General features: G+C 72.0%; 44 protein-coding genes and 1 riboswitch. Of the genes, 20 read left to right on the plus strand and 24 right to left on the minus strand.

Annotated features, from left to right (window positions below; all coding sequences use genetic code 11):
• Positions 1-107: 107 nt before the first annotated feature.
• Positions 108-1,208: a pyridoxal-phosphate-dependent aminotransferase family protein gene (locus tag STSP_RS16595; RefSeq protein WP_067278285.1), complete on the minus strand. Its 1,101-nt coding sequence runs from the start codon at positions 1,206-1,208 to the stop codon at positions 108-110.
• A 317-nt stretch (positions 1,209-1,525) separates the two neighbouring features.
• Between STSP_RS16595 and STSP_RS16600 the strand changes: the two genes are divergently transcribed.
• The 5 genes from STSP_RS16600 to STSP_RS16620 all read left to right on the plus strand — a co-directional run bounded on the left by STSP_RS16600 (position 1,526) and on the right by STSP_RS16620 (position 6,660).
• Positions 1,526-2,383: a basic amino acid ABC transporter substrate-binding protein gene (locus STSP_RS16600; RefSeq protein ID WP_067278197.1), complete on the plus strand. Its 858-nt coding sequence runs from the start codon at positions 1,526-1,528 to the stop codon at positions 2,381-2,383.
• Positions 2,380-3,231 carry an amino acid ABC transporter permease gene (locus STSP_RS16605; RefSeq protein ID WP_067278288.1) on the plus strand — a complete coding sequence of 284 codons (852 nt, stop codon included), beginning with the start codon at positions 2,380-2,382 and terminating at the stop codon, positions 3,229-3,231. Before STSP_RS16600 ends, STSP_RS16605 begins: the two co-directional genes overlap by 4 nt.
• Before the next feature lie 44 nt (positions 3,232-3,275).
• Entirely contained in the window at positions 3,276-4,067 is a 792-nt protein-coding gene (locus STSP_RS16610; protein WP_067278290.1) for an amino acid ABC transporter ATP-binding protein, read from the plus strand.
• Between the two features lie 205 nt (positions 4,068-4,272).
• A complete protein-coding gene (locus tag STSP_RS16615) occupies positions 4,273-5,364 on the plus strand; it encodes an amidohydrolase family protein (RefSeq protein WP_067278200.1) in 1,092 nt (363 codons plus the stop codon).
• 330 nt (positions 5,365-5,694) lie between these two features.
• A complete protein-coding gene (locus tag STSP_RS16620; protein ID WP_067278202.1) occupies positions 5,695-6,660 on the plus strand; it encodes an SCO1860 family LAETG-anchored protein in 966 nt (321 codons plus the stop codon).
• A gap of 438 nt (positions 6,661-7,098) precedes the next feature.
• On the opposite strand, the gene cobC is transcribed toward STSP_RS16620, so the two are convergent.
• The 16 genes from cobC to STSP_RS16700 form a co-directional block, all read right to left on the minus strand.
• Positions 7,099-8,154 carry an Rv2231c family pyridoxal phosphate-dependent protein CobC gene (gene cobC, locus STSP_RS16625; RefSeq protein ID WP_067278293.1) on the minus strand — a complete coding sequence of 352 codons (1,056 nt, stop codon included), beginning with the start codon at positions 8,152-8,154 and terminating at the stop codon, positions 7,099-7,101.
• The gene (locus STSP_RS16630; RefSeq protein ID WP_067278204.1) at positions 8,138-9,064 is read right to left on the minus strand and encodes a sirohydrochlorin chelatase; all 927 of its coding nucleotides are present in this window, start codon (positions 9,062-9,064) and stop codon (positions 8,138-8,140) included. Before STSP_RS16630 ends, cobC begins: the two co-directional genes overlap by 17 nt.
• Entirely contained in the window at positions 9,061-9,663 is a 603-nt protein-coding gene (locus STSP_RS16635; RefSeq protein WP_067278207.1) for a precorrin-8X methylmutase, read from the minus strand. The genes STSP_RS16630 and STSP_RS16635 overlap by 4 nt, the downstream gene beginning before the upstream one ends.
• Positions 9,660-11,450, minus strand: a complete 1,791-nt coding sequence (cobJ, locus tag STSP_RS16640) for a precorrin-3B C(17)-methyltransferase (RefSeq protein WP_067278209.1) — start codon at positions 11,448-11,450, stop codon at positions 9,660-9,662. Before cobJ ends, STSP_RS16635 begins: the two co-directional genes overlap by 4 nt.
• Positions 11,447-12,724 (minus strand): bifunctional cobalt-precorrin-7 (C(5))-methyltransferase/cobalt-precorrin-6B (C(15))-methyltransferase, encoded by a 1,278-nt coding sequence (locus tag STSP_RS16645; RefSeq protein WP_067278211.1) that lies wholly within the window; start codon positions 12,722-12,724, stop codon positions 11,447-11,449. Before STSP_RS16645 ends, cobJ begins: the two co-directional genes overlap by 4 nt.
• Positions 12,725-12,726: 2 nt before the next feature.
• Positions 12,727-13,569 carry a precorrin-4 C(11)-methyltransferase gene (gene cobM, locus STSP_RS16650; RefSeq protein ID WP_067278213.1) on the minus strand — a complete coding sequence of 281 codons (843 nt, stop codon included), beginning with the start codon at positions 13,567-13,569 and terminating at the stop codon, positions 12,727-12,729.
• An 85-nt stretch (positions 13,570-13,654) separates the two neighbouring features.
• Positions 13,655-14,407 (minus strand): precorrin-2 C(20)-methyltransferase, encoded by a 753-nt coding sequence (cobI, locus tag STSP_RS16655; RefSeq protein ID WP_067278215.1) that lies wholly within the window; start codon positions 14,405-14,407, stop codon positions 13,655-13,657.
• Positions 14,404-15,924 carry a cobyrinate a,c-diamide synthase gene (locus STSP_RS16660; RefSeq protein WP_067278294.1) on the minus strand — a complete coding sequence of 507 codons (1,521 nt, stop codon included), beginning with the start codon at positions 15,922-15,924 and terminating at the stop codon, positions 14,404-14,406. The genes cobI and STSP_RS16660 overlap by 4 nt, the downstream gene beginning before the upstream one ends.
• A 5-nt stretch (positions 15,925-15,929) precedes the next feature.
• Positions 15,930-16,538, minus strand: a complete 609-nt coding sequence (gene cobO, locus STSP_RS16665; RefSeq protein ID WP_067278217.1) for a cob(I)yrinic acid a,c-diamide adenosyltransferase — start codon at positions 16,536-16,538, stop codon at positions 15,930-15,932.
• Positions 16,538-18,616, minus strand: coding sequence for a putative cobaltochelatase (locus STSP_RS16670; protein WP_067278220.1), 2,079 nt, complete (start codon positions 18,614-18,616; stop codon positions 16,538-16,540). The genes cobO and STSP_RS16670 overlap by 1 nt, the downstream gene beginning before the upstream one ends.
• On the minus strand, positions 18,613-22,305 hold the full coding sequence (gene cobN, locus STSP_RS16675; protein WP_067278221.1) for a cobaltochelatase subunit CobN: 3,693 nt from the start codon (positions 22,303-22,305) through the stop codon (positions 18,613-18,615). The genes STSP_RS16670 and cobN overlap by 4 nt, the downstream gene beginning before the upstream one ends.
• On the minus strand, positions 22,302-23,810 hold the full coding sequence (locus STSP_RS16680) for a cobyric acid synthase (protein WP_067278224.1): 1,509 nt from the start codon (positions 23,808-23,810) through the stop codon (positions 22,302-22,304). The genes cobN and STSP_RS16680 overlap by 4 nt, the downstream gene beginning before the upstream one ends.
• Positions 23,807-24,883 (minus strand): cobalamin biosynthesis protein, encoded by a 1,077-nt coding sequence (locus STSP_RS16685; protein ID WP_232789671.1) that lies wholly within the window; start codon positions 24,881-24,883, stop codon positions 23,807-23,809. Before STSP_RS16685 ends, STSP_RS16680 begins: the two co-directional genes overlap by 4 nt.
• 127 nt (positions 24,884-25,010) lie before the next feature.
• A riboswitch (cobalamin riboswitch) is annotated at positions 25,011-25,140 on the minus strand.
• A 171-nt stretch (positions 25,141-25,311) separates the two neighbouring features.
• Positions 25,312-25,533 (minus strand): hypothetical protein, encoded by a 222-nt coding sequence (locus STSP_RS16690; RefSeq protein WP_067278225.1) that lies wholly within the window; start codon positions 25,531-25,533, stop codon positions 25,312-25,314.
• Between the two features lie 12 nt (positions 25,534-25,545).
• The gene (locus tag STSP_RS16695; RefSeq protein WP_067278228.1) at positions 25,546-26,790 is read right to left on the minus strand and encodes an inorganic phosphate transporter; all 1,245 of its coding nucleotides are present in this window, start codon (positions 26,788-26,790) and stop codon (positions 25,546-25,548) included.
• Between the two features lie 213 nt (positions 26,791-27,003).
• Positions 27,004-27,744, minus strand: a complete 741-nt coding sequence (locus STSP_RS16700; RefSeq protein ID WP_067278233.1) for a lysozyme — start codon at positions 27,742-27,744, stop codon at positions 27,004-27,006.
• Positions 27,745-28,118: 374 nt separating this feature from the next.
• Here STSP_RS16700 and STSP_RS16705 point away from each other — a divergent pair, with 374 nt between their 5' ends.
• From STSP_RS16705 to STSP_RS16715, 3 genes are all read left to right on the plus strand, one after another.
• A complete protein-coding gene (locus STSP_RS16705; RefSeq protein WP_107441316.1) occupies positions 28,119-28,874 on the plus strand; it encodes a class II aldolase/adducin family protein in 756 nt (251 codons plus the stop codon).
• A gap of 120 nt (positions 28,875-28,994) precedes the next feature.
• Positions 28,995-30,122: an alpha/beta hydrolase gene (locus tag STSP_RS16710; RefSeq protein ID WP_067278234.1), complete on the plus strand. Its 1,128-nt coding sequence runs from the start codon at positions 28,995-28,997 to the stop codon at positions 30,120-30,122.
• Positions 30,123-30,428: 306 nt separating this feature from the next.
• A complete protein-coding gene (locus STSP_RS16715) occupies positions 30,429-31,832 on the plus strand; it encodes a hypothetical protein (protein ID WP_078067243.1) in 1,404 nt (467 codons plus the stop codon).
• Positions 31,833-31,858: 26 nt separating this feature from the next.
• Here STSP_RS16715 and STSP_RS16720 read toward each other — a convergent pair whose 3' ends face one another.
• Positions 31,859-32,278: a VOC family protein gene (locus STSP_RS16720; protein WP_067278238.1), complete on the minus strand. Its 420-nt coding sequence runs from the start codon at positions 32,276-32,278 to the stop codon at positions 31,859-31,861.
• A 249-nt stretch (positions 32,279-32,527) separates the two neighbouring features.
• On the opposite strand from STSP_RS16720, the gene STSP_RS16725 reads away from it, so the two are divergent.
• From STSP_RS16725 to STSP_RS16740, 4 genes are all read left to right on the plus strand, one after another.
• Complete coding sequence (locus tag STSP_RS16725) at positions 32,528-33,481, plus strand: PQQ-binding-like beta-propeller repeat protein (RefSeq protein WP_198547363.1); 954 nt, start codon at positions 32,528-32,530, stop codon at positions 33,479-33,481.
• A gap of 130 nt (positions 33,482-33,611) precedes the next feature.
• Positions 33,612-35,210 (plus strand): ABC-F family ATP-binding cassette domain-containing protein, encoded by a 1,599-nt coding sequence (locus tag STSP_RS16730; protein ID WP_067278241.1) that lies wholly within the window; start codon positions 33,612-33,614, stop codon positions 35,208-35,210.
• Between the two features lie 414 nt (positions 35,211-35,624).
• Complete coding sequence (locus tag STSP_RS16735) at positions 35,625-35,846, plus strand: helix-turn-helix domain-containing protein (RefSeq protein ID WP_018533414.1); 222 nt, start codon at positions 35,625-35,627, stop codon at positions 35,844-35,846.
• 129 nt (positions 35,847-35,975) lie between these two features.
• A complete protein-coding gene (locus STSP_RS16740) occupies positions 35,976-36,767 on the plus strand; it encodes an enoyl-CoA hydratase/isomerase family protein (RefSeq protein WP_067278244.1) in 792 nt (263 codons plus the stop codon).
• A gap of 621 nt (positions 36,768-37,388) precedes the next feature.
• On the opposite strand, the gene STSP_RS16745 is transcribed toward STSP_RS16740, so the two are convergent.
• On the minus strand, positions 37,389-38,300 hold the full coding sequence (locus STSP_RS16745; RefSeq protein WP_067278255.1) for a hypothetical protein: 912 nt from the start codon (positions 38,298-38,300) through the stop codon (positions 37,389-37,391).
• A 103-nt stretch (positions 38,301-38,403) separates the two neighbouring features.
• On the opposite strand from STSP_RS16745, the gene STSP_RS16750 reads away from it, so the two are divergent.
• The 5 genes from STSP_RS16750 to amaP all read left to right on the plus strand — a co-directional run bounded on the left by STSP_RS16750 (position 38,404) and on the right by amaP (position 40,800).
• A complete protein-coding gene (locus STSP_RS16750) occupies positions 38,404-38,898 on the plus strand; it encodes an Asp23/Gls24 family envelope stress response protein (protein WP_067278257.1) in 495 nt (164 codons plus the stop codon).
• 87 nt (positions 38,899-38,985) lie between these two features.
• The gene (locus STSP_RS16755; protein ID WP_067278259.1) at positions 38,986-39,171 is read left to right on the plus strand and encodes a hypothetical protein; all 186 of its coding nucleotides are present in this window, start codon (positions 38,986-38,988) and stop codon (positions 39,169-39,171) included.
• Complete coding sequence (locus STSP_RS16760) at positions 39,168-39,524, plus strand: Asp23/Gls24 family envelope stress response protein (RefSeq protein ID WP_067278262.1); 357 nt, start codon at positions 39,168-39,170, stop codon at positions 39,522-39,524. Before STSP_RS16755 ends, STSP_RS16760 begins: the two co-directional genes overlap by 4 nt.
• Positions 39,521-40,216, plus strand: coding sequence for a DUF6286 domain-containing protein (locus STSP_RS16765; RefSeq protein ID WP_067278264.1), 696 nt, complete (start codon positions 39,521-39,523; stop codon positions 40,214-40,216). Before STSP_RS16760 ends, STSP_RS16765 begins: the two co-directional genes overlap by 4 nt.
• Positions 40,213-40,800 (plus strand): alkaline shock response membrane anchor protein AmaP, encoded by a 588-nt coding sequence (gene amaP, locus STSP_RS16770; protein WP_067278267.1) that lies wholly within the window; start codon positions 40,213-40,215, stop codon positions 40,798-40,800. Before STSP_RS16765 ends, amaP begins: the two co-directional genes overlap by 4 nt.
• A gap of 113 nt (positions 40,801-40,913) precedes the next feature.
• Here amaP and STSP_RS16775 read toward each other — a convergent pair whose 3' ends face one another.
• The 5 genes from STSP_RS16775 to STSP_RS16795 all read right to left on the minus strand — a co-directional run bounded on the left by STSP_RS16775 (position 40,914) and on the right by STSP_RS16795 (position 46,259).
• Positions 40,914-41,669 (minus strand): SDR family oxidoreductase, encoded by a 756-nt coding sequence (locus STSP_RS16775; RefSeq protein ID WP_067278269.1) that lies wholly within the window; start codon positions 41,667-41,669, stop codon positions 40,914-40,916.
• A gap of 4 nt (positions 41,670-41,673) precedes the next feature.
• Positions 41,674-43,464, minus strand: a complete 1,791-nt coding sequence (locus tag STSP_RS16780; protein ID WP_067278272.1) for a glycoside hydrolase family 15 protein — start codon at positions 43,462-43,464, stop codon at positions 41,674-41,676.
• A 160-nt stretch (positions 43,465-43,624) separates the two neighbouring features.
• Positions 43,625-43,936, minus strand: a complete 312-nt coding sequence (locus STSP_RS16785; protein ID WP_067278302.1) for a hypothetical protein — start codon at positions 43,934-43,936, stop codon at positions 43,625-43,627.
• A 131-nt stretch (positions 43,937-44,067) separates the two neighbouring features.
• Positions 44,068-44,700, minus strand: coding sequence for a sigma-70 family RNA polymerase sigma factor (locus STSP_RS16790; protein ID WP_067278274.1), 633 nt, complete (start codon positions 44,698-44,700; stop codon positions 44,068-44,070).
• On the minus strand, positions 44,697-46,259 hold the full coding sequence (locus STSP_RS16795; protein WP_067278276.1) for a sodium:solute symporter family protein: 1,563 nt from the start codon (positions 46,257-46,259) through the stop codon (positions 44,697-44,699). The genes STSP_RS16790 and STSP_RS16795 overlap by 4 nt, the downstream gene beginning before the upstream one ends.
• Positions 46,260-46,427: 168 nt before the next feature.
• Here STSP_RS16795 and STSP_RS16800 point away from each other — a divergent pair, with 168 nt between their 5' ends.
• The 3 genes from STSP_RS16800 (at position 46,428) to STSP_RS16810 (ending at position 49,151) form a co-directional block, all read left to right on the plus strand.
• Positions 46,428-46,676, plus strand: coding sequence for a DUF3311 domain-containing protein (locus tag STSP_RS16800; protein WP_067278279.1), 249 nt, complete (start codon positions 46,428-46,430; stop codon positions 46,674-46,676).
• A gap of 109 nt (positions 46,677-46,785) precedes the next feature.
• Positions 46,786-48,963 (plus strand): carbon starvation CstA family protein, encoded by a 2,178-nt coding sequence (locus tag STSP_RS16805; protein WP_067278280.1) that lies wholly within the window; start codon positions 46,786-46,788, stop codon positions 48,961-48,963.
• Positions 48,960-49,151: a YbdD/YjiX family protein gene (locus STSP_RS16810; protein WP_067278283.1), complete on the plus strand. Its 192-nt coding sequence runs from the start codon at positions 48,960-48,962 to the stop codon at positions 49,149-49,151. Before STSP_RS16805 ends, STSP_RS16810 begins: the two co-directional genes overlap by 4 nt.
• Positions 49,152-49,349 lie beyond the last annotated feature (198 nt).

The following is a 49,349-nucleotide window of genomic DNA, read 5'->3' on the forward strand; positions in this document are numbered from 1 at the left end:
AAGGGGCGCGGGGCTGTATCGATATGCGGCTCCGCCGCGTGGGCGCGACCAGCCACGACGGTGCCGCAGCGAACCGACGGCACATCGCGGCACGTCCAGCGGAGCGCCTAGCTCCAGGCGTCCGTCACGGCCCGCCGCGCCGCCTCCAGGTTCACCGTCAGGCCGGACTCGGCCAGTGCCCCGCCCAGGGCGGCCAGCGCCGAGTGGACCACGCCGCGCGTCGCGTCCGCGCCGTAGTGGTTGACGCGGATCATCTCCTTGGACAGCGCGCCACCGCCCGCGACCAGCGGCAGCACCGGGTCCGCGGCCAGGGCGCGCGCCACCACCTCCGAGGCGTCGACGCCGGGCGGCGTACGCAGCGTCGTCGCCACCGGGGCCGCGTCCCGCGCCTCGTACACGTACGGCTCCAGGCCCCCGCCGAGCGCCAGCGCGCCCGCACGCGTGGCCGCCGCGGCCGTCGCATGGCGGGTCATCAGCGCGCCCAGGCCCTCCGCCTCGATGCGCTCCAGGCACGCCTCGAGCGCCAGCATCTCCAGCTGCGCCGGGGCGTGCAGCAGCGCCTTGCGGCCGCCGTCGATCCACCGCTCCTTCCAGTCGAGGAGCGACAGGTACGAGCGGCGAGGCGCCTGCGGGTTGGCGGCCATGCGCTGCCAGGCCCGCTCGCTCACCGACACCGCCGACACACCCGCGGGACCGCCCATCGCCTTCTGCGCGCCGATCACGCACAGATCCACGCCCCACGCGTCCGGCAGCAGCGGCTCGGCGCCCACCGAGGCGACCGCGTCCAGCATGAACAGCGCGCCGTGCGCCCGTACGACCTCGCCGATCTCCGCGACCGGATTGGTGTTGCCGGTGGCCGCCTCCGCGTGCACCAGCGAGACGAAGTCGATCTCGGGGTGCTCGGTCAGTGCCTCGTCGATCTGGGCCGCCGTCACCGCCGTGTGGAAGGGCACCGCGAGATCGATCACGGTGGCGCCGCAGTCCCGCAGCCAGTTTCCGAAGGTCTGCCCGTACGGACCGGTGATCACATTGAGCGCCGTGGTGCCGGGCCGCGCGGCGCCGCGGATGCAGCCCTCCAGCGGCAGCAGCGCCTCGCCCTGCGTGATCACCACGTCCTGCTCGGTGGACAGCAGCCGCGCCACGCGCTGCTCGATCGCGGCGAAGTGCGCGGCGGTCAGCGGGGCCAGGTCGAGGAAGGGGTGGGTCACGGCGGTGCTCTCTTCCGGGTCTCTTCCGATGCGGGCGAACGGGGTGCTCTGCGACGTTCGTACGGGCACGTCTCGTTCGTACGGGCCTGTCTCCGGGCGATCGCGCGGGCTGTCCGAGCGTAACCGGCCGTCCTTAAGGGGCCCGTCAGCCGGTGGATCACAGGCGACAGGACCGCTCGACCATGGCATTGATTTGAGCACCCCAAACGTTTCCTTATAATCGGAAGCGCGCGCTCCGTGCTGCCCGCCACCCGAGGGCTCGGGACTCTGCCCCACGTGCGGATTCGCATCACCCGACATCCCTCAGGAGGTTTCCCGTGAACACGGTCTTCGGCCGCCGGACCCGAACCCTGGCCGCCGCCGCGGCGGCCGCCGGACTGCTGCTGGCAGCCGGCTGCGCATCGAACGACGACGGTGGCGAGAAGACCACCGCGGGCGGCGTCGAGCTCGTCCAGGCCGGCAAGCTCACCACCTGCACCCATCTGCCGTACCCGCCGTTCCAGTCCGAGATCGACGGCAAGGTGCAGGGCTTCGACGTCTCCCTGATCGACCTGGTCGCCAAGGACCTCGGCGTCGAGCAGGACATCGTCGACACGCCCTTCGAGAACTTCAAGACCGGCGCGTTCCTCAACTCCGGTCAGTGCGACCTCGCCGCGGCCGGCATGACCATCACCGAGGAGCGCAAGAAGAACGTCGACTTCTCCGACCCCTACTTCAACGCGACCCAGGCCGTCCTGGTCGACAAGAAGAGCGGCATCACCTCGCTGGACGACGTGAAGTCCAAGGGCAAGAAGCTCGGCTCCCAGGCCCAGACCACCGGCGAGGAGTACGCGCAGAGCAAGGGCTTCGACTCCGTCTCCTTCGAGAGCTCGGACGCCGTGCTCAACGGCCTGCGCACCGGCCAGGTCGACGCCGTCATCATCGACTACCCGGTCGTCCAGGGCTGGCTGAAGGACAAGGCCAACGCCGACGCCTTCGAGGTCGTGGACAACCTCGACACCGGCGAGCAGTACGGCTTCACGGTGAAGAAGGGCAACACCGAGCTTCGCGAGGCGATCAACAAGGCTCTGAAGGAAGCCAAGGCCGACGGCACGTACAAGAAGCTCTACGAGCAGTGGATCGGGCCGTACGACGAGGCCGCCGCATCCCCGGCCGCTTCCGCCTCCGCCTCATGAGCGGTGCCGGCAGCTCCACCCGGGACCAGGCCCCCGACGGGACGCCGACCAAGTCCGGCCTGACCAGGCGGCAGCGGCAAACACTCTCGCGCGGCGCCCAGTACGCCATCTTCGTGGCCGCGATCGTCGCCATCGGCGTCACCGCCGACTGGGACCGCCTGGCGAACCAGTTCGCCCAGGCCGACCTCGCGAAGCAGCTGTTCCCGGACATCATCACCATCGCGCTGCGCAACACCGTGGTGTACACGCTGTCCGGGTTCGTGTTCGGCCTGGTCCTGGGCATGATCATCGCCCTGATGCGGCTGTCGTCGGTGGGCCCCTACCGGTGGGTCGCCGGCGTCTACATCGAGATCTTCCGCGGCCTGCCGGCTCTGCTGATCTTCATCTTCGTCGGCGTCGCCGTGCCGCTCGCCTTCCCCGGCACGGAGATCCCCGGCGGGACGTACGGCAAGGTCGCGCTGGCCCTCGGCCTGGTCTCCGCCGCGTACATGGCCGAGACCATCCGGGCCGGCATCCAGGCCGTGCCCAAGGGACAGATGGAGGCGGCACGCTCGCTGGGCTTCTCGCACGCCCGGGCCATGGTCTCGATCATCATCCCGCAGGCCATCAGGATCGTGATCCCGCCGCTCACCAACGAGCTCGTGCTGCTCTTCAAGGACTCCTCGCTGGTGCTGTTCCTCGGCGTCACCCTGGAGGAGCGCGAACTCGCCAAGTTCGGGCGGGACCTGGCCAGCCAGACCGCCAACTCCACACCGATCCTGGTCGCCGGCCTGTGCTACCTCCTCGTCACGGTGCCGCTCAGCTTCGTCGTACGCCGTCTCGAGGGCAGGGCGGGGGAGACCCGATGAGCAGCACGGTCCCCGGGAGCCCCGTGAACCCCTCGAAGGGAAACATGAAGAAGACGGACGGCACCGCCCGCCCCGAGATCGAGGTCCGCGGCCTGCACAAGTCGTTCGGCGACAACCAGGTGCTGCGCGGCATCGACCTGGAGATCGCCCCCGGCGAGGTCGTCTGCGTCATCGGCCCCTCCGGCTCCGGCAAGTCCACACTGCTGCGCTGCGTCAACCTGCTGGAGACCCCGACCGCGGGCCAGGTCTTCGTGGGCGGCAGCGAGGTGACGCACCCGGACGTCGACATCGACGCGGTGCGCCGCCGCATCGGCATGGTCTTCCAGCAGTTCAACCTCTTCCCGCACCTGTCCGTGACCGAGAACCTCACGCTGCCGCAGCGCCGCGTGCTCGGCCGCGACAAGGCGCAGGCGGCACAGATCGCCGCGGAGAACCTTCAGCGGGTCGGCCTGTCCGACAAGGCCGGCGCCTACCCCTCGTCGCTCTCCGGCGGCCAGCAGCAGCGCGTCGCCATCGCCCGCGCCCTGGCGATGGGCCCCGAGGTGATGCTCTTCGACGAGCCGACCTCGGCGCTCGACCCGGAACTCGTCGGCGACGTCCTCGCCGTGATGCGGATGCTCGCCGACGACGGCATGACGATGATGGTCGTCACGCACGAGATGACCTTCGCGCGCGAGGTCGCCGACCGCGTCGTCTTCATGGACGGCGGCGTGATCGTCGAACAGGGCACCCCCGACCAGGTCATCGGGAACCCCCAGCACGACCGAACCCGCCACTTCCTGTCGAGAGTCCTGGACCCTGCGGCAGCGGACGTGGAGGAGGGCAAGCAGGGCTGATTGCTGCTGTGGGCAGCCGCCTGAACCGCTGTGGGCCGCTGGCCCATAGTGCTGTGGGCAATCGTCCCGCAGGGCGATGGGGGTACCTCCCATGCCCTTAAGGCAATGGGGGAGGGTGGGCACAGCCCCACGACGGCGGTCACCGCAAACCCTTAGGGCAACCACGCCTACGGCCCAGGCACAGCGCAGCGTTAAGGTGCGAGTCATGAGCGACCACGCGGTGCTGCACATAAAAGGACGCGTCCTCGTCGGCCCCGACGACGTCCGCGACGACCTCTGGGTCGTCGGCGGACGGATCACGTACGACCGCCCCACCGCCGCCCGCGACGTCCGCACGGTGGAGGGCTGGGCCCTCCCCGGCCTCGTCGACGCCCACTGCCACGTCGGCCTCGACACCCACGGCCCCGTACCCGAGGACGTCTCCGAGAAGCAGGCACTCACCGACCGCGACGCCGGCACCCTGCTGATCCGCGACGCAGGATCGCCCTCCGACACCCGCTGGATCGACGACCGCGACGACCTCCCGAAGATCATCCGCGCCGGGCGGCACATCGCCCGTACCCGCCGCTACATCCGCAACTACGCGCACGAGGTCGAGCCCGACCAGCTCGTCGCCTACGTCGCCCGGGAGGCCCGGCGCGGCGACGGCTGGGTCAAACTCGTCGGCGACTGGATCGACCGCGACGCCGGCGACCTGACCGCCTGCTGGCCGCGCGAGGCCGTCGAACCGGCCATCGCCGAGGCCCACCGGCTCGGCGCCCGCGTGACCGCGCACTGCTTCGCCGCCGCGTCCCTCCGCGACCTCGTCGAGTCCGGCATCGACTGCATCGAGCACGCGACGGGCCTGACCGAGGACCTGATCCCCCTCTTCGTCGAGCGAGGCGTCGCCATCGTCCCGACCCTCGTCAACATCGCCACGTTCCCGCGCCTCGCGGACGGCGGCGAGTCGAAGTTCCCGCGCTGGTCCGCCCATATGCGCCGACTCCACGAGCGCCGCTACGACACCGTCCGGGCCGCCTACGACGCCGGGGTCCCCGTCTACGTCGGCACCGACGCGGGCGGCTCACTGGCCCACGGCCTGGTCGCCGCCGAGGTCGCCGAGCTCGTCACCGCGGGCATCCCGCCCGTCGAGGCCCTCTCCGCCACGGCGTGGGGCGCCCGCGCGTGGCTGGGGCGCCCGGGCCTCACGGAGGGCGCACCGGCGGACCTCGTCGTGTACGACGGGGATCCGCGGGCCGACGTACGGATGCTGGCGGCGCCGCGGCGGGTGGTGCTGAACGGGCGCGTGGTGGGGTAGCCCGCGAAGCCCGCGAATACTTTGTGGGCGCTTTCTGGCGTGCTGTCCGTTACGTGGTGTGGGTGACGCAGCAGTACGTACGTGCCTCGGGAATCGAAGAGACGTGCGGAAAACTCACTTTGGAGTGAACTGACTCCAGGTAGCTGACCATGAACCTTCGGTGGGCGAGGATTCCGGCATCGGCGTCGTCGGTACGCATGGCCGAGTCCCCATGGCGGGCGGCCGACGGCGCCGTATGACTCCGTGTCATCTCCGGTCATCTGTGGTCATCTCCACGATGGCCGTCGTCTCTTGGCGTTTTCCTGTCTCTCTTGTAGGGGTCCCACCACCTTGAACAGCTATTCATTCCGCATTCCCGCACGCCGTCTCACCGCCGCCGCTGCCGCCGGCGCACTCGCCGCGGGCCCCGCCGTCCTCGCATCGGCGGTGCCTGCCCACGCGACCGGGAGTCACGGAGGCAAGTCGAGTGCCGTCGTGCTCCGCACCGGCCTCGACGTCTCCCTGCTCGACAAGTCCGTGAACGTGCCGCTCGCGGTCTCGCTCAACGAGGTGCAGGCCCCGCAGAGCGCCGAGAAGACCGCGCTCACCGCGCAGTTGGACGGCGTCGACGGCGGCAAGCCGTTCAGCGTGCTCCGGGCGGACGTGGCCACCGCGAAGGCCACGGTCGACGAGCACAAGGCCGAGGGGTACACCAACCTCGCCCACGCCAAGGTGCATGTGCCCGGGCTGCCCCTGCTGTCGCTCATCGAGGTCGAGAAGGTCACCTCGAAGGCGGTCTGCGAAGCCGGGAAGCAGCCGGTCGCCGAGTCCAACGTGCTGGGCGCGGTCACGGTGTTCGGCAAGAAGGTGACGCTGACCGCGGGCGGCACGTCCGAGGTGAAGGTGCCGGGCGTCGGCGAGGTGCGGCTCGACCTGTCGAAGACGCACACCACGACGCGTACGGCCGCCGCGACCGCGCTCGAACTCAAGGTGTCCGTCAATCCGTTGAAGCTCAACGTCGCGGAGGTGGAGGGCACGGTGACGCTGGCCGACGCCATGTGTGAGGCGCCGAAGGCGTCTTCGGGGCAGGGGTCCGGCTCCGGCTCCGGGGATGACGCGTCGGGCACGTCCGGGACCTCCGGAGCCGAGAAGGACGTACAGGCGCAGGGGGCTGCTGGGGAATCCCTCGAGGGGAATCAGGATCTCGCAGAGACCGGTGGCAGCTCCGCCACGCCGTACATCGCGGGCGTCGCTGCCGTGTTGGTGGCTGCGGGAGGCGGCGCGCTCGTGCTGACGCGTCGGCGTCGGCGGGGCTGAGTCGTCGGTCGCGCGGGTCGGCGCCGGTGATCGGGCGGGCGGCGGGCTGGAGGGGGGTCCGCCGCCGAGCCGCCGAGGTCCGGCTGGTGCGCCACCTGCCGGTGGCTGGGTCGGGGCCGCGCCGGGATGTACGTCCTCGGTCTGGCGCCTAGCCGTACGTCATAGGGCGACCCATACGTCGCGCCAGCCGCTGCGGGCGCACATCCCGCCACGTCCCCTTCGGCGCGCGGGCGACGATCGGCCGGTGGCCGGTACCACCTGTGCAGCTGGGGCGGGGTGGGCAGCCGCGCCGCTACCGTTGTGGGCAATCGTTCCGCTGGGGGTGCCCCAGGCCCTTAAGGCTCTGGGGGAGGAACGGGTGGGCACAACCCACGACGGCGGGTGCCCCTCAGCACGGCGGTCACACCCCCGTCCCGCAGGGCTGAGCAGCCATGCCGCTCAGCCCTGAAGCGCCTCGCCCAGGGCAAGAAGGAACGCGTCCGTCGTGGCCCGGTCCCGGACCGCCAGGCGGAGCCAGTCCGGGCCCAGGCCCGGGAAGGTATCGCCTCGGCGGGCCGCGAAGCCGAGCTCGCGCAGGCGCTCCCTGACCCGGTCGGCGTCGGGGATGCGGACGAGTACGAAGGGGCCTTCCGCGGGGCCCACCACGTGCCGTACCTCGTCGAACGCGGTGAGCCCGGCGACCAGGTGGGCCCGGTCCGCGGCGATGCGCTGCGCCGCTTGCTCGGCCTCGGCCAGAGCGGTCGGCTCACAGCACGCCTCGGCCGCGGCGAGGGCGGGCGACGAGACCGGCCAGAGCGGCTGGGCCCGCTCCAGCGTGCCGATCGTCTCCGGGTCCGCGAGGACGTAGCCGACGCGCAGACCCGCGAGTCCCCACGTCTTCGTGAGGCTGCGCAGCACGACCAGGCCCGGCACGTCCGTGCGCCCCGCCAGTGCCTCGCGTTCACCTGGCACCGCGTCCATGAACGCCTCGTCGACCACCAATGCCCGCCCAGGGCGGGCGAGTTGGGTGATGACCGTGGTCGGGTGCAGCACGGATGTCGGGTTCGTCGGGTTGCCGATCACGACCAGGTCGGCGTCCTCGGGGATAGCCGCCGGGTCCAGGCGGAAGCCGTCCTCCTCGCGCAGCAGCACCCGTCCGACGCGGTGCCCGGCATCGCGCAGGGCCGCCTCCGGCTCGGTGAACTGCGGGTGCACGACGACGGCGTTACGGGGCTTCAGCGCACGGGCGAGCAGTACGAAGGCCTCCGCGGCGCCTGCCGTCAGCAGTACCCGCTCCGGAGGCAAACCGTGTCGCTTCGCCACCGCCGCCCGTGCGGTCCGGCCGTCCGGGTAGGCGGCCAGTGAGTCGAGGGATGCCGCGATGCGCGCCTTGAGCCAGTCCGGCGGGGTGCCCGCGCGTACGTTCACCGCGAGGTCCGTCAGGCCCGAACCCCGTACCTCGGCGTCGCCGTGATGGCGCAGATCCGGCCCGTCGGCGTCAGTGGGCGTGTGCATGGCCGCCATGGTGGTGGTGTCCGTGTCCGTGGTGGTGGCCGTCGTCGTCCGGGTGGAAGTGCGGCTGCTGGGGCAGGCCCACCTTGTCCTCGAAGCCCGGAAGCGCGATGCGGTACACACACGAGTCGCAGTTCATCCGCAGATCGCCCTTGAGCGCCTCCTCGTACCGCTCCATCACGAGGTCGAGCAGCTCCTCCTCCGGGCCTATGACGTCGGCCGAGCGCACCTCGATCTCCGGGTGCGCCGCCGCCCAGCCCTCCGTCTGCAGCCGCACCCGGTCGGGGAGGATGCCGGTGAAGAGGAAGTAGGGGAGGACGACGATGCGGCGCGCGCCCAGCTTCGCGCACCGGTCCAGGCCCGAGGGCACATCCGGCGCCGCGAGGGACACGAATGCGGTCTCCACGCCCGCGTACCCGCGGCCCTCCCACAGCAGTCGCGCCGCCTTGTGCACCTCGGCGTTGGCGTCCGGGTCGGTCGAGCCCCGGCCGACCAGCAGCACGGTCACGTCGGCGCGGTCCGCGGGCGTGCGGGCCGTGCCCCCCAGCGCCTCGTCGAGCCGCCGCTCGAGAACGGCGAGCAGGGACGGATGCGGGCCCAGCGGACGCCCGTAGGTGTACGAGATTCCCGGGTACCGCTCCTTCTCGCGGGCCAGGGCCGCCGGGATGTCGCCCTTGGCGTGCCCGGCGGACACCAGCATCAGCGGCACGGCGGCGAAACGGCGTACCCCCTGCGCCACGAGCTCGCCCACCGCCTCGGTGAGCGGGGGCGGCGACAGCTCGATGAACCCGCCCGCGACGGGCAGTTCGGGGTGGCGGCGGCCCAGCTCCCGTACGAAGTCGCGGAAGGCTTCGGCGCCTGCCTCGTCCCGGGTGCCGTGGCCGGCGATGAGCAGAGCGGGCGGGGTGGTCACGAATTCTCCTTCGGAGCCTTTTGAGCGTGTGAAACAGGGTGGTACAGGAGGGCGTTGAGCGCGGCCGCTGCGACCGCCGAACCGCCCTTCTCTGAGATGTTGCTGACGGCGGGCAGGCCGCTCTCGCGCAGTGCTGCCTTGGACTCGGCCGCGCCGACGAACCCGACCGGCAGGCCGATGACCAGCGCGGGCGCGGCGTCGAGGGTGAGCAGCTCCTCCAGGGCGGTCGGCGCGCAGCCGATCACCCACAGCGCACCCGGCCCGACCTGCTCGTACGCGAGCCGGACCGCATGCGCCGAACGCGTCAGCGACGGTGTGGCTCTGGCGTCCTTCAGCCGGCACACCGTCTCGCGGCGCGTGATGCCCGCGGCGACCATCTCCACGTCCACGACGACCGGTGCCCCGGCGTGCAGCGCGGCGTGTGCCTTCTCCAGCGCGCCCTCGTCGGTGACGAGGTCGGTCGCGTAGTCGAGGTCGGCGGCGGAGTGGATGACCCGCTCAACGACCGCCCGCGTCAGCGGCGGGAAGTGCGAGGTGTCGAGGCGGGCGCGCAGCCGCCGGAACGACTCCTGTTCGATGGGATGGACGACGCGGTTCATTCGGTCCCCTCCTGCCAGCGGTAGCCGCGCGGCGTGACCATGCGGCCCGCGATCTCACGGGTCGCCGTGTTGCCGACGGTCACCACGGTCATCATGTCGACCGTCGCCGGGTCGAGTTCGGCCAGGGTGGTCAGCCGGCTCGACTCGTCGGCGCGCGAGGCGTTGCGTACGACACCGACGGGCGTCGTCGGCTCCCGGTGCTCAGCGAGGATCGCGAGCGCCTTCGGCAGCTGCCAGTCGCGGCCGCGGCTGCGCGGGTTGTAGAAGGTGACGACGATGTCCGCCTCGGCCGCGGCCCGTACCCGCCGCTCGATGACCTCCCAGGGAGTGTGCAGGTCGGAGAGGCTGATGGAGGCGTGGTCGTGTCCGAGCGGTGCGCCGAGGATCGCCGCGGCGGCCAGCGCGGCCGTCACGCCCGGCACGCCGACCACGTCGATGTCGTCGGACGCCTCGGCGAGCGCGGGCGACGCCATCGCGTACACGCCCGCGTCACCGCTGCCGATCAGCGCCACGGCCTGCCCGCGCCGCGCCTCGGCCACGGCGGTACGCGCCCGCTCCTCCTCCGCGCCGAGACCCGACTCCAGGATCCGGGTGCCGGGCCGCAGCAGATCGCGGATCTGGTCCACGTACTGGTCGAGCCCCACGAGCACGGACGCCCTGCGCAGCTCGTCCTTGGCGCGGGGCGTGAGGAGGTCCCGCGCGCCGGGCCCCAGTCCGACGACCGCGAGCCGCCCCCGCGCGGGCCTGCGCACGACCGCACAGGTGGCCATGGCGGGCCGACCGTCGGACCGCGAGGACTTCCGCTTGGGCACGAGGAGTTCACCACCGCGTACGAGGGCGGCGGCCTCCGCGACCGAGGGAGTCCCGACCGCGGCGAGCGGGGCCCCGGACGGGTTGGGCACGTCGACGGCCGCCAACTCCTCGGCGCCGTATGTCACGACGGGCACCCCGAGCCGCCGGGCCGCCTCGACGATCCCGGGCTCGCCTGCCTTAGCGTCGACGGTGGCCAACTCGGCGATGGAGAGGGAGGAGAGCCCGGCGTCGCGGAGGGCGGTGTGGATCAGGTCGAGGACCTCGTCGGCGGGGGCGCCTTTGGACGCGCCGATGCCTATGACGAGGGAGGGCGGCCGCAGGATGACCTGCCCGTCGGCGGGCTCGATTAGCCGATCGGTGACGCACAACCGTTGTGGGCAGGCGTTCCGCAGGGCGATGGGGGTCCCCCCTGCTCGAGCGGATCCGAGAGCTTGGGGGAGGGTGGGCACAACCCACGACGGCGGGTACTCCTCGTCGTAGGTCACGTTGGACGGCAGAGCAGGCAGCGGCCAAGCCACCTCCGCCTGAAGGGCAACGGCCTCCCCGTCCAACAGGGCCCGGGTGACCCCGGCAACGTCCCCCTCGAAGGGGAACCCCAACGTATCGAGCCCAGGCACCCCGACGGAGTCCGTCGCGGTGGTCACGACCGGCTCGGCGCCCAGGACCTCGCCCACCTCCCGGGCGAGTTCATTGGCACCCCCGCCGTGCCCCCCGAGAAGGGACACGGCGAACCTCCCGGCCTCGTCGACACACACGACCCCGGGGTCGGACGCCTTGTCGCCCAACAGCGGGGCGACAAGCCGAACAACGGCCCCCGTGGCCAGAAAACACACCAGCTGCTCACACTCGCCGAAGGCCCGCCGCACGGCGTCCCCCACGGCCCCGTCGTACACCCGGGTCCGCCCGGGCCAGGCGGCCGCCAGCCGCTCACAGCCCGCGGCACCCGCCGCGGTCGCGGAGATCAGGCCGATCACTGGGACACTCCTTCAGCGCGCGCCGCGGGACGCGCGCCCCACAGCAGAAAAACAGGATTGGTCGCCGCGAGCCGGGTCACGTCCCCCGGCAGCGGCACAAGCCGGGACGACGACAGCAGCACCCCGTCGCAGACGAACCCGGCCCCGGCCAGGGCGGCCCGTGCCGCGGGCACGCGGTCCAGCGCGGCCATCGCCACGACCACCGCCCGCCGTGCCCGCCGCGCGCACGCGGTGACGATCGCGGGCAGCTCGCGCCCGCCGCCGCCGACGAACACGGTGTCCGGGTCCGGGAGATCGGACAGTACGGTGGGCGCGGCGCCGTGCACGGCCTGCACATCGACGCCGTGCGCCGCGGCGTTGGCCTCGATCCGCGCGATGCCGTCGGCCGTCTTCTCCACGGCGATGACGGCCGCGCCGAACCGCGCGCACTCCACGGCGACCGAGCCCGAGCCCGCCCCCACGTCCCACACCAGGTCGCCGACGCGCGGCCCCAGCCTGGCCAGGGCCAGCGCCCGTACCTCGAACTTGCTGATCATCGAGTCGCGGTGTTCGAACTCGGTCTCGTCCAGGGCCCATCGGGCGGGCCCGGGCCAGGGCCCGGCGACGCTGCGCATGGGCGCGAGGGCACGGGACTCGTCCAGGCACAGGACGACGTTCACCGCCGGACCCCAGTCGCGCGCGGCGGCCTCGGCGGGCCTGACCCGCTCGATGCGTTCGTGCGCCGGGTCGCCGAGCGCACTCGCGACGACGAGGGTCCGCCCCCGCGAGCAGCGGGCGAGCGCGCCGCCCAGTTCGGCAGGTCCCGCGCCCGGACCGGTCAGTACCGCCACCTTCGGATGCGCCCGGCAGACGTTCACCGCCGTACGCAGGTCACGGCCGTGCGCGCTCACGACCACCGCGTCGTCCCACGGCAGCCCGTACCGCGCGAACGCGGCCGCGACCGACGAAACGCCCGGCCGCACGTCGAGCGCCGCGGGCCCGAACCGCTCCGCCAGCGCCCGCACGATCCCGAAGAACCCCGGATCGCCCGAGGCCAGCACGACGACGCGGCCCGTGGCTCCCGGCGCATCGTGGAACTCCTTCACGTACTGTTCGATCGCCTCCAGGGCAGGCGCCAGCGGGCCAAGCACGATGCGCTGCGCCTGGTCCGGCAGCGAGTCCGCGGCCGCGTCGAGATGACGTCGCGCGCCGGCCACCAGACCGGCGTCGGCGAGTGCGGCCCCGGCGTCCGGCGGCAGGGGCGCCCCCGTGCCCGTACCGAAGACCGTGATCACACTCATGGCTTCGCGCCCTGCGTACGAAGGCCTTCGGCCCGAAGAGCCCTGCGGGCCTCGGGGTCGGCCTTGCGGAAGCCGTGGAAGTGGCCGGGGTGGTAGAGGTGCGAGCGGGTGCCGTGCGCGTCAAGGGCCGGGCCGACCAGGAACAGCGTGTGCTTCCACAGCTTGTGCTCCTTGACCGTCTCCTCCAGCGTGCCGATCGTGCACGTGAGGACGAGCTCCTCCGGCCAGGTCGCCTGGTACGCGACGACGACCGGCGTGGTCGTCGGATAGCCGCCCTCCAGCAACTCCCGCACCAGCTGGCCGCTGCGCGCCGCCGACAGGAACAGCGCCATCGTCGTGCCGTGCCGCGCGAACTCCCGTACCTCCTCGCCCGGCGGCATCGGCGTCTTGCCGCCGCCGAGCCGCGTGAGGATCACGGACTGGGCGACCTCGGGGATCGTCAGCTCGCGCTGCGCGATGGCGGCGACCGCGGAGAAGGACGAGACGCCCGGCACGATCTCCGTCTCGATGCCGATCTCCGCGCACCGGTCCAGCTGCTCCTGCGTGCCGCCCCACAGCGCCGGGTCGCCGGAGTGGATCCGCGCCACCTTCAGGCCCTCGGCGGCGGCCCGCTGGTAGACGGCGACGACGTCCTCGAGGGACATCGTCGCCGAGTCGAGGATCTCGGCGCCCTCGCGCGCGTGCTCGAGGACCTCCGCCTGCACCAGGCTGGCCGCCCAGATGACGATGTCGGCCTCCGCGATGGCGCGGGCGGCGCGGAAGGTGAGCAGATCGGCGGCGCCGGGTCCGGCACCGACGAAGGTCACCTTGCCGGCGTTGGCATCGGCCGCATCGGCCATGGGATGTCGTCCTCTCGGATCGGTCGTGGACGGACTCGTGTCATTCATCTCGTGTCATTCATGCGGAGAAGAGAAGAGTGCGGCGTCACAGCTTCCCGCCGCGGCCGCCGTCGCGCCGCGCGGGGGCGATGAGCGTCGACAGGTACGGCAGCACCGCGGCGCCGTCCAGTTCGGCGGCCTTGCTTATCGACTCCTCGGGCAGGCCCAGCGAGGAGCCCCACACCGCGTCGTCGATCCGCCCGGTCTCTCTCAGCGCGGCCGCCACCTCGCCGGCGAGCCGCCCGAACTTGTACGCCACCACGGTGCCGGGCCCCGACAGGGCGTCCTTCAGAACGGCCGAACCCGCCGTGACGGGCACCAGCGTCAGCGGCTCCGTGCCCTCCGTCAGCACCGCACCCGACCGTGCCGCCAGATCCTGCATCGCGGTGATCCCGGGCACCGTCTCGACCACCGTCCCCGGCACCGACTCGCTGATGGTCTGCGCGAGATACGTGAAGGTGGAGTACACGTTCGGGTCGCCGATCGTGGCGAACGCGACCGTGCCGTGCCGCCGCAGCAGCCCGGCCACCCGCTCGCCCGCCGCGTCCCAGGCGGCCTCGCGTCGGGCCCGGTCGGTGCGCTCGTTGAGCGCGAAGACGACGCGGACAACCTTCTCCTCGGGGACGTAGTGCAGCACGGTCGCCTCGGCGCGCCCCGGCTCGCCGCCGTCCTGCCCATCGGGCGCGGCCATCACCGGTACGACGACGGCGTCGGCGGCACGCAGGGCGTTGACGCCCTTGACGGTCACCAGCTCGGGGTCGCCGGGCCCGACGCCCACTCCGATCAGCCTGCTGCTCATGACCTTGCGCACCTCTCGACGAACCGACGGGCAACACCGGGCTCGGCGGCCCAGTGCGTATGCAGATAACTGGCGTGCACGCCCTGCTGGACGAAGCCTTCGACGCGGCGTTCAGGGGCGCGCAGGCCCCAGGCGGGAGCCGCACCCGCGCCCGGTTCGACGACCGTGCGGTGGAACTCGTGGCCCCGCACCCGCGTACCGGCGGCCGCCAGCACGCTGTCGGACACCGCCACCGCCTCCCGGTAGCCGAGCGTCAGCCGCTCCGACATCCGCGCATCGGCGTCCAGCACACCGCACATCGGCTTCCCGTCCAGGGAGCGCGCGAGATACAGCAGCCCGGCACACTCGGCGGCGATGGGCGCCCCCGAGTCGGCCAACTCGGCGACGGCCTTACGCAACGCCTCGTTGGCGGACAACTCCGGCGCATAGACCTCGGGAAACCCGCCCCCGATGACCAGCCCGTCCGTCCCCTCGGGCAGCTGCTCGTCCCGAAGCGGATCGAAGTCGACCACTTCGGCTCCCGCGGCGGCAAGCAACTCGGAGTGCTCGACGTAGGAGAAGCTGAAGGCGGCCCCACCGGCAACGGCAACGCGCACCGCCGGTTGTGGCCCCGCCGGTTGTGGGCAGGCGTTCCGCAGGGCGGAACGGGTGGGCACAACCGGCCCACGACCTGCAGTCGAAGAACCATCCCCAGCCCGGGGATCGGGGCCCGGGGCAGAGCCCCGGTCTCGGGAAGGGGCGGGCTTGGGGACAGGCGCGCCGCAGGCAACTGCCTCAGCCGGATCCCACCCCGCACCAGCCAACGTAGGCGCACTACGCGCCAACCCCAACAACCCCTCAAGGTCACACCCTTGCCGAACCTGTTCGGCAAGGGCCCGCACAGACTCCACGGCCTCACCCCGCCGCTCGGCAACAGGTACGAGCCCCAGATGCCGAGACGGCGTACGAACCTGCCGGACCCGGCGCAACGCGCCGAGAACGGGCACTCCGGACTCGTCCAACGCCTCTCGCAGCAGCGATTCGTGCCGCTCCGACCCCACCTTGTTGAGGATCACGCCTCCGATCCGTACCTCCGGATCCCACGAGGCGAACCCATGCACCAGCGCGGCAACCGACCGCGACTGCGACGACGCGTCGACGACAAGCACCACAGGCGCCCGCAACAACTTGGCCACCTGGGCGGTCGAGGCCAGCTCCCCATACCCCGACGCCCCGTCGTACAGCCCCATCACCCCCTCGACGACGGCGAGATCACACCCACGGGCCCCGTGCGCGAACAGGGGCGCGATCAACTCCGGCCCGCACATGTACGCATCGAGGTTCCGCCCGGGCCGCCCCGTCGCCAGCGCGTGATAGCCGGGATCGATGTAGTCGGGCCCGACCTTGTGCGGCGACACGGCGAGACCGCGCTCCGCGAACGCCGCCATCAGCCCCGTAGCCACCGTGGTCTTGCCGCTGCCCGACGAGGGAGCGGCGACGACCAGCCGAGGCACCCGGCAGCTCGAGCCGCTCACCACGCCGCTCACCACTCGATGCCCCTCTGGCCCTTCTGGCCGACGTCCATCGGATGCTTGACCTTGGACATGTCGGTCACGAGGTCCGCGAAGTCCACCAGCTTCTCGGGCGCGTTGCGACCGGTGATGACCACATGCTGGGTGCCGGGCCGGTCGCGCAGCACGGAGATCACCTCGTCGGTGTCGATCCAGCCCCAGTGCATCGGGTACGCGAACTCGTCCAGCACGTACAGCCGGTACGTCTCCGCGGCCAGATCCCGCTTGACCTGCTCCCAGCCCTCGCGCGCCTTCTCCTCATTCGTGGGCTCCCCGTCGGCCGGGGCGCGCTGGATCCACGACCAGCCCTCGCCCATCTTGTGCCAGGCCACCGACCCGCCCTGCCCCGAGGCACCGAGCACCTTGAGCGCGTTCTCCTCGCCGACCTTCCACTTCGCCGACTTGACGAACTGGAACACCCCGATCGGCCACCCCTGGTTCCAGGCGCGCAGCGCAAGCCCGAAGGCGGCCGTCGACTTGCCCTTGCCGATGCCGGTGTGCACGACGACCAGCGGCCGGTTGCGGCGCTGGCGGGTGGTGAGTCCGTCGTCCGGCACGACGGCAGGCTGCCCCTGCGGCATTACGCGGCCCTCCTTCCGGCGCCACGGCCGGCGCCCCGAACGTCCTTGACCAGACCGGCGATGGCGTCGGCCCTCAGCTCGTCCAGCGCGACGGCCGTCCCGCCGAGATCGCCCGCGAGCTGCGCCGCGAGCCCGAGCCGTACCGGCCCCGACTCGCAGTCGACGACGACGGACGCCGTGCCCTCGGCCGCATGCAGCCGAGCCGCGCGCCGGGCCAGCTCCACCGGCTGGGGGCCGCCCGTGGCCCGCCCGTCCGTCACCACGACCAGCAGCGGCCGCCGCGCCGCATCCCGCAGCCGCTCCACACGCAGCACGTCATGCGCCTTCAGCAGCCCGGCCGCAAGCGGCGTACGGCCACCCGTCGGCAGCGACTCGAGCCGGGCCGCTGCCGCGTCCACCGAGGAGGTAGGCGGCAGGGCGACGTCGGCCTCCGTCCTGCGGAAGGTGATCAGCCCCACCTTGTCCCGCCGCTGGTACGCGTCGAGGAGCAGTGACAGCACCGCGCCCTTCACGGCGCTCATCCGCTGCCGGGCCGCCATCGACCCGGACGCGTCCACGACGAACAGCACGAGGTTCCCCTCGCGGCCCTCCCGCGTCGCCTGCCGCAGATCGTCCCGCCGGACCACAAGGCCCGGACCACTGCGCCCGCGCGCCCGCTGATGGGGGGCCGCGGCCTGCACCGTGGCCGCCAGATGCAGCTTGGTCAGGGCCCCGCGGGGCTGCCGCGCCCCCGTCGTACGGCCGTGCTCGGTACGCGCCCGCGACCGCCGCCCCGCGGCGCCCTCGCCGAGGCCGGGCACGGTCAGCGTCTTCGTGCGGAACGGCTCGGCGGCGCGTACGGCGGTCTGCTCGCGGCCGGGGCCGCCACGGCCCTCGGCCTCGTCAGAGGCCTCACCGGTCCGGCCGGCGGCCGGGGCATCCCCAGCAGGCGACTGCCCGGAGTCGTGCGCCTCGGGCCCCGGAGCGTCCTCCGCACGGGCCGGAGGCTGCGCGTCCGGCCCGCTGTCCTGAGGCGGCTGCCCACCGCCACTGCCCGGCCCATCCGGATCCGGGTCGTCCTCGTCCGAGCCGCCGAACTCCTGCAGCGTCTCGTCGAGTTTGTCCTCGTCGAGACCGGGGGCGTCGAAGGGGTTGCGGCGGCGCCGGTGCGGCAGCGCGAGCAGGGCGGCCTGGCGCACATCCTCGGCGAGTACGTCGGTACGCCCCGCCCACGCGGCCAGTGCCGTCGCCGTCCGGGCCATCACGATGTCGGCGCGCATGCCGTCGACCTCGAAGGCGGCGCAGGTCGCCGCGATCTGCCGCAGCGCGCCGTCGCCGAGCCGCACCGACGGCAGCAGCTTCCGGGCCGCCACGATGCGCGCCCGCACCACGTTCTCCTCGTCGGCCCAGCGCGCCGCGAAGGCCTCGGGATCGTCGTCGTACGCGAGCCGCCGCCTGACCACTTCGACCCGCTGGTCCGGCTCCCGCGAGGCCGCGACCTCCACGGTCAGCCCGAACCGGTCCAGCAACTGGGGCCGCAGCTCGCCCTCCTCGGGGTTCATCGTGCCGACGAGCAGGAAGCGGGCGGCATGCCGCACGGACACGCCCTCGCGTTCGACGTACGAGGCGCCCATGGCGGCGGCGTCGAGCAGCAGGTCTACCAAGTGGTCATGCAGCAGGTTGACCTCGTCGACGTAGAGGATGCCCCGGTGGGCGTCGGCGAGCAGCCCGGGCTCGAACGCCTTCACGCCCTCCGCGAGCGCCCGCTCGATGTCGAGCGCCCCCACGAGCCGGTCCTCTGAGGCGCCGACGGGCAGCTCCACCATCCGCGCGGGCCGCGCGACCTCGCTGCCCGGCTCGTGCGGCCCGTCCGGGCACTGCGGGTCCGGCGCGGCGGGGTCGCACGAGAACCGGCACCCGGCGACGACCTCGACGCCGGGCATCAGGGCCGACAGCGCCCGCACGGCCGTCGACTTGGCCGTGCCCTTCTCGCCGCGCACGAGCACGCCGCCGACGGCCGGCGAGACCGCGTTCAGCAGCAGCGCCAGCCGCAGGTCGTCCTGCCCGACGATCGCGGTGAACGGATAGGGGGTACTCACTCGTCGCCCTCCAGATCGCCCTCGAGCTCCAGATACGTGGCCCGCAGCCGCTCCAGCGTGTGTGCGTCCGGCTCGGCCCACAGCCCCCGCTCGGCCGCCTCGAGGAGCCGTTCCGTGATGCCGCGCAGGGCCCACGGGTTGGACTTCTTCATGAAGTCCCGGTTCTCCGGGTCGAAGACGTACTCCGCGCTGAGCTTCTCGTACATCCAGTCGTCGACGACGCCCGCCGTCGCGTCGTACCCGAAGAGGTAGTCCACGGTCGCCGCCATCTCGAAGGCGCCCTTGTAGCCGTGCCGGCGCATCGCCGCCATCCAGCGCGGGTTGACGACCCGCGCCCGGAAGACCCGGTGTGTCTCCTCGCCCAGCGTGCGCGTCTTCACCTGGTCCGGTACGGCGCTGTCGCCCACGTACGCCTCGGGGTTGGCCCCCGTCAGATGCCGCACCATGGCGACCATGCCGCCGTGGTACTGGAAGTAGTCGTCCGCGTCGACCAGGTCGTGTTCCCTCGTGTCGACATTTTTCGCCGCCACCGCGATCCGCCGGAACGCCGTCTCCATGTCCCCGCGCGCCGCCCGTCCGTCCAGGCCGCGGCCGTACGCGTAACCGCCCCACACCGCGTACACCTCGGCGAGGTCGGCGTCCGAGCGCCAGTTGCGGGCGTCGATCAGCGGCAGCAGACCCGCCCCGTACGCGCCCGGCTTCGAGCCGAAGATGCGGGCCGTCGCGCGCCGCCGGTCGCCGTGGACGGCGGTGTCCTCGTCCGCGTGCGCCCGGACGTAGTTCCGGTCGGCGGGCTCGTCCAGCTCGGCGACCGCCCGTACCGCGTCGTCGATCAGGCCGACGACGTGCGGGAACGCGTCGCGGAAGAAGCCCGAGATGCGGACCGTCACATCGATGCGCGGGCGGCCCAGCTCGCTCGGCGGGATGATCTCGAAGCCGGTGACGCGCCGCGACGCGTCGTCCCACACCGGGCGGCAGCCAAGGAGCGCCAGGATCTCCGCGATGTCGTCGCCCTGCGTACGCATCGCGGACGTACCCCAGACCGTCAGGCCTACGGACTTCGGGTACTCACCCGTGTCTGTCAGATACCGCCCCACGAGCGAGTCCGCGAGCGACTGCCCGACCTCCCAACTCAGCCGCGAGGGAATCGCCTTGGGGTCGACCGAGTAGAAGTTCCGGCCGGTCGGCAGGACGTTCACCAGACCGCGGGTCGGCGACCCGGACGGGCCCGCCGGGACGTAACCGCCGTCCAGCGCCCGCAGGATGTGGTCGATCTCGTCCGTCGTCCGGGCCAGCCGCGGCACGACCTCGCGGCATGCGAACTCCAGGACCGCGACGGCGTCCGGGAGTTCGACTCCGCCCAGGACCTCCCGTACGAGACCCGGGGCCTCCGTCGCCTCCCAGCCGCGCTCCTCCATGCCCTCCGCGACCCGCCGGCACAGCTGCTCCAGCAGGTCGATCGCGTCGGCGGCGGTACGCGACGGCCCCTCTACGAGTGAGGTCAGCCCGTCCGGCACCTTCACCGGCGCGCCCGGCTCGGCCAGCAGCTCCTTCTCGACCAGCCCGAAGTGCTCCGCCAGCGCGGCACGCAGACCGGGCAGCGCGTTCGCCTGCCCGCCCCACACCTGCGAGGCCCGCAGCACCGCCAGGACGAGGTTGACCCGCGGCTCGCCCACCGGGCCGCCGCCCAGGATGTGCAGGCCGTCCCTGATCTGCACGTCCTTGATCTCGCACAGATAGCCGTCGATGTGCATCACGAACTCGTCGAACTCATCGTCGTCCGGCTGATCGTCCACATGCAGGTCGTGGTGGAGCTCGGCGGCCTTCACGAGCGTCCAGATCTGCGCGCGCACGGCCGGGGCCTTCGCCGGGTCCAGATCGCTGACCAACGCGTACTCGTCGAGCAGCTGCTCCAGTTTGGCCAGGTCGCCGTAGGTGTCGGCGCGGGCCATGGGCGGTACGAGGTGGTCGACGACCGTGGCGTGCCCGCGGCGCTTGGCCTGGGTGCCCTCGCCCGGGTCGTTGACGATGAAGGGGTAGATCAGCGGGAGGTCGCCGAGGACGGCGTCCGGCGCGCAGGCCCTGGAGAGCCCCAGCCCCTTGCCCGGCAGCCACTCCATCGTGCCGTGCTTGCCCATGTGCACGACGGCGTCCGCGCCGAACCCGCCCTCTGATGTCGGGGCCTCGAGCCAGCGGTACGCCGCCATGTAGTGGTGCGACGGCGGCATGTCCGGGTCGTGGTAGATCGCGATCGGGTTCTCGCCGAAGCCGCGCGGCGGCTGGATCATCACCACGACGTTCCCGAACTGCAGGGACGCCAGCACGATGTCGTCGCCGTCCACGTACAGGCTGCCCGGCGGCTCGCCCCACGCCTCCAGCATGGCGTCCCGCAGCTCCGGGTCGAGCTTGTCGAACCACGCCTGGTAGTCGGCGAGCGGCACGCGCGCGGGGGCGGCCGCCAGCTGCTCTTCCGTCAGCCACTCCACGTCGTGGCCGCCCGCCTCGATGAGCCGGTGGATCAGCTCGTCGCCGTTGTCGGGATGGCCCTCGACCGCGTAGCCCGCGTCGCGCAGCGCGTCGAGGACGCGGACAGCCGAGGCCGGGGTGTCGAGCCCGACCGCGTTGCCGACCCGGGAGTGCTTGGTCGGGTACGCGGTGAAGACAAGCGCGAGCTTCTTCTCGGCGTTCGGCTTGTGCCTGAGCTGGGCGTGGCGTACGGCGATTCCGGCGACCCGCGCGGCCCGCTCGGGGTCGGCGACGTACACCGGGACGTCATCAGGGCCCTGCTCCTTGAAGGAGAACGGGACGGTGATCAGCCGGCCGTCGAACTCGGGGATCGCGACCTGCATCGCCGCGTCCATGGGGGAGAGGGCGGCGTCCGACTCCTCCCAGGCGGCGCGCGAGGAGGTCAGGCAGAGGCCCTGCAGGACGGGGATGTTCAGGTCGGCGAGCGCGCCGATGTCCCATGCCTCCTCGTCGCCGCCCGCGGAGGCCTCCGACGCGTGCGTGCCGCCCGCCGCCAGCACCGTGGCGACGAGTGCGTCGGCCTGCCCCAGGATCTCGTACAGGCCCGAGTCTGCGCCGCGCAGCGAACCGCAGTACACAGGCAGCGCGTTGGCGCCCCGCGCCTCGATCGCGTCGCACAGGGTGTCCACGAACGCGGTGTTCCCGGACAGCTCATGGGCGCGGTAGAAGAGCACGCCGACCGTCGGGCGCCCCTCGTGACGGGTGCGGGCGCCGTGCACGCCGTACTCGGGCATCTTCTGCGGCTCGGCACTGTGCCTGTTCTGCGCGCCTCCGGCACGACCGTGCCCGGCGAGCAGCACGTCCTGGCTGAGGAAGCGCGCCAGCTCCGCCAGATTGGCCGTGCCACCCTCGACGAGATAGCGCAGAGCCTCGGCCACGGCACCCGCGTGAACGGTGGACTCGGCCATCAACTCGGCGTCCGGCACCGCCTCGCCGCCGAGCAGCACGGTCGGAATCCCGGATGCCTTCAGTACGGCGAGCCCGTCCTCCCAGGCGCGCTTGCCGCCGAGGAGGCGTACGACGGCGATGTCGCAGCCGTCGATGAGCGCGGGCAGGCCGGTCGCGGCGTCGACGCGCGCGGGGTTGCCGATCCGGTACGGGGCGCCGGAGGCGCGGGCCGCCAGCAGATCCGTGTCGGCGGTGGACAGAAGCAGGACGGTCATGAGGGTGCCCCCGGAGCAAGGAAGGGGAGACCGGAGGGTGCACCGGTCTCGATCAGGCGGAGCAACGCACTGGTGTCCGCGTGCTCTTCGATCAGATCGCCGAGCAGGTCGAGCTGCTCCTCGCGCAGCGCCGAGAAGCTGGTGCCGGGCGCGGGGACGAAGCGGCGGCCGGCCGCCCGCGCCACCTCCCGCAGGAAGGCGCGGCGGAAACCGTCCGACTCCAGCGAACCGTGCCAGTGCGTGCCCCACACCTCGCCGACCCGGCAGCCGTCCAGGAAGGCCTCTCCGCCGGTCACTTCGGCGACGCCGTGATGGATCTCGTACCCCTCGACGGGTTCGCCGAGTGCCGTGCCGGACGGCCGCGTGAGGGTCTTCTCCTTCGCGAACCGCACGCGCACGGGCAGCAGTCCCAGCCCTTCGACGTGACCCGCGCGGGACTCCACCTCGTCCTCGATGTGCTCGCCGAGAACCTGGAACCCACCGCAGATGCCGAGGACCGGACGCCCCTCGGCGGCACGGCGCGCGATCGCGTCCGCGAGCCCGCGCTCGCGCAGCCACTCCAGGGCTTTGACCGTCCCGCGGGTCCCCGGTACGACGACCAGATCCGCGTCGACGAGCTCCTCGGCGCGGTCCACGAACCGCACGACGACGCCCGGTTCGGCGGCCAGCGCGTCCACGTCCGTGAAGTTGGACATCAGCGGGATCGCGCACACGGCCACGCGCAGCACATCCTCGCCAACTGGAGGCGCCACCACGGACTCCCGGACCGACCCGCGCAGCGAGACCCGCAGCCCGTCCTCCTCGTCGATCCCGAGCCCGTGCCGGTACGGCAGCACACCGAACGTACGGCGGCCGGTGATCCGTTGCAGCATGTCGAGCCCGGGTTCGAGGAGGGACACGTCCCCGCGGAACTTGTTGACCAGGAACCCCGCGATCAGCGCCTGGTCCTCGGGGCTGAGCAGCGCGACCGTACCGAAGAACGACGCGAAGACGCCGCCACGGTCGATGTCGCCCACGACGACGACCGGCAGCCGCGCGGCCCGCGCGATGCCCATGTTGACGATGTCCGTACGCCGCAGATTGATCTCGGCGGGGCTGCCCGCCCCCTCACAGATCACCGCGTCATACGTGCCCCGCAACTCCTCCAGGCACTCCAGGACGGTGCCGAGCAGGGACTCCTGACGGCCACCGTGGTAGCCCCGGGCGCTCAACTCACCCACGGGCTTGCCCATGAGCACGACCTGGCTGCTGCGGTCACTGCCCGGCTTGAGCAGTACGGGGTTCATGAGCGCCGTCGGCTCGACGCGCGCGGCCTGCGCCTGCATGGCCTGCGCCCGCCCGATCTCGGCGCCCTCACGCGTCACGAACGAGTTCAGGGACATGTTCTGCCCCTTGAACGGCGCGACCTTGACCCCCTGCCGCACGAGCCACCGGCAGATCCCGGCGGTGACGACACTCTTCCCGGCATCAGAGGTGGTCCCAGCCACCAACAACCCGCCACTCATGAGCTGCCTCCTTGTTGCGGCCCCGCTGTGGGCAGTCGTTCCGCTGGGGCGGAACGGGTGGGCACAGCCCACGACGTACGGCGCCCTGAGGCTGAGTCCCGCAAAACGGCACAGAGGGCACCCACCCCAAGGGCAAGCCAACTAACCCGCCGAGAAAGCCGCACAGCCCGCTCGATATCGGCCACCTCAACGGCTCGCCCAGACCCGTTGAGCACCGGCCGATGCTCAACCCTCCCCCCATACGAAAGGGTCCCCCCGAGCCGAACCCCCAGCGCCCCCGCAAACGAGGCCTCGACGACCCCGGCGTTGGGACTCGGATGCTTGGCGGCGTCGGCACGCCAAGCCCCCACGGCCCCCCGCGGGTCACCACCCGCAACGGCGGCGAGCACCGCGGTGAGCCGCGCCCCCGGCCACCCCGCGACATCGTCGAGCCGGGCGGAAGCCCACCCGTACCGCCGGTACTTCGGCGACTTGTGCCCCACCATCGCATCCAGCGTGTTGACGGCCCGGAAGCCCACGAGACCCGGCACCCCGCCGACGGCACCCCAGACGAGCGCGCCCACGACGGCGTCCGACGTGTTCTCGGCGACGGACTCGACCACGGCCCGTGCGATGCCGTCGGCGTCCAGCGCCTGCGGATCGCGCCCGCATAGATGGGGCAGCCGCTCCCGCGCGGCCTCGATGTCCCCGGCGGCCAGCGCCCCACCGATGGCCCGCGCCTCGCGGCCCAGCGAGGTGCCGCCGACCACGGCCCAGGTCGCGGCGGCGGTCAGCGCGACGGAGGCGGTACGGGATGTGCGTACGGAACGGGCGGCCAGCGCGGCGAGAGCGGTCGCGCCGCCGGCGCACACCACCGTGTGCAGCGCGCCCCATCCGCGGTGGTCGCGCCACAGCGCACGCTCCACGGCGGCCGCGGCACGGCCGAACGCGGCGACCGGATGGCCCCGGCGCGGATCGCCGAGGAGCAGGTCGCCCAGGAGGCCGGCGGCGGCACCGTACGCGAAGACACGTCCGTATCCGGCACGTTCCGCAGGAACGGGATCAGCCCGATGCAGGGGACAAGCCCGACGCATGGGATCAGCCCGCCGCAACGCCTGAAGGATTCCTCGTACTGCTCAACTCATCGGGCAACGGGCAGCCGCACATGGCGATATGTCCTCACTCAGGGTCCGCGCCCTGGTTCGACGTGACCGGCGGTGAGAGTCTCCTGGCTCCCGGATCTACGCTTCCCCCGGCCTTCCAACCCGTCCGTACGGGCCGTGACTTCCGTGTGGGGGAGCGCTCCCCGGTGACAGTGGCGGGACCGCGCCGGATTCGCACCGGCTTCCTCTCCTGCCGCCGTATATGGCTCCGGCAGTCCACCACGCCCCGCGAAGGCCCGTCAACTCGCTCTTGACCTGCGACGGGAGAGTGTGCGAAGGCCCACACACCTCGCATACGCGTGTGGGGTGCGGGACGTCCATACGTCCCGCACCCCACACCAAGCCGGAGGCTGCTGCCGTCAGGCGACGATCAGATAGATCCCGTAGCCGACGGCCGCCGCGCAGAGCGCGAAGCACGCGTACGCGCCGCTGACCGCGAGGGTGGCGGAGCCGCCCTGCTCCGTCGCCCTCTCCCGCTTGGAGAGGCCGACGATACCCAGGGTGAACAGGCCCACGAGGGCCACGGTGACCACGAGGCTGACTCCGAAGACGGAGCCGAGAGCTGCCCAGTCGATCTTCATGCTGCTCTTTCCTTACACCGATGCGGTCTTGGCGGGCTCCGGCGAGGCGCCGGGCTGTGCCGGGATGGTGGCCTTCAGGTCGTCCTCAATCGCGGCGGTGAGGGTGCCCGCGGTGTCCGCGCCGGCGCCGCCGTTGTCGTCGCGGTCGTCACTGTCGTCGACGTCGTTGACGTTGTCGTGGGTGACCGGCTGGCGGCGGGACAGCCCCCAGATCACGGCGGACCCGACGACCAGCAGCGCACCGGTGAGGACGACGCCCCACGTGCCCTGCTTCGTGAGGAATTCGGCGGCCGCGCCGATGAGTCCGGCGGCCGGCAGCGTCAGACCCCAGGCGACGAACATCCGGGTCGCGGTCGACCAGCGGACCGCGCCGCCCTTGCGGCCGAGGCCCGCACCCATCACGGCACCCGAGCAGGACTGGGTGGTGGAGAGGGAGAAGCCCAGGTGGGAGGAGGCCAGGATGACCGTCGCGGCGCTGGTCTGCGCGGCGAAGCCCTGCGGCGGCGCAAGGTCGGTCAGGCCCTTGCCCATGGTGCGGATGATCCGCCAGCCGCCCAGGTAGGTGCCGAGCGCGATGGCGACACCGGCCGAGACGATGACCCACATCGGCGGGTTCGAGCCGGGAGCGAGGACGCCGCCCGTGACCAGCGCCAGGGTGATGACGCCCATGGTCTTCTGCGCGTCGTTGGTGCCGTGGGCGAGGGAGACGAGGCCCGCGGAGGCGATCTGTCCGGCGCGGTAGCCGGGGGCCGTCGCCTTGTCGTCGGCGCGGCTGCCTATCCGGTACGTCAGGCGGGTGGCCAGCGTCGCGGCGAGGCCGGCGACGAGCGGCGCGGCGATCGCCGGGATCAGCACCTTGGTGACGACGGTGCCGCCGTTGACCGACGACCAGCCCGCGGACATCACGGCGGCGCCGATCAGGCCGCCGAAGAGGGCGTGCGAGGAGCTGGAGGGAAGACCCAGCAGCCAGGTCAGCAGGTTCCAGAGGATGGCGCCGACGAGGGCCGCGAAGATCACCTCGGTTCTGATGCCCTCCTCGTTGATGATGCCGCCGGAGATCGTCTTGGCGACCTCCACGGAGAGGAAGGCTCCGACGAGGTTCAGCACGGCGGACATCGCCACCGCCGTCTTTGGTCGCAGAGCGCCTGTCGAGATGGTTGTCGCCATCGCATTGGCTGTGTCGTGGAAACCGTTCGTGAAATCGAACACGAGAGCGGTGACGATCACGATCCCGAGGAGAAGCGTGATGTGTTCCATTTACCCAGGCTTCTGTTTGACGTCAGTGGCACGTGGACCGTAGGCAACCTGAGTGAACGGAAGATGAACTGAGGAGGGCCGCAGGGTGGCTCGAACCGATGTGCCGCCACTCCGGTTGTGTGCGAAGTGGCGGCACGGTCGATCATGGCGGTCGGCGGAGGCCCGGAATTGCAGCGGAAGCGCCCGTTCCGCCGTGCTCGGCCTGACCCCGGGCTAGCCCCGGGCGAACTTCCTCAACGCCGTCATGGAGCCGTTGAAGAGATTCTGGTCACCCGGCAGGCTGCCGCTGTTGTCGTACTGCCAGAAGGTCCAATATTGCCAGCCCGCGGGCAGGGATCCTGCGGACTCGCTGTAGTTGGCCACCCACAGGGCGTGATTCGAGGCGAAGGCGGCGCTGTTGCCGGTGCACTTCTTCCACCAGTACGTGTTCGTGTAGATCACGGGCCGGCGGCCGGTCAGCCGCTTCACCTCGTTGCTGAAGGACCTGATCCAGCCGACCAGCTTCGTCTTGCTCATGCCGTAGCACTTCTTCGAGCTGTACGGGTTGAACTCGATGTCGAGGGCGGGCGGCAGAGTCCAGCCGTCCGCCCTCCATGATCCGCCGTTGCGCACGAAGTACTGCGCCTGTGTCCTGCCGGACGACTTGTTGGGCAGCGCGAAGTGGTAGGCGCCGCGGATCAGGCCCGCGTTGCGGGCCCCGTTGTACTGCTGGCTGTAGTACGGGTTGCGGTAGGTGTGGGACTCGGTCGCCTTGACGTAGACGAACCGCGCCCCCTTGCTCCTCGCCTTCTGCCAGTCAACGTTCTTCTGGTGCGAGGAGACGTCGTGCCCCTTCGGCTTGCCCGCTGCGGAAACCGGAATCTCGGCGAGTGCGGTGGCCCCTATCGCGAGCGTCGCCGCGGAGAACGCGACGATGCGGGCATGACGACGGGACGGTTTGTGATCACGAGCCATATTCCCCCCCGGATGGCGACGTGCATGACAAATCCACCAGAGGGTATCGGAGGCCGCTTTGTAGACCGTCGATCTCCGGCCAATCCGGTTCCGCATGGGCGGTGTGGCGTGGGTTGGGCCGTGGGCGTGCGTGTGGCCCTGGGCCGTGGGTGTGGGCGGTGGGCGTGTGCTGCACATGCGCTGTGTGCAGAAGCGGGGGGCGGCGGAAGGCCGGCGTCGCAGACGGCGGTCGGCGGCCGTGCCGGAACAGCGCGTACTCGGGCGGGGTGGCCGGTGGGGGAGCCGGCAGGGCGGCTGGCAGGGTGGTGGCGTGGCGGCCTGCAGTGCGTGCGGCCGGCGGGGCGGATTCGGATGGGTGGATGGCGATGGGTGACATGGGTAGTCGCGGCGCTGCAGGCGCGGGTAGCCAGGGGCCGAAGCGTGAGCAGGCCCTGGAGCAGCGGCAGGAGCCGGGCACGGGCGAGCCGGAGGACGCGCTGCCCCGGGATGCGCTGGGACGTGCCTGGGAGGAACTCGTCGCGACGGCCCGGCGCACCGTGGCGGACGGGCTGGTCGTCGGCACCTCGGGCAACGTGTCGGTGCGCGTCGGCGGGACCGTGCTGGTCACTCCGAGCGGAGTCCCGTACGAGCGGCTGACCGCGCAGGACGCCGTCGCTGTCGACCTCGACGGCAACCAGGTACTCGGCGACCTCGCCCCGACCAGCGAGCTGCCCATGCACCTCGCGATCTACCGCAGCACCGACGCCCGGGCCGTCGTCCACACCCACGCGGTGCACGCCACCGCCGTCTCGACCCTCGTGCCGGAGCTGCCCCTGATCCACTACATGGCGGCCGCGCTGGGCGGCCCCGTGCGGGTCGCCCGCTATGCCCTGTACGGCACGGACGAGTTGGCCGAGAACATGCTCCGCGCCCTGGCGGACCGCACAGGCTGTCTACTCCAGAACCACGGCACCATCACATATGGCGCCACCCTCGACCAGGCCTACGACCGGACGGCGCAGCTCGAGTGGATGTGCAGAGTCTGGCTGACGGCGAGCGCCCTGCCGGACCGCACGCCCACCCTCCTGTCCCGCGGCCAGCTCCGCGAAGTGGAAGAGAAACTGCGCGGATACGGACAGCCGCGGAGCTGAGCGGTGGCCGGGGGACAGGCCCCCCCGTGACGCCGGCCACCGGGGTGTGGCCGGAAGATCGCGTCACTCCAGCCCTCCGTTCCACTGGCCGCCGGACGCCCCGGCACCGACACTGGAGCCGTGCGCACCGCCAAAGCGACGGCAGCGGCCGTCACCACTGTGATCGGTGCCGGTGCGGCCATGGTCGCCGCCGGCAGGCTCGCCAGCGACGCCGCCCTGAAGGCGCCGGCCGGGCGGCCGCTGCCCACCGAGCCGCGTCTCACCATCCACGGCACCGCCGCGGGACAGGTCACCCTGACCCGTGACCTCGCCTCATTGCGCCCGGGTGTCTACGGCCTGACCGGCGAAGGCTGCCATGCCGTCGTCGGCGGCGTGCTGGACACCGCGCCGCACCCCGCCGACACCGTCGTACGCCGCCTCGAGCGCGTCACCTACGGAGAGCTGAGGCCCGGCGCGCGCGTCTGGCTCACCCCGCAGGTGCACATCGGCAACCCGAAGACGGCCCTCGGCCTCGAGTACACCGACGTCGACATCCCCGGTGAACTCGGTCCGCTGCCCGCCTGGTTCGTGCCCGGTGCGCGCGACAGCTGGGTCATCAGCGTGCACGGCCTCGGCACCACGCGCGAGCACCCCATGGTCCTCATGGAGTTCATGCACCGGCTGCGCTACCCCGTGCTCGACATCACGTACCGCGGCGATCCGGGCGCGCCCCGGTCCCCGGACGGGCTCTGCCACCTCGGCGACACCGAGTGGCGCGACCTCGACGCCGCCATCCGCTACGCACTGCGGTACGGCGCGGAACGCGTCGTCGTGCACGGCTGGTCCACCGGCGCCGCTATGGCCCTGCATGCCGCCGCACGCTCGTCGCTGCGCGACCGGATCGCCGGGCTCGTGCTGGACTCGCCCGTGCTCAGCTGGGAGGCCACGCTGCGCGCTCTCGCCGCCGCCCGCCGCACGCCGGGGCCGCTGCTGCCGCTCGCCGTGCGCGCGGCACAGGGCCGCGCCGGCCTGCACGGAGGCGCCATCGAGGAGGGCCTCGACCCGGAGGCGCTCAAGGTACCGACCCTCGTCCTGCACGGCCCCGACGACGCCGTCGCCCCCTGGGGACTGAGCCGCCGGCTGGCCGACCGCCGCCGCGACACGGTCACCTTGCACGCAGTGCCGAACGCACCGCACAACGCCATGTGGAACGCCGACGCCGCGGGCTACGAAGAGACCCTGCGCCGCTTCCTCACCCCTCTGATGTAGCCGTCCCTTCCGCTGGTGGGTGGGTCGGGGGACTGGGTGGGCAGCCGCGCCGCTAGGTTGTGGGCAATCGTTCCGCAGGGCGGAACGGGTGGGCACAACACCACGACGAAGGGTCACCCTTCTGCATGCGGTGCCCCACGCAGTGGTAACTGGGCCGGCTCACCCGACGGAGCACCTCCGCGCCCTTCCCCCGAGCCTTCCGTTTCACGGCTGATCAGGCGCGCTTGACTTGCTTTTAGGGCCTCCATCTCTACCCGCGTGGCATTCCGTTTGGGTTTTCGGACCGTCAACCGGAAGACTGCTCCCGTGACGTCCCGTATCCCGCGCGACTCCAGGCTCAGACTCGTCCGCCCGCGAACGCTTGCCGCCGCCCCGAGAGCGGTGTCCGAGCGGCGCTCCCGGCGTCCTGCCCCCAGGCCTCCCGAGGGCACTCCGCCGCCCGCGGAACTGGCCCGCATGGCGCGCAGCGGACTGGCCGGTGCCGTGCGGGTCGCGCGCTGGGCCGACGCCGCCCTGCGCCCGGGCCGCCGCGGCGCGACGCCCGACGGCGGTGGCACCCTCTCCGACGCGACCGCCGAACGGGCCGCTGCCGACCTGCACCTGACGGCCGAGCAGGTCCGCGCCGACTGGGACACCGCACGGCTCGCCGGACTCGTCGAGGTGCACGGGGACAGCGCACGCCCCGGCTGGCGGCTGCGCGCCTGGGACCGGGACGACTCCGCCGTACTGCGCGGCTGGGTCGCCCTGTTCGACGCCTGGTCGCTGGCCCACCCCGCACCGGATGAGCTCGCGCCCGCAGCGGTCGCCGAGGTCGTCGAGGCGATGCCGCAGGTGCTGTCCCTGCTCCAGCTGTCGGCCGGACCGGTTCCCGTGTCGCAGTTGCTCGACCTGCTCGAGCAGCGCGTCACGGAACTGCGCACCGAGCGCTGTGAGATCCCCTACGGCCCGCACTCCGTGCCTGCCCCACCCGCTCCCGCGACGCCGGACACCCCGCTGGGCCCGCTGCTCGACTGGGCCCTCGACGCGCTCGCCGTCGTCGGCGCGCTGACCTGCTCCGACGGGCAGGCCACGCTCACCCCCCTCGGCAGCTGGGCGGTCTGGGTCAAGCTCGAGCAGATCTGCGTGGCCGCGCAGAGCCCCGCCGGGAACATCGAGCAGCCCGCCGAGGACATGCTGCGCGGGTGCGCGCGGCTCCGACCGAACGCGGCACGTGCCGAGTACCGAGCCTGGCTCGCCGCCCGCCCCGTCGGCAGCGCCGTCACCGAACTCCTCGATGCCGCCCGCGGCGAGGACGCGCTGCTGCGCGGTCTCGCGTTCGAGGCCCTGCGGGTCGTCGGCGGCCCGGCCGAGGCGGACGTCAGAGCGGCGGCGGAGGAACCGTCGCTGCGGCCCTACGCCCTGCTGTGGCTCGCCGAACACGAGGGTGTGGACCCGGAGGACGTCCATGCGGTGCTCACCCGCGAGGAGTCGACCTGGCTGTGGGTGGACACGGCCGCGGCCGTCGCCGACCACGGAGAGGCCCAACTCCTCGTACGCCACCTGGAGTCGGCGACGCAGCCCACCGTGCCGGCGCTCCTCAACGAGGTCCGCGCCGTCGGCCACCCGCGCACCGTCCAGGTGCTGGTGGCCCTCGCCGCGGCCCACCCCGACCCGGCGCTCGCCAAGGCCGTACGCCGCGCCGCCTTCCAGGTGCACAAGGGAGGCGCATAGCCGGCCCGGAGCACGGCAGACGGGAATCAGGTGGAGGCCGTCGTCTGCGGCGCGTACGTCCCGAAGCTCCAGACGTTGCCCTCGGCGTCCCGGGCCATGTAGTCGCGCGAGCCGTAGTCCTGGTCCGTCGGAGGCATCAGGATCTCCACCCCGTGCTCCACGGCGCGCCGGTGGTGCGCGTCGACGTCGTCCACGACGACGTACACCCCGGCCGGTCCTGCGCCCTTCATCGCCTGGTCGAAGACGCCGCCGCGGCCCTTGGAGCCGAGCATCACCACGCCGTTCCCATAGGCCAGTTCGGCGTGGAACACCGAGCCGTCCTCGCCCTCGTACACAGCGACCTCCGTGAAGCCGAAGACCTCGGTGAGGAGTCTGATGGCTGCCTTCGCGTCCGCGTACAACAGCGTCGGACAGATGCTCGGACGTCCGTCTTCAGTGCCTGCCATGCCGATCACTCCTTCTCTCCCGTGCTCGGCGCCGAGCGACGCCGGAATGTGACCCGCTCCACAGTCTTGCACCGGGCACTGACAACGCCCCGGAGGCGCCGAACGAGGGACGGGTGACCTCCCCTGCGCCGTGTCGGAACGCCTCCTGCGGCCCGGCCACAGCAGCCGCGGCTACGCTCTCCGCCTGATTCGCGGGCATTCCGGGGCACACCCGGGGATATCGGATGGCGGTGCGGAAGGGGGTGTTGCGTGGCGGCTCTGCCGTTCGACGCGACCGACGTGAGCGCCTACGCGCGACATCGGGTGCGGCCCGCCCCGAAGTCACCCGTCCCCGAATCGCTGGTGGCCCAGACGCTCGCTCCGCCGCACCACCCGCCCCGGCGGTCGGCGCAGCAGCCCCCCGCGCCCCAGCACCTCACGCCGCACGCCCCTTCGCCCGGCAGCCGCTCCCGCCGTCGTTCCCGCCTTGTGTTGTCCCTGGTCCTCGGTCTGGCTGCGGTGCCCCTCATCACGGCGGCCCATCTCTCGCGCCCCGCGCCCTACGGAGACCACCTCATCGTGCACGCGCGCGTGGCGGACCCGGGCGCCGCGGAGCCGCGGCTGCGCACGACGGGCCGGGCCGTCGAGGCGTACGACCCCGCAACGGGACGCCCCAGGTGGGCCTATACGCGCGAGGGGCACAGGCCGCTGTCCGTGCTCCCCCTGCGCGGGCACGCCATCACGCTGTGGAGCGATGGACTGGTCACCGACACGGCTCGCCGTGACGGCCGCGCCGTCCGCTGGCACCGTGCCGCCCCTGAGGCCGCCGCCTGGCTGCGCACCGCACGCGCGCGTGAGGGAGCCGGTGTGCTGCAGCGGCTTGCTCCCGGCTCGCGCATGCTCGCCGTCGTCACGCCCTACCGCATCGCCGCGTACCGCCTCGCGGACGGGGATCTGCGCTGGGTGCTGCCCGCGCGCCGGGGCTGCGCGTTCGAACCCGCGCGATCCGTGCGGCACGGCCGTGCGCTCCTCGTGGCGCAGCCCTGCCGCAGCCCCGGCGCATCCTGGACGGCCGAGGTCGTGGCGGTCGACGAGCTCGGCAGGATCGTGCCGCGGCGGGCGCCCCTCGCCAACGAGCGGCCCAGCGGCCCCGGCGGCAGAGGCGGCGGCACCACAGTGCCGGAAGCGACAGTGCGCAACAACACAGCGCTCAGCGGCGGATAATCGCCGCGCACAGAAAAACCGGTTGCACAGCCCCGTTAGAATCGCTGCATGGCCATTCTCCTCACGCATTAGACGGCGTGACGTTCCACAGCCGCCCGTCCCGCCGTCCACCCTGCTCAGGAGTCTGTCCGTGATCACCGCCTCCGGTATCGAGCTGCGCGCCGGTGCCCGCGTCCTCATCGAGTCCGCCACCTTCCGCGTCGCCAAGGGCGACCGCATCGGCCTGGTCGGCCGCAACGGCGCCGGAAAGACCACACTTACCAAGGTCCTCGCAGGGGAGGGCATCCCCGCCGCCGGCACAGTCGCCCGCTCCGGAGAGGTCGGCTACCTGCCGCAGGACCCGCGCACCGGCGACCTCGACGTACTCGCCCGCGACCGCATCCTCTCGGCCCGCGGCCTCGACGTCCTGATCCGCAAGATGCGCGACAACGAACAGCGCATCGCCACCGGCAAGGGCGCGACGCGCGAGAAGGCGATGAAGCAGTACGAGCGGCAGGAGACGGAGTTCCTCACCAAGGGCGGATACGCCGCCGAGGCCGAGGCCGCCACCATCGCCGCCGCGCTGAACCTGCCCGACCGGGTGCTCGGCCAGCCGCTGCACACGCTCTCCGGCGGTCAGCGGCGCCGTATCGAGCTGGCCCGCATCCTCTTCTCGGACGCGGACACCCTCCTGCTCGACGAGCCCACGAACCACCTCGACGCCGACTCGATCATCTGGCTGCGCGACTACCTGAAGACCTACCGCGGCGGCTTCATCGTCATCTCCCACGACGTCGACCTCGTCGAGACGGTCGTCAACAAGGTGTTCTACCTGGACGCCAACCGCTCCGTGATCGACGTCTACAACATGGGCTGGAAGCTGTACCAGCAGCAGCGCGAGGCCGACGAGAAGCGCCGCAGGCGCGAGCGCCAGAACGCCGAGAAGAAGGCCGCGGCGCTCAACGCCCAGGCCGACAAGATGCGGGCCAAGGCCACCAAGACCGTCGCCGCCCAGAACATGGCCCGCCGCGCGGACAAGCTGCTCGCCGGTCTCGAGGCCGAGCGGAAGGCCGACAAGGTCGCCAAGCTGCGCTTCCCGGAGCCCGCGCCGTGCGGCAAGACACCGCTCACGGCCGAGGGCCTTTCCAAGTCGTACGGCTCGCTGGAGATCTTCACCGACGTCGACCTGGCCATCGACAAGGGCTCCCGGGTCGTCATCCTCGGCCTGAACGGCGCCGGAAAGACCACGCTCCTCAGGCTGCTCGCCGGCGTCGAGAAGCCCGACACCGGCCAGGTCGTACCGGGCCACGGCCTGAAGATCGGGTACTACGCACAGGAGCACGAGACGCTCGACGCGGACCGCACGGTGCTGGAGAACATGCGCTCCGCCGCGCCCGACATGGACCTCGTCGAGGTGCGGAAGGTCCTCGGTTCCTTCCTCTTCTCCGGCGACGACGTCGACAAGCCGGCCGGTGTCCTGTCCGGCGGCGAGAAGACCCGCCTTGCACTCGCCACGCTCGTGGTCTCCTCGGCCAACGTCCTGCTGCTCGACGAGCCGACCAACAACCTCGACCCGGCCAGCCGCGAGGAGATCCTCAGCGCACTGCGCACGTACAAGGGCGCGGTCGTCCTGGTCACGCACGACGAGGGAGCGGTCGACGCCCTCCAGCCGGAGCGGATCATTCTGCTGCCGGACGGCGTCGAGGACCTGTGGGGCGCCGACTACGCGGACCTGGTCGCCCTGGCCTGACCGGCTTCCCGTCCGGGCATGATCCTTTATCTCGGCCGTGCTCGATGGATTTCAGTCGGGCGGCGCGGCGCCCGGCTTGATCGAATTCGCTGATCCACTGCGTATGGATCATTCGGCCGATCCGTGATCCATCATCTGTGTGAGATCTCCTCATACAGCGGTGTGTCGTACATCGATTTCGGGCCGGATCGGGCACGGGTCGGAGTCGCGCCCTCATGTGCCCCTGACCTGGCACTTAGCTTGTGAATTCGGGAAGCGACGGCCGAAACGGTCGCCGGAAGCTGAAATTCCGCTCGTGTTGATCCATTCCGTCGGCCCAAACCTTGTTGCACGGACCTTGCCGAATGGGTGGCCAGGAAGCTCCGGAGGGGTGATCATGAGAGTCCAGAGCGCACTTCCCATGAGGAGGCACGGGTGGCCGAGACTCTGAAGAAGGGCAGCCGGGTGACCGGCGCCGCGCGCGACAAGCTCGCGGCAGACCTGAAGAAGAAGTACGACTCCGGTGCGAGTATTCGGGCACTGGCCGAGGAGACCGGCCGCTCGTATGGCTTCGTACACCGGATGCTGAGCGAGTCCGGGGTCACGCTGCGGGGACGCGGCGGGGCAACGCGAGGCAAGAAGGCCGCTGCGTCCTGACGCTGACGGCGGAGGCCTCCCGGGTGGCCACCCGGTCGGTCCGGTGATCGGCCGGGTGGTTACTGTGCAGTCACTTACGGGTGTCCGGGTACGGCACCCTGCCCGACTGCATCCCATCGGAGGCGCCCCATGGCTTCACTCGACCCGGTACTCGACAAGGACGGCGTGCGGCTCATCGTCGACGAGGCGATCGCCACGGTGACGTTGGCCAATCCGGCCAAGCGCAATGCCCAGAACTTCGCGCTGTGGCGGGCGTTGGCCGAGGCCGGACGGGTGTTGCCGGGCAGTGTCCGTGTCGTCGTGCTGCGCGGCGAGGGTAAGTCCTTCTCCGCGGGCCTCGACCGGCAGGCGTTCACGCCCGAAGGGTTCGACGGGGAGCCGTCGTTCATCGATCTGGCGCGGAGCTCGGACGAGCAGCTGGACGCGGCGATCGCCGAGTACCAGGAGGCGTTCACCTGGTGGCGGCGCAGGGACATCGTGACCATCGCCGCCGTGCAGGGCCATGCGATCGGCGCGGGCTTCCAGCTCGCTCTCGCCTGCGATCTGCGGATCGTCGCCGACGATGTGCAGTTCGCCATGGGCGAGACCAGCCTCGGCCTGGTCCCCGACCTGACCGGGACGCATCCGCTCGTGGGGCTGGTGGGCTACGCCCGGGCGCTGGAAATCTGTGCCACCGGGCGCTTCGTCCACGCCGACGAGGCCGAGCGCATCGGCCTGGCCAACCTCGTCGTGCCCGGCGACCAGCTGGACGCCGCGGCCCACGACCTCGCGGCCGCGCTGCTCGCGGCGCCCCGGGACGCGGTGATCGAGACGAAGGCGCTGCTCCAGGGCGCCACGACCCGCGACTACGACGCCCAGCGCGCCGCCGAGCGCGCCGCCCAGGCCCGTCGCCTGCGGGACCTGGCGGGGCTCGGCGACTGAGCGCGGCACGAACCGTTGCGGGCGCGGGCCACCGTGCCGTGCGGGGACGGGCCACTGTGCCGGTGGCCCGCCGCGCGGTGGTCTGCCGCGCCGATGGCCCCCGTGCGGGTTGTCTGTTGCGCCGGTGGCCCCCGTGCGGGTTGTCTGTTGCGCCGGTGGCCCCCGTGCCGGTGGCCCGCTGCGCGGTTGTAGGCGTGTCGGTGCCCCTGCCCGTCGTCTTTGCGTCGGATGAGTTGTCGCGGCCGAGGCCGGTGCGTTTGGGTGTGGCGCGGCCCGCCGGTGGTAGATGCGGGCCCTCGGTGCCTGTCTGGTCCGGCGCTTGCCCGTGACTGCTCGGCGCGGGGTCGGGCCGCGCGTCTGCGGGACGGTGGACCCGCCGCACGGCCAGCCGGGGTATGCCCGTACCCGCGTATTGCTGGTTCGCCGCGCGGTGAGTCGTCGCGGGCGCGAGGCCGGTGCCTCGGGGATTCGGGTTGGCTTGGCGCCGCCGGGTTGGCCGCCTCGTAGATCGGCGCCTGCCTGTACGGGTCGGCTCTCGCCTGCTCGGTGCCGCGTCGGCGTGCGCGGCCGCGGTGATTCCTTGGTGGCGGTCACGTCGGTGTCCGGGCCGCCGTAATCACGTCAGCTCAGCTCTGTCACCAGTACCGCAACCGTCGGGTGGCCGGGCAGGGACTCGGTCACGGCTGCGCGGACCGCGATCGCCACGTCGAGGGTGCGGTGGTCGCGCGAGGCTGCCAGTTCGACGCGGACGTGCCGACGCGGGAGGGCCGCGTCGGATGCCGCCTGCGAGTGCTCATCGATGTGGACCGCGCGGCCGCGGCCGCCGAGCGTACCCGTCAGCCGGACCACACCCGGCACGGCCAGCACCGCCGCGGCCACCCGGGCCTCGTCGCCGCCCGCACCCGATGTCTGCGCCGCCTCCGCAGTCCGTCCCTCGGCCACACCCGAAGGCTGTCCCGGCTCCGCCCGCCGTTCCTCGTCGGCAGGGGGCCCTTCTGCTTGTGCGCCCGCTGCGGTCTCCTCCGGAGAGCCAGCGGGCCGCCGCTGCACGTCCCCGGGCTTCCCGGCGCCCGTCTCCGCGCCCGTCTCCGCCGCTTCATCCGGGGCTGCGGCTGTCTCCTCCGTGTCGAGGAGGGCCGTCACCCGCAGGTCCACCTCCGTGACGGTCAGGCCGATGTCCTCCGTCGCCGTGGTGAACAGGGTCGTGCGCAGGCGGTCGGCCGTCGTCTGGAGCGGGTCGGCCGGGGTCGCGGCGAACTCCGCGGTGATGCGGAGCGGGCCGGGTGGCAGGGCGCTCGGCGGTGGCGGTACGGCCGGTTCCTGATGTGCGTACGGGTCCGCCGGTGCGATGCGGAGGGCGCCGAGGCGGATTCCGGCCCCAGTGTTGCCCGGTGGAGCCTCCGCCGCCGCGCGCAGCACCCGGTCGGCCGCCGATTCCGCCAGCCACGCCCCGTCGCGCGGCCCACCGAGGGGCAGCAGTCTGCCGAGGCGCAGCTGTCGCCGCACCGCCTGTGTCCAACGGTCCGCCGTCATTGCTCCAGCCTGCCGCATCCCTGGCGCGCAGCGGGGAAACCGCGCTTAATGTGGGCAATGGAGTACATCCCCTCCCAAAAGTTTCCCAAAAGGATGAGCGGCGATGACTGAGACGACACAGCAGAAAGGCCCGGAGCCCCGCGAGCAGGCATCGCCGGACGAGCGGGGCAGGAAGGGCGGCCCGGTGCGGCGCGGGGGCGGCGACCCCGGCACCCGGGGACGTACGACCATCGCCGACGGCGTCGTCGAGAAGATTGCCGGGCTCGCGGCACGCGACTGCTTCGGTGTGCATGCGATGGGCAGCGGTCTCTCCCGTACCTTCGGCGCCATGCGCGAGCGCGTGCCGGGCGGCGCCGGTGCCAAGTCCGTCACGCGTGGCGTGAAGGCGGAGGTCGGCGAGGTGCAGACCGCGCTCGACCTGGAGATCGTCGTCGTCTACGGCGTGTCCATCGAGGACGTCGCCCGCGACGTGAGGGAGAACGTGATCGCGGCCGTCGAGCGCATGACGGGGCTCGAGGTGGTGGAGGTCAACATCGCCGTCAGCGATGTGAAGCTCCCGGAGGAAGAGGAAGAAGAGTCCGAGACGAGGCTGCAGTAGCGAGCGTTCCTGGTCGGTGGGGTGACGCCCGGTCCGTAGCGGACGTCGCCCTGCCGCAGGCTCTCGAGGCTCACAGAGGAGCGCACGATGAACATGGCCGTGATCGGCTTGATCGCCGGAATGGCGCTGGGATTCGCCGGATACTTCGGCGGTTTCGGAGCCTTCCTCCTGGTGGCGGCGCTCGGCGCCGTCGGATTCGTCGCCGGGCGATTCGCGGAGGGGGACCTGGAACCCGGTGAATTCTTCCGTACCCGCGGCGAACGGCGGCGGTGACGCCGTTGCCCGGTCAGTCCGTCGAGCCTGCAGAGCGCGGCGCAACCCGGATCGCGGACCGGGTCGTCGCCAAGATCGCCGCCTGGGCGGCACGAGAGGCGCTGGACGCGGTCCCCGAGGGCGGTGAGCCGCCGCATGCGACGGTCACGGTGCACAACCAGAACGCCCGCGTCCGGATCAGCCTCGAACTGGACTATCCGTCCGACATCGGACGCCAGTGCGGTGCTGTGCGTCGCCGAGTCGCCCAGCGGGTAAAAGCGTTGGCGGGGATGGAGGTGCCCGAAGTGGCCGTCCAGGTGGAGCGGCTGCACTCGGCGTACGCGCGCAGCGCGGCACAGGGGAGGACACGGTGAGCGAGTCCCAAGGCCCGTCGGGTTCGGTCGGCGGCACCCGGCCTCTACCGGTCATCGAGCGGAAGGACGACGGGACGCAGAACGGGCTCGACCAGTCCGCGTCCGCGGCCTCGTACGAACCGCTGCCGACCGCCGAGGGCGACAACCGCAGGCCCCGTCGCTTCTGGTCCGCACGCCGCATCCCCGCGGCGCTGCTCGCGCTGCTGGTCTTCGCAGGCGCGGGGCTGATGCTGTACGACATCGCGGCCGTGCGCGCGGACCGGCCCGCGATGCAGTGGCGCAGGACCCTCGCCCGCGAGCTCGCCGAACGCCCCCTCGACGACCCCTGGATGCTGACCGGCGCCGGGGTGGCCGCCGCCCTGGGCCTGTGGCTGCTGGTGCTCGCCGCCACACCGGGCCGCCGGGCGGTCCTGCCGATGCGGCGCGTGCACCCCGACGTACGGTCCGGGCTGCACCGCGACGCCGCCGCCATGGTGCTGCGCGACCGGGCCATGGAGGTCGCCGGAGTGCAGTCCGTACGGGTGCGTGCGAGGCGCAGGAAGGTCGATGTCCGCGCGGTGTCGCACTTCCGTGACCTCGACGACGTGCGCACCGACTTGGACACCGTGCTCGCGGACGGTGTACGGGAGCTGGGGCTCGGCCGGGCGCCCGCACTCTCCGTGCACGTCCGCCGGCCCGGCCGGAAGGGATGAGTGCCGTGCTGGGGACGGTCAACCGCGTACTGCTCGGCATCGCCGGCCTGGTGCTGCTGGTGCTGGGCGGCTCGGTGCTCGCTGTCGGCCTCGGCGTCACGCCGCCGTCGTGGTGGATCCACGACGGCAAGGACGACGTGCTGGTGAGCGACGCCGACCGGGCCAGGTGGCAGGACCAAGGCTGGTGGTGGCCCGCCGTCATCGCCGTCCTCGCGGTGTCCTTGGTGCTCGCCCTGTGGTGGCTGTCGGCCCAGCTGCGCCGGCGGCGGCTGGCCGAGGTGCTGGTCGACACCGGCGACGGCGAAGGGGCGCTGCTGCGCGGGCGGGCCCTGGAGACCGTCCTGGCGAGCGAGGCGGGAACGCTGGACGGTGTCGAGCGGGCGCACGCCACGCTGACCGGGCGGCGGAGCGCCCCCAAGGCGCGGGTGCGGCTGGTGCTCGAGCCGTTCGCCGCGCCTGGTGATGCGGTGCGGAGGCTGGTGGGCGAGGCGCTCGCCCATGCGCGGGGCTCCGCCGGGCTTGACCGGCTGCCTGCCGAGGTTCAGCTCCATGCGGTACGGCACCGCGCGGAGCGGGTCAGTTGAGGCACCGTGCGTCGTGGGGCTGTGCCCACCCTCCCCCAAGCTCTCGGCTCCGCTCGAGCAGGGGGAACCCCCATCGCCCTGCGGAACGATTGCCCACAGCAGATACGACCCCCTCAGAAGCCGTGCCTTGCGCCGCCGTCCACCGGGAGCATGATTCCCGTCAGGTACGACGCCGCCGGTGACAGCAGGAATGTCGCTGTGCGGCCGAATTCCTCCGGGGTGCCGTAGCGGCGCAGCGGGATGTTCGCCTCGTTGGCAGCGCGGGCGGCCTCCGGGTCGGCGGAGAGGGCGTCCAGCTCGCGGACTCGGTCCGTGTCGATACGGGACGGCAGCAGACCTATGACGCGGATGCCGCGCGGACCGAGCTCGTCGGCGAGCGACTTGGCGAAACCCGCAAGCCCCGGGCGCAGGCCGTTGGAGATCGTCAGCCCGGGGATCGGCTCGTGCACCGAGCCGGACAGGACGAAGCCGATGACGCCGCCCTCGCCGAGCTCCGCCGCGGCCGCACGCGCCAGCCGCACCGCGCCGAGGAAGACGGACTCGAACGCCGCCTGCCACTGCTCGTCGGTGTTGTCGGCGACGAAACCGGGAGCGGGGCCGCCGACGCTGATCAGTACGCCGTCGAAGCCCCCGAAGTGCTCGCGCGCCGCGGCGATGAGGCGCCCGGCTGCGGCGGGGTCCGCGTTGTCCGCGGCCACGCCGACGGCGTTCGGGCCCAGTTCGGCGGCGGCATCGGCGACGCGCTTCTCGTCCCGGCCGGTGATGACCACCTTCGCGCCGTCGGCGACGAGTTCGCGCGCCGCCGCGTTGCCCAGTCCCCGGGTGGCTCCGGTGACGACGTAGACACGGTCCTTCAGTCCAAGATCCATGGCCCTATCCTGCCTCCTCGGTCCCGAACAGGGTGAAAGCGGCCCCGACCAGGCCGATGTGGCTGAACGCCTGCGGGAAGTTCCCGAGCTGCCTGCGGTGCACGGGGTCGTACTCCTCCGCGAGCAGGCCCACGTCGTTGCACAGCCCCACCAGCCGTTCGAACAGCTCGCGGGCCTCCTGCGTGCGTCCCGTCAGGTGCAGGGCGTCCGCGAGCCAGAAGGAGCAGGCGAGGAAGGCGCCCTCGCCGCCGGGCAGTCCGTCGACGTTCGTCTCGTCGTCCGTGCTGTAGCGGCGCAGAAAGCCGTCGTGGGCGAGCTCCTTGCGGACCGCTTCGATGGTGCCGGTCACCCGTGGGTCGTGGGGTGGCAGGAATCCGACGCGCGGAATGAGCAGCAGGGCGGCGTCCAGTTCACGTGAGCCGTAGGACTGGGTGAACGTGCCCCGTTCCGGGTCGTAGCCGCGCTCGCACACCTCGCGGTGCACCGCATCCCGCATCGCGCGCCAGCGGTTGATGTCACCGCGCAGTCTCGGGTCCGCCTCCAGCGCGCGGACGGTACGGTCGGCGGCCACCCACACCATGATCTTGGAGTGCACGAAGTGGCGGCGCGGGCCGCGGACCTCCCACAGCCCCGAGTCCGGTTGCCGCCAAACCGACTCCAGGAACTCCAGCAGGCGGAGCTGCACCTGCCACGCGTGCGGCTTCGGCGGAAGGCCCGCCTGGCGCGCCAGCATGAACGAGTCGACGACCTCGCCGTACACGTCGAGCTGCAGCTGCTGCACCGCCTCGTTGCCGATCCGCACCGGGGGCGAGTCCGCGTATCCCGGCAGCCACGGCAATTCGTACTCCGGGATCCTGCGCTCGCCCGCCAGGCCGTACATGATCTGCAGGTCGCCGGGGCTGCCCGCGACCGCGCGGAGCAGCCAGTCCCGCCAGGCCTTGGCCTCTTCGTGGTAGCCGGCGGCCAGCAGCACGCCGAGCGTGAGCGTCGAGTCGCGCAGCCAGCAGTAGCGGTAGTCCCAGTTGCGCACGCCGCCGATCTCCTCGGGGAGCGAGGTGGTGGCGGCGGCGACGATGCCGCCGGTCGGCGCGTACGTGAGGGCCTTGAGCGTGATGAGCGAGCGCAGGACCGCGTCCGCGTACGGGCCCTTGTACCGGCACCGGTCCGCCCAGGCCTGCCAGTCCTCGAGGCTGTCTGCCAGCGCCTTGTGGGGGTCGCACTGCGGTGGGCGCGGCTCGTGCGAGGGGTGCCAGGTGAGCACGAACGCCACCTTCTCGCCCTTGCCGACCGTGAACTCCGCGTGCGTACCGAAGTCCTTTCCCCAGGTGCGCACTTCGGGCTCGCTGCGCAGCCACATCGAGTCGGGGCCCGCCACGGCCACGCGATGGCCGTCGGACCTGCGCATCCAGGGGATGACGGAGCCGTAGTCGAAGCGCAGCCGGAGGGTGCTGCGCATCGTCACCTCGCCGTCGAGGCCCTCGACGATGCGTACGACATCGGGGCAGCGGTCGCGCTGCGGCATCAGGTCGGTGACGCGGACCGTGCCGGTCGCGGTCTCCCACACGGTGTCGAGGACGAGTGAACGCGGGCGGTACGCACGGCGGGTGCACGGGCCGTCCTCGCCCTTCGGCGCGATACGCCAGTGCCCGTTCTCCTCGTCGCCGAGGAGCGCGGCGAAACAGGCCGCCGAGTCGAAGCGGGGCAGGCACAGCCAGTCGATGGAGCCGTCCCTGCTCACGAGGGCGGACGTCTGGTGGTCGCCGATGAGCGCGTAGTCCTCGATGGGTCGGTGCACGTCTGGCGGATTCCCGGCGGGGACCGATGCCAACCCGGACGGGCCTCTGGGCGGGTGACCGGACCCGGCGGATCCGGCGGCATGGGGCGTCGCCGGGTCCTCGGCTTCGGGGGCGGCGCGTCCCCCCGAGCGGTGGGGGCGGGCTCCAGCTGACATCGTGTCAGCCGGAGCCGGAGCCGGAGCCGGAGCCGGCGGCGGCCTGGGCGGCCGTGCGGGCGTCGGAGAAGATGACACCGGGGTCGGACGGGGCCTGGTTGAGCACCCACAGGCCGATCAGCGTCGCCAGGGCGAAGACGACCGTGATCAGCACGGCGAGGACGAGACGCCGCCGGCGCTCGCGGCGCAGCCAGTCACCGCGGGCCGTGCGGTACGCGTCGGGGGCGGCCTGCACCCCACCGGCCAGCGCCTCGAGGGCTGCGCGCAGTTCGAGTTCGGTCCTGTCGTGTGCGGTCGCGGTCCGGCCCGGGTCCACCCCAGCCGCCTCCGTCCTGTTCAGCTCTCTCCTGTTCAGTTCTTCCGTGCTGTTCAGTGCTTCCGTCCTGTCCGGTTCCATCGCGTCCTGTTCCGTCCGGCCCGGTTCCGTCCTGTCCGGTGTGGTGTCGTTCATCGCCGAGCCTCCATCACCTGCGTCAGGGCGGCGATGCCGCGCGCGGTGTGCGTCTTGACGGAGCCGCACGAGATCCCCATGGCGGCCGCGATCTCGCTCTCCTTCAGACCGAGCCAGTGGCGCAGGACGAGCGCTTCCCGCTGCCGGGCAGGCAACTGCTGCAGTGCGCTGATCAGCACGCGCTGGTCGTCGTGGAGCAGGGCGGTGCTCTCCGCCGAGGCGACGTTGTCCGCCGGCGGCGTCTCCGCGTGCTTGCGGGCGACCTGGAGGTGGCGTATGCGCATACGGGTCAGATTGCACACCGTGGAGCGCAGATACGCCTCGGCCGCCTCGGCGTCCCGCAGCCGCCGCCACTTCCGGTAGATCTGGTAGTAGGCCTCGGCCACCACGTTCTCGGGGTCGTCGGCGCCGAGCAGGACCGCGAGGCGGAGCATCGAGGCGTAGTGCCGGTCGAAGAGGTCGGCGAGGGCGGCCTCCCGCTCGAGGTCGGCCGGGTCGCTCACCGCGGGGGCCAGGGCGGGTGGGCCGGCCGCGTGCTCGGCCGGGGCCGACGTGGTCTCCACGGCTGCCGGGTGCTTGGCCGCTGCCGGCTGCGGCGGCTTGACCGGGGTGTCCTGTCTCGTTCTCACGGATTGCTCGCTCCCGTCTCGGGGCGTCGCCTGAGGGTCAGGCGGGACGGCAGGTCGGTCGCGTCGGCGCCGCGAGGGACGCCGAGGCGTTCGAGAGCCGTGGACGTGACCACGGCGACGGTCAGGTTGAGAAGCAGGGCCACCAGCCCGGCGTAGATCTCCAGCGGCTGGTCGGCGGGGCCGAAGGGTACGACGGACGAGAAGCCCTCGCGCACCACCATCACGGTCCCGGACGCCATGCCCACCGCCCACCCGGCGAGCAGGGCACGGGGATGCAGCCGCCCGGTGAACAGGCCGACGGCCACGGCGGGGAAGATCTGCAGGATCCATACGCCGCCGAGCAGTTGGAGATTGATGGCGTCCTGGTCGCGCAGGCCGAACACGAAGGCCACTGCGCCCACCTTCGCGGTGAGCGAGACGGCCTTGGCGATCCGTACCTGCCGCTTGGGCGTGGCGGTGGGGTGGAAGTACTCGACGTAGACGTTCCGCACGAACGACGTCGCGGCCGCTATCGACATCACGGCGGCCGGTACCAGCGCACCCACGATGATCGCGGCGAACACCAGCCCGGCCAGCGGAGCCGGCATGAGGCGGTCGACGAGCATCGGCACGGCCGCCTCGGCGCCGCCCTCGGGGGCGCGTACTCCCGCCGCCACGGCCGCGATGCCCAGCATGCCGAAGAGGGCGAGGAGCGCCGTCCAGGCGGGCAGGGCCACGGAGACCTTGCGCACCGTGTCAGGCCCTGAGGCGGCGAAACCGGCCGTGAGCACGTGCGGGTACATCAGCAGGGCCAGCGCGGAGCCCAGGGCGAGGGTGGCGTACGCGGGCTGCTGCGCGGGGAAGAGGAGCAGCGGATTCCGGTCCGCGCCCGCCTCGGCGAGCCGGTGTGCCGCGGTGTCGAAGACCGCCCCCGGACCGCCGAGCCGGTTCAGGACCAGCCAGCAGACGGCGGTGAGCGAGGTGAAGACGGCGACCGCCTTGAGGGCCGAGATGACCGTGGGGGCGCGCAGGCCGTGCCGGTAGGTCGCCACCGCGAGCCCGGCGAAGAGCGCGACCATCACCAGGTCGCCGGCGGCGCCCCGCGGATACAGGCCGCCGGCGGTGAGCACCGCACGTATGCCGAGCAGCTGGAGCGCGAGATACGGCATCGTCGCGAGGATCCCGGTCAGCGCCACCACCAGCGCCAGCGGCGGTGAACCGTAGCGTCCGCGCACGAAGTCGGCGGCGGTGACATAGCCGTGGCGGCGGGCCACGGCCCACAGCCGGGGCAGCAGGACGAAGGCGAGCGGGCAGACGATCACCGTGTAGGGCACCGCGAAGAAGGCCGGCGCGCCGCTGCCGTACGCAAGGCCCGGTACGGCGGTGAAGGTGTACGCGGTGAAGATCGTGCCGCCGAGCAGCAGCCAGGTCCACACGGGTCCGAGCCCCCGGTCGGCCAGCGCCCAGCCCTCCAGCGACGGCAGCCGGTCGCTGGGATGCAGACGCCGGGCCGTGACGGCGAGCAGCGACGCCCCGCCGATGACGGCGAGGAACGTCGCGGTCATGGCGCCATCCGCCATGGGTCACCGTCCTTGGTGTGCCTGAGCCCTCGCGGGGGAGTTGCGCGGGAGGCCGATCCGGATGACAGAAAACCGGCGGAAATCTTCTGGAAAATTCGCTGTCAACCGGTTCCGCCGGGTGCGCAACTCTTGCACAGACCGACAGCCGGCGGGAGAGGAGCGCAGGTCATGGCACGGACCGGTCACCACCGGATACGCAGGGTCGCCGTCGTCCTGCTGCTCGCTCCCGCCGCGGGGCTGCTGTGGGTCCCCTGGTACGCCGGTGCGAGCCCGCGGCTGGCGGGGATGCCGTTCTTCTACTGGTACCAGCTCGCCTGGGTGCCGGGATGCGGCCTCTGCCTGCTCGCCGCGCATCTGCTGGCCAGGAACGAACGCCGGCGTCCCCGATTCCGGGCGCGCCCGGGCGGGCGCTCGTAAAACCCCTCGTCATCACCCATCGTCACACCGTTCGTATCACCCGTCATAGCACGCCCCTTTGCACCCACTTCACCCCCGTCACCGCCCACCGCCAAGGTGAGGAGCCGCCATGCCTGTGTCCGCCATGCCCGAATCCGGTCACCCGGAGCCCCCAGCGCCGCCTTCGTCCTCGCCCCGTGCCCGTATGACACCGCGGGCGATCCTGCTGTGGATCGCCGTCGCCGTCGTCGGCGCGGTCGGGTGGGGCGTGCTCGCCCTCTCCCGGGGCGAGGAGATCTCCGCCGTCTGGTTGGTGATGGCCGCGCTCGGTTCGTATGCGATCGCCTACCGCTTCTACTCCCGCTTCATCGCCCGCCGGGTCCTCCAGGTCGACGACACCCGCGCCACCCCGGCCGAGCGGCTGGAGGACGGGGTCGACTACCACCCCACCGACAAGCGGGTGCTGTTCGGCCACCACTTCGCGGCCATCGCCGGCGCCGGTCCGCTGGTCGGACCGGTCCTGGCCGCGCAGATGGGCTATCTGCCGGGCACCATCTGGATCATCGCGGGCGTGATCTTCGCCGGCGCCGTGCAGGACATGATCGTCCTGTTCCTCTCCATGCGCCGGGACGGCAAGAGCCTGGGCCAGATGGCCCGGGACGAGATCGGCAAGGTGGGCGGTGCGGCCGCGCTGATCGGTGTCTTCGCCATCATGATCATCCTGCTCGCGGTGCTGGCGATGGTCGTCGTCAACGCGCTCGCCGAGTCCGCCTGGGGCACCTTCTCGGTCGCCATGACCATCCCCATCGCCCTCTTCATGGGCTTCTACCTGCGCTACCTGAGGCCGGGCAGGGTCGTCGAGACCAGCGTCATCGGTGTGGCGCTGCTGCTGCTCGCCATCCTCGGCGGCGGCTGGATCCAGGACTCCTCCCTGGCCGGGTACTTCATCTGGAGCCCCGAGACTCTGGTCTTCTGCCTGGTCGGCTACGGCTTCGTCGCGTCCGTGCTCCCCGTGTGGATGCTGCTGGCCCCGCGTGACTACCTGTCGACGTTCATGAAAGTCGGCACCATCGCCCTGATGGCCGTGGGTGTCGCCGTCGCCGCCCCGACCCTCAAGGCCGAGTCGGTCACCGAGTTCGCCTCGACGGGCGCCGGACCGGTCTTCGCCGGATCGCTGTTCCCGTTCCTGTTCATCACCATCGCCTGCGGAGCCCTGTCCGGCTTCCACGCGCTCGTCTCCTCCGGCACCACGCCGAAGCTGATCCAGAAGGAGTCCCAGGTCCGGCTGATCGGCTACGGCTCCATGCTCACGGAGTCGTTCGTCGCCGTGATGGCGCTGATCGCCGCCTGTGTCCTCGAACCGGGCCTCTACTACGCGATGAACTCCCCGGCCGCGCTGCTCGGCCCGACCGTGGAGACCGCGTCGGAGGCGGTGAAGGGCCTCGGCTTCAGCATCACCCCGGACCAGCTGACGGCCGCGGCCAAGGCCGTCGAGGAGCAGACGCTGGTCGGACGCTCCGGTGGCGCGCCCACGCTGGCCGTGGGCATGTCGGAGATCTTCGCCGGGGTATTCGGCGGCGCCGGGATGAAGGCCTTCTGGTATCACTTCGCCATCATGTTCGAGGCGCTGTTCATCCTGACCACGGTGGACGCCGGCACCCGGGTCGGCCGCTTCATGCTCCAGGACATGCTCGGCAACGTCTGGAAGCCGATCGGACGCGTCACCTGGAAGCCGGGCATCTGGATCACCAGCGCCCTGGTCGTGGGCGCCTGGGGCTACTTCCTCTACGCCGGTGTCACCGACCCGCTCGGCGGCATCAAGCAGCTGTTCCCGCTGTTCGGCATCGCCAACCAGCTGCTGGCCGCGGTCGCTCTCGCCGTCACCACGACCATGCTCATCAAGGCCGGCAAGCTGCGCTGGGCGTGGGTGACCGGCATCCCGCTGGTCTGGGACGTGGCCGTCACCTTCACCGCCGGCTGGCAGAAGATCTTCTCCGACGACCCGAAGATCGGCTTCTTCGCCCAGCGTGACGTCTACGCGGATGCCATCGACGCGGGGAAGCTCCTGCCGGGCGCCACGGACATGGACGACATGCACACCATCGTCCTCAACAACACCGTCGACGGCGTGATCATGGCGATCTTCCTGCTGCTGGTCCTCACGGTCCTGGTCAACTGCGCGGTGGTGTGCGTCCGCGCCATCCGCGCCACCGAGCCACTGCCGACGACCGAGGCACCGTACGTCGCGTCGCGCATCGACGTGCCGGAGCAGCGCAGCGACGACACGCTGGTCGGGGCGGGCTCATGAGCGCCGTACGGAAGGTCGTGGACACCGTGCTCTGGTACGCGCGGGAAGTGACGGGCGAGACGGAGTACGACCGCTACTGCGAGCGGCACCGTCGCCACCACCCGCACGCACCGGTACCGACCCGCCGGGAGTACGAGCGGATGCGCACCACGCAGCGCGAATGCGAGGCCCCCGGCCGCTGCTGCTGAGCCGGAACGGCTCGGCAAGCGCCTTGGACCGCGGGGCGGGCGCTCCTTCCATGCCCATTCCAGCCCGTCCGGCGTTTGAGGACGAGCCCGAAGGGCGATCGGGGGGTCTGGGGGCGGAGCCCCCAGCGGGGTCCAGGGGCAGCGCCCATGGTTACGGGAAGGGGCGGGGTGGGGGAGAACGCACCTACACGGCGGCGG

The organism is Streptomyces jeddahensis (genome assembly GCF_001642995.1).
In the GTDB taxonomy this organism is placed as follows: domain Bacteria; phylum Actinomycetota; class Actinomycetes; order Streptomycetales; family Streptomycetaceae; genus Streptomyces; species Streptomyces jeddahensis.

What these genes read in the sequence shown, in the direction of transcription:
- STSP_RS16700 (WP_067278233.1), bottom strand. Translation starts at nt 27,744, where the DNA reads ATGGCTCGTGATCACAAACCGTCCCGTCGTCATGCCCGCATCGTCGCG.
- STSP_RS16795 (WP_067278276.1), bottom strand. Translation starts at nt 46,259, where the DNA reads ATGGCGGATGGCGCCATGACCGCGACGTTCCTCGCCGTCATCGGCGGG.
- STSP_RS16705 (WP_107441316.1), top strand. Translation starts at nt 28,119, where the DNA reads ATGGGTAGTCGCGGCGCTGCAGGCGCGGGTAGCCAGGGGCCGAAGCGT.
- cobM (WP_067278213.1), bottom strand. Translation starts at nt 13,569, where the DNA reads ATGGCCGATGCGGCCGATGCCAACGCCGGCAAGGTGACCTTCGTCGGT.
- STSP_RS16615 (WP_067278200.1), top strand. Translation starts at nt 4,273, where the DNA reads ATGAGCGACCACGCGGTGCTGCACATAAAAGGACGCGTCCTCGTCGGC.
- STSP_RS16810 (WP_067278283.1), top strand. Translation starts at nt 48,960, where the DNA reads ATGAGCGCCGTACGGAAGGTCGTGGACACCGTGCTCTGGTACGCGCGG.
- STSP_RS16755 (WP_067278259.1), top strand. Translation starts at nt 38,986, where the DNA reads ATGAACATGGCCGTGATCGGCTTGATCGCCGGAATGGCGCTGGGATTC.
- STSP_RS16695 (WP_067278228.1), bottom strand. Translation starts at nt 26,790, where the DNA reads ATGGAACACATCACGCTTCTCCTCGGGATCGTGATCGTCACCGCTCTC.
- STSP_RS16740 (WP_067278244.1), top strand. Translation starts at nt 35,976, where the DNA reads ATGGCTTCACTCGACCCGGTACTCGACAAGGACGGCGTGCGGCTCATC.
- cobO (WP_067278217.1), bottom strand. Translation starts at nt 16,538, where the DNA reads ATGCCGCAGGGGCAGCCTGCCGTCGTGCCGGACGACGGACTCACCACC.
- cobN (WP_067278221.1), bottom strand. Translation starts at nt 22,305, where the DNA reads ATGACCGTCCTGCTTCTGTCCACCGCCGACACGGATCTGCTGGCGGCC.
- STSP_RS16745 (WP_067278255.1), bottom strand. Translation starts at nt 38,300, where the DNA reads ATGACGGCGGACCGTTGGACACAGGCGGTGCGGCGACAGCTGCGCCTC.
- STSP_RS16680 (WP_067278224.1), bottom strand. Translation starts at nt 23,810, where the DNA reads ATGAGTGGCGGGTTGTTGGTGGCTGGGACCACCTCTGATGCCGGGAAG.
- STSP_RS16750 (WP_067278257.1), top strand. Translation starts at nt 38,404, where the DNA reads ATGACTGAGACGACACAGCAGAAAGGCCCGGAGCCCCGCGAGCAGGCA.
- STSP_RS16635 (WP_067278207.1), bottom strand. Translation starts at nt 9,663, where the DNA reads ATGAACCGCGTCGTCCATCCCATCGAACAGGAGTCGTTCCGGCGGCTG.
- STSP_RS16605 (WP_067278288.1), top strand. Translation starts at nt 2,380, where the DNA reads ATGAGCGGTGCCGGCAGCTCCACCCGGGACCAGGCCCCCGACGGGACG.
- STSP_RS16720 (WP_067278238.1), bottom strand. Translation starts at nt 32,278, where the DNA reads ATGGCAGGCACTGAAGACGGACGTCCGAGCATCTGTCCGACGCTGTTG.
- STSP_RS16690 (WP_067278225.1), bottom strand. Translation starts at nt 25,533, where the DNA reads ATGAAGATCGACTGGGCAGCTCTCGGCTCCGTCTTCGGAGTCAGCCTC.
- STSP_RS16610 (WP_067278290.1), top strand. Translation starts at nt 3,276, where the DNA reads ATGAAGAAGACGGACGGCACCGCCCGCCCCGAGATCGAGGTCCGCGGC.
- STSP_RS16805 (WP_067278280.1), top strand. Translation starts at nt 46,786, where the DNA reads ATGCCTGTGTCCGCCATGCCCGAATCCGGTCACCCGGAGCCCCCAGCG.
- STSP_RS16685 (WP_232789671.1), bottom strand. Translation starts at nt 24,883, where the DNA reads ATGCGTCGGGCTTGTCCCCTGCATCGGGCTGATCCCGTTCCTGCGGAA.
- cobC (WP_067278293.1), bottom strand. Translation starts at nt 8,154, where the DNA reads ATGCACACGCCCACTGACGCCGACGGGCCGGATCTGCGCCATCACGGC.
- STSP_RS16800 (WP_067278279.1), top strand. Translation starts at nt 46,428, where the DNA reads ATGGCACGGACCGGTCACCACCGGATACGCAGGGTCGCCGTCGTCCTG.
- amaP (WP_067278267.1), top strand. Translation starts at nt 40,213, where the DNA reads ATGAGTGCCGTGCTGGGGACGGTCAACCGCGTACTGCTCGGCATCGCC.
- STSP_RS16775 (WP_067278269.1), bottom strand. Translation starts at nt 41,669, where the DNA reads ATGGATCTTGGACTGAAGGACCGTGTCTACGTCGTCACCGGAGCCACC.
- cobI (WP_067278215.1), bottom strand. Translation starts at nt 14,407, where the DNA reads ATGAGCAGCAGGCTGATCGGAGTGGGCGTCGGGCCCGGCGACCCCGAG.